Here is a 54,307-nt window from a genome sequence, read left to right on the forward strand (position 1 = left end):
CGTCCGGTGCCTTCGGGGCGGGCCGTCGTGCCCGCCGCCGCGCCCTTCACAGCCGCTCCGAGAGCCGGTCCAGCAGCGGCAGCACGGCCAGCAGCCGGTGCCGTTCGTCGTCGGTGAACTCGGCCCGGATGACCGCGCCCAGTCGCTGCACGGACTCCGAGCGCCGGTCGGCGAGCACCTTGCGGCCGGCGTCCGTCACCGTCACCACCGCGCGGCGGCCGTCGGCGGCGTCCGGGCGGCGGCTGACCAGTCCCCGTTCCTCCAGGCCCGCGAGGGTCGTGGCCATGGCCTGCGGGCGTACGCGCTCCAGTTCAGCGAGCGACCCGGGGGAATCCGGTCCCTCGCGGTCCAGCCGGGCCAGCACGGACACCTCGGAGAGCGTCACGTCCCCCACGGCGTGTGCCTGTCGCAGTCGGCGGGCGATCCGGCCCACGGCCAGCCGGAGTGCCGCTCCGACCTCCGTGGGGTCGTCCGCCACCGGCGGAATGTCATCCATGATTAATTACAATAGCTTAATCAATTGTCCGTAACTACCCCGCGCCGACGGGCCGGGGCGGCCGCGGACACCGGGCGGCCGGCACCGCGGTCCTGAGGTCCGGGTGGTCGCCGGGACAGGTGCGCCCTACGTTGGAAGTGGGAGCGGCGCCCCACGCTCAGGCGCTGCCACGACGCCGCTCCACGGCCTCGCAGTCCATCGCAGGTGAGGTGCCCCATGAAGATCCAAGGGTCGGTCGCTCTGGTCACCGGCGCCAACCGCGGACTCGGAGAGCAGTTCGTACGGGCGCTCCTGGAGGCGGGAGCGGCCAAGGTCTACGCCGGGGCGCGCGATCCCGGGAAGGTCACCGTGCCCGGGACGGTTCCGGTCGCCCTGGACATCACCGACCAGGAGTCCGTGCAGGCGGCGGCCGAGCAGGCCCAGGACGTGACGCTCCTCGTCAACAACGCGGGATCGACGACCCGGGCGCATGTGCTCACCTCCGACCTGGACTCGTTCCGCAAGGAGTTCGAGACGCACGTCCTCGGCACCCTCGCGATGTGCCGGGCCTTCGCGCCGGTCCTCGGCCGCAACGGCGGTGGCGCGATCGTCAACGTCCTGTCCGTGCTGTCCTGGGTGTCGGTCCCGGCCAGCGCCGGATACGCCGCCGCCAAGTCCGCCGAGTGGTCCGTGACCAACGCCCTGCGGGTAGCGCTGGCCGAACAGGGCACGCAGGTCACCGCCGTGCACGTCAGCTACCTCGCGACGGAGATGGCCGCCCGGATCCCCGGGCCCAAGGCCGATCCCGCCGTGGTGGCCCGAACGGCCGTCGACGGGGTCGACGCGGGACTGGACGAGGTGCTCGCCGACGACATCAGCCGGCAGGTCGAGGCGGCGCTGGCCGCCGGACCCGAGGCGCTGTACCCCCAACTGTCCGGCGGGCCCCCGCTGGTCTGACCGCGCGGCTCGGCCGGTTCAGTGGGGAAGGAGCTGCTGGCCGCCGTCGATGTCGTAAGTCGCGCCCGTGAGCGCGTCATTGGCCATGATGTGCAGCGCCAGGGAGGCGACGTCGCCCGGGCCGACGACCCGCCGGATGGGCAGCCTGGAACGCAACTCCTCCCGCCGCGCGTCGAGTTGATCGCCCAGCAGTGAGGCCGACAGCGGTGTGTCCACGAATCCCGCCGCGATGGCGTTGACACGGACCGGCGCGATCTCCAGCGCGAGATTGGCGACGAGGGCGGGCAGCGCCGCCGTCATGGCACCGACGACGGACATGCCGATGCCGGGGCGCCGGGCGCCGGTGCCGCCCATGAACAGCAGCGTTCCCCCGGCCCTGACCTTCCGGCGGCCGTGCAGGGCGACCGCGAGCGTCATCCCCAGGCGGTCGCTGAACTGCCGGCGGGCCGCGGTGAGGTCCATGCCGTCGAGCGGCATGTAGGCGGGACTGCCGGCGGTGACCATCACGTGGTCGACCGGCTCCCGCAACGCCTCGAAGAACTCCTCGACGCGGTCGGTGTCGTTGGCGTCGAACGCCGCCGTCGCCTGCGGCCGGAGCTCGACCGCGGCCCGCTCCAGCCGTTCCGGGTCGCGCGCGACGAGGATCAGCCCGCCGCCCGCCGCCCGTACCTGGCGCGCTGTCTCCAGTCCGATGCCCGCGCTCGCGCCGATCACCACGACCGTACGGCCGGCAAGGCCCGAGGGACCGTGCGGACCGGACACGCCGGGCGCCGCGGTCATCGCGCGACCTCACGGCCGTGGTCGCCGCCGCCTTCGCGGACGCGGTGCGGCTCGCTGCTCATCCGTGCCTCCCCGGGGTCGGCTTCCGCTCCATCGTCGCGCCTCGGCCGGCCGATCGCCCGTCGGCCGCCCGCGGCGCAAGGGGCGGTGTCGGTCCCCCCGACTATCGTCACCGCCCGTGACCGAGAGTTCCCACCTGGACGCCGTGCGCACCTCGTACGACACCGTCGCCGCCGACTACGCCCGGTTCTTCGGCGCCGCGCTCGCCGAACCCCCGCTCGACCACGCGATGCCGGCCGCGTTCGCCGACCTCGTCCGCGCCGGCGGCTCCGGCCCCGTCGCCGACCTCGGCTGCGGACCGGGCCGGGTCACGGCGCACCTCGCCTCGCTCGGGCTCGACGCGTTCGGCGTCGACCTGTCGCCGGGCATGGTGGAGGTGGCCCGCCGCACCTACCCCGGTCTGCGGTTCGAGGTGGGCGCGATGCCGGCGCTCGACCTGCCCGACGGCGGGCTCGGCGGCGTCCTGTCCTGGTACTCCACGGTGCACACCCCGCTGCGGGAGCTGCCGGCCGTCGTCGCCGAGTACCACCGTGTCCTGGCGCCCGGCGGCCACCTGCTCCTCGCCTTCAAGGCCGGCGACGGGCACGTCCGGCTGGAGCACGCCTACGGCCACCCCGTCACGCTGGACGTCCACCGCCACCCGCCGGACCGCGTCGCCGCGCTGCTGGCCGAAGCGGGATTCACCGAGACCGCGTGCCTGGTGCGGGCGGCACGCGGCGACGAGCGGACGCCGCAGGCGTTCCTGCTGGTCCGCAGGGCCGACGGCTTATCACACACGGTCGCATCGGTGGCACACGAATCCACGTGGACGCCCGGCGGTCCGCTGTCATATGTTCCTGCCTGCCCGCCCGCGGCGGGCGCACCACTCGCACACGATCCCTTGGGGGGGATTTCGTCATGTCCATCAGCCCTGCCGGTCCGCCGGGCGGTGTCCCGCACTACCCGTCCGGCCTGACACCGACGCCGCCACCGCAGACTGTTCCCGGCGTGCTCCGGTCGCCGCTCGGCCTGGCGAACGCGGTCACCGCGCTGCTGGCGCTGGTGCTGGCGTGCGACGTGTTCTCGATCGCCGCCGACATCAACCTCTGGTCGGTCGCCGGCTCGGTCGTGGCGGACGGCCCCATGTCGGTCAGCGTCGACGACGCCGACCGTGCGGAGCTGCTGCTGTCCGTCACCGCGCTCTTGCAGGGACTCGGCTTCCTGGCCACGGCGGTCGTCTTCATCATCTGGTTCCACCGGGTGCGCGGGAACGGAGAGATCTTCTCGCCCAACGGCTTCGACAAGGGCCGCGGGTGGGCCATCGGCGGCTGGTTCGTTCCCTTCCTCAACCTCCGCCTCCCCTACCGCATCGCCCGTGAGACCTGGACCGCGAGCACGCAGGCCGCCCCGGACGGCTCGTGGCGTCCCATCCGCACGGGGATCGTCACCGTCTGGTGGGTCGCGCTGGTCGCCGACCGGATCGCGACGCAGCTGACGTCGCAGATGTACTCCAAGGCCGAGTCGTCCGACGCTCTGCGGGACTCCGCGGTCGGCATGTCCCTCTCCGACGGGCTCGACATCGTCGCCGCTGTGCTGGCGATCCTCTTCGTCCGGCGGCTGACCGCCATGCAGCACCTGAAGGCCACCCAGGGCCCGGTGGCCGCTTTCTGAGCTTTCCGGACCCACGCGTCCGGGCGCCGGCCGCGTGCCGGCGCCCGGACGCTTTTCCATCCCGGGTTGCGAGCGGCGCGGGCCCGCGGGGAGGCTGGCAGGGGGAAGGTGCCACGAAGGCGGTGGTGGGACGTGGAGCGCCAGGTGTCGGTGGAGATGACCGGTGAGGGCTATCGCGTCGCGTGCCGGGACACGGGCGTGGTCGGGCTCGGCATGACCGAGTCGGAGGCGTGGACGGACTTCTGGCAGGCGCTGCACGCGGTGTGGAAGGCGCCGGAGGACGCGCGGGCCGCCGCCGAGCGGCGGGACGCGGACCGTGCGCGGCCCCGGATGGACCGGGTGCGCGGCCTGCTGAGCTGAACGCGTCCGCGGCTGACGGGACCGGGCCCCGCCGGTGGGCGCAGGGGCCGCCGTCCCTGCGCCCACGTACGCCGGCGCTCAGCAGGAGAGGTTGTTCCCCGCGGGGACGCCGAGGATCTGGGTGAAGCGCTGGTAGTTGGCCACCCGGCTCTGGACCTGTGCGGGGTTGCGTCCGTCGCACTCCAGGGAGCCGTTGATGGAGCGGATCGTCTGGCCGAAGCCGGCCTGGTTGACCATCGCGTTGTGGCCGGTCATGGTGCCGGGGCCGCTCTGGGTGTTCCAGTACCAGAGGCCGGTCTTCCAGGCGACGGCCGCGTCCTGTTCGACCAGCCAGGGGTTGTGCAGCAGGTCGATGCCGAGTGCGTCGCCGGCGGCCTTGTAGTTGAAGTTCCAGCTGAGCTGGATCGGGCCGCGGCCGTAGTACGCGGACTGCCCGGCGGGGCAGCCGTAGGGCTGGCTGCTGTCGCAGTAGTGGGGGTAGTTGGCGGTGTTCTGCTCGACGATGTAGACGAGGCCGCCGGTCTCGTGGGCGATGTTGGCGAGGAAGGCCGCGGCCTCCTGCTTCTTGACGGTGTCGCTGCCGGTGTTGGCGAAGCCGGGGTAGGCGGACAGGGCCGCGACCAGGCCGCTGTAGGTGTAGAAGCCGTTCCGGCCCGGGAACATCTGGTTGAACTGGGCCTCGCTGACCACGAATCCGGACGGGTTGCCCGGGTTGCCGGGGTCGGTGCCACCGCCGCCGCAGGTGCCCTGGTCGGCCCAGACGCCCCACTCACCGGTGGTGCCGGGCGTCTCGTTCTGGGTCCACCACTTGGCCTGCCAGTTGTGGCCGCCGTAGGCGGCCGTCATCCCGTTCGTGTAGACCGAGGATGCGCTCCACGGGGCCGCGCAGGTGGCGGCGGAGGCGGTTCCGGAGGGGATGGCCACTGCCATGCCGGCGGCGGCCGCGAGGGTGGTGAGGAGTGCCAGAGTGCGTCGCATGACCGTAACTGCTCCTTGCGTGGGGGGAGTTGCATCTCGCACTGAGCAATGAACCGGATTGGCCTATACCTGTCAAGGTCTAGACCAACGCACGTTCCGCTTGAGGTCGCGCCCCAGCGGCGTAGCGTGAGTGGAGTGCGGGGGGACAGCGGCAGGGGGACCTCGGCGCTACGAGGAGCGTGGGCGATGGGCAACCCCTCGGCCGGCCGGCTGCGCGAGCGTGTCCGCGGCCAGGTGATCACCCCCGGCAGCGAGGACTACGACCGGGCGCGCACCGTCCGCAACGCCATGATCGACAAGCGCCCCGCGGCCGTGGTGCGCTGCGCCGGCGCGGACGACGTCAGGGCCGTCGTGGACTTCGCCCGGGACAACGGGCTCGAACTCGCCGTGCGCGGCGGCGGGCACAGTGTGCCCGGCTTCGGCACGTGCGACGGCGGTGTCGTCGCCGACCTGTCGCCGATGCGCGCGGTGCGGGTGGACCCGCAGACGCGTACCGCGCGCGCCGAGGGCGGGGCCACCTGGGACGACTTCAACACGGCGACCCATGCCCACGGACTGGCGACGACCGGTGGCATCGTCTCCACCACCGGCGTCGGTGGGCTGACCCTCGGCGGGGGCATCGGATACCTGAGCCGGGCGCTGGGCCTCAGCTGCGACAACCTCGTCTCGGCGGACGTCGTGACCGCGGACGGGAACCTGGTCGTGGCGAGCGGCAAGGAGCACGAGGACCTGTTCTGGGCGCTGCGCGGCGGGGGCGGCAACTTCGGGGCCGTGACCGCGTTCGTGTTCCGGCTGGCACCGCTGACCGACGTGTACGGCGGACTGATGCTCTACGAGATGGATCACGCCGCCACGGTGCTGCGCGCCTACCGCGACGCCATCGCCGCCGCACCGGAACGGCTCTGCGTCTTCCCCGCGTTCCACATCGCGCCGCCGCTGCCGTTCATCCCCGAGGACCGGCACGGCGACCGTTTCGTCGCCCTGGTGGCGTGCTGGGCCGGGCCGCCGGGGGGGCGAACGGGTCCTGCGCCCGTTCCGCGACGCGGCACCCGTGGCCGCCGAGCACGTCGGCCCGATGCCCTACCCGGTGATGAACAGCCTCTTCGACGCGATCCTGCCGCCCGGCCTCCAGCACTACTGGAAGGCCGCGTTCGCCGCCGAGCTGACCGACGAGGCCGTGGCGGCCCATGTCGCGCACGCCCCCGGACTGCCCGCGGTCAACACGGCCGTCCACATCTACCCGATCGACGGCGCCTGCCACCGGGTCGCCCCGGACGCGACCGCCTTCGCCTACCGCGACGCCTCCTTCGCGGCCGTCATCGCCGGGATGTGGCCCGACGCCGCGGCCAACGACGCCAACATCGCCTGGGTGCGCGGCTACTACGAGGCGATCGCACCGCACTCCCAGGAGGGCGGCTACGTCAACTTCATGGCGGGCGACGACCAGGGCCGCGTCCGGGCCAACTACCGCGGCAACCACGACCGCTTGGTGGAGGTGAAGAGGGCCTGGGACCCGGGCAACCTCTTCCACCTCAACCAGAACATCAGGCCTTGACGGGAGAGCCCTGAGGCGCGGGCACCGGAAGGAAGATGCCGCCGCGCGCGGCGGCCCGCGCCGTACGCACCGCCACCGTGGTCCATGCCACGACGAGCAGGGTGCCGAGCACGACGGCCGCGCCCTGGAAGGCCGTTGCGTGCAGGCGCAGCGCGAGCGCGCTCGTGCCGGTGACGCAGGTGCCGACGGGGAAGGTGAAGCTCCACCAGGTCAGCGAGAAGGGCAGGCCGCTGCGCGCGGTGCGCACCGTGAGGGCGGCCGCCAGGACGAGCCACATCATCGCGAAGCCCCAGACGGGCACCCCGTACAGCAGGCCGAACACCTCGGCGCCGGAGGCGTACGGACGCGGCAGAACCGAGGGTGCCACCCCGCCGAGCAGATTGGCGGCGGTCACCGACTGGCCGAGCGGTCCGAGCACGATCCAGAGCGTCGGCACCATGGCGGCGGGGCCCGTCTTGTGGTGCATGAGCCGGCTCCACACCTGGGTGATGATCACCAGGCTCGCGATCAGGCTCATGCCGAACATCGCGTAGCACGCCAGCAGCAGCGTGAGCCGTCCCTGCCCCGGAGCGAGGTGCGGGATCAGGGCGGCACCGGTGGCGGCCGACACCATCGGGGGCACGACGGGCATCAGCCAGCCGCCGAAGGCCGCGTCCTCGGTCACGCGGTGGTCGGTCATGGCGCGGTACGGGATCCACACCCAGGTCACCAGGCCCAGCAGGGTGCCCGCCGACCAGAGCACCACGTCGACGACGAGCGCCGGGCGCTCGCCGATCCACGCGGAGCCCAGCGTCAGGGTGCCGACCCCGACCGTCATCAGCGCCATCGCGGGGGCGCCCCAGAAGTGCGCCATGACCGGGTGGCCGGCGTGCGCGCGGCCCCGCTCGGGGTGGCGCGTCCAGTGCACGGACCAGGCGGCGGTGAGCACGAGGAGCCAGGCGGCGGCCAGGGCCCAGACGACGGTGGCGAACGTCCGCAGTCCCGGCACGTGCACGGGGAGGCCGGCCGCGGCGACGGCGACGATGCCGGTGCCCATGACGGAGGCGTACCAGTTGGGACCGAGGTCGCGGAAGAGCTGGGAGGGGTGGTCCAGCTCCCGCAGCAGGCCGGTGCGCGGGTGGGCGCCGGCCCTTGGCGGGGCGGTGAGCGAGGTGTGCATGGCCTCAGCCTCCCGTCGCCCCGCGGACGCCGGTAGGGATCATTCGGCGATGGGGTCATAGACTCGGCCTATGCCCCTGCCCGAGCGAGTGAGCGACCTGGCGGCGTACGACCTGCTGCTGTCCGTCGCCCGCCTGGGCAGCGTGGGCGCGGCCGCCCGCGCGCACGGCATCAGCCAGCCCTCCGCCAGTTCCCGGCTCCGCCATCTGGAACGCCGGCTCGGGCTCCCGCTGCTGGAGCGGTCGCCGCGCGGTTCGCGGCTCACCGAGCAGGGCGCGCTGGTCGCCGACTGGGCGCGCACCGCGGTCGACGCCGCGGCCTCGCTGGACGCGGGCGTGACCTCGCTGCTGGGCACCACCGGGAGCCGGCTCCAGGTGGCGGCCAGCATGACGGTGGCCGAGTACCTGCTCCCCCAGTGGCTGGCGGTGCTGCGGGTCCGTGCGCCGCACACCTCGGTCGCCTTGACCGCGGGCAACTCCGACGAGGTCGCCGCCGCCGTACGGGAGGGCCGGGCCCATCTCGGATTCGTCGAGGCCCCCGACGTCCCGCGCGGGCTGACCGCCCGCACCGTGGGACACGACGAGCTCACGGTGATCGTGGCCCCCGCCCACCCCTGGGCGCGGCGCCGCTCGGGGATCACCGCGGGCGAGCTGGCCGCCGCACCGCTGGTCGCCCGGGAGCGCGGCTCCGGCACCCGGCGCTATCTGGAGCGGGCCCTCGACGGGGTGGGCGCGGTCCCCCTCGCCGCGCCGCTGCTCGAACTCCCCTCGACGACCGCCATCAAGACCGCCGTCGCCGACGGGGTCGCCCCCGCGGTCCTCAGCTCGCTCGCGCTCACGGCCGAGCTGGCCAACGGCACCGTGGTCGCCGTCCCGGTACGTGACCTCGATCTCACCCGCGCCCTGCGGCTGGTCCATCCCCGGACCAGCCCGCCCACCGGCGCGGCCGGCGAACTGGCGGCGATCGCCCGGCACGGCGGTCCGTCGGCCGCCGCCTGAGCCACCGCCACGACCTATCATTGAAGGGCGGCAACGATCCGCTCCGACGGATGGTTTCCCGCTTGATACGGTGACCGACGTGACAGGACACGAGAACGCGAACCGGGACCCCGCATCCGATCCGCTGGACCGGCTCGGCTTCCTGTTGGCCCGTCACGGAGCCGTCGCCAAGGACCGTGTGCACCATGCGTTCGCCGTCTGCGGACTGGCCCCCCGTCAGGGCACCACGCTGATGCTGCTCGGCAGGTCGGGCGACATGAGCCAGCAGGCGCTCGCCGGTGAACTGGGCGTCGACCCCAGCATCATGGTCGGCATCCTCAACGACCTGGAGTCCTGCCACCTCCTGGAGCGCCGCCGCGACCCGGCCGACCGCCGGCGCCACATCGTCACCATCACCGAGGCGGGCGCCGACACCCTGACGCGGGTGGAGAAGGCCCTGCACGAGGTGGAGAGCGAGCTCTTCGCCGACCTCGCCCCCGAGGAGCTCACCGCACTGCGCGGTCTCCTGGCCCGGGTCAGGACGTCTCCGGCCGCTTCCCCGTGCGACGAGGTCTGAGGAGCCCCGGCCGGCTCCGGCCCGCACCGCGGGCGGTACGCGAAGAGCGGGTGGCCGTCACATCCGAGCGTCCCCACGCGCGATGACGGGCCACCCGCCCTGGCGGACAGGGCGACAGCCGTGTCCTGTCAGCCGCACTTACCGTCCCCACGGGCGCGGCCTCCTGCGCCTCCCTCACAGAGCGCAGGGCCTTCACCCCGGCCTCACAGGTTCGGGGCGAAATTGAACGTACACGACGGTTGATCCATATCAATGATTATGGGCGTGTGACCATGACCTCAGCCCCTCGCCCCCCGGAGGCGGAATAAAAGGCTCCGCCCGGCGGACGGCCCGGCCCGACCGGCGTGGGGCACCTCACATCGCGCCACCGGGCACCACGATCACCGCCCTGACCTGCGCTTTCACGGAATCACACCTGGTGGGACCGCCGTGCACCGACCCCAGGGCCTTGCGCTCCGCGCGCCCACTGCCGCAGAGTCCACACATATCCGGCCTCGTTCGCTTACGCGGCGATGGGGCAACCGGGCGGGGGGCACATTCGAAAGGGTCCTTGTCCTCCCATGGTTTCCCCACGCAGCAACCAGGCAAAGCACCGCCGCGGTCGGTCCCTGCGGTGGAAGGTGACGACGGCGGCCGTCGCCGCGGCGGCCGCGCTCGGCGGAACCGCCTGGGCGCTGCAGCAGTCCTTCCAGGAACCCGCGGAGGCCGCCGGAAAGCCGCGGCCCGCCGCCGTCTCCCCGGCGCCCGCGTCCCGTACCACCTCGCCCAGCCCCGACGCCGTACCCGGCAAGGGCCTCGACCGGCCGGTCCACGGCGAGCGGAAGGCACCCGGCAAGAAGGACGGCAGCACCACGAGCGGCAGGCCCGCGCACGAGTCACCGTCGCCGAAGGCGGCACCGTCCACCACCCCCGCGAAGGCGACCCATCAGCCCGCCAGGTCCGCCACCCCCGCCAAGCCGGCCGCGCCCACGCACCACCCGTCCCCGAGCGCACCGCACACGACTCACCCGGCCCATCCCTCGGCCAGTCCGTCACCGGTGGTCACCCACCCCGCGCACACACCCCCGGCCACCCCGCCCGCGCCCAGCGAGCCGGCACCCAGCACCCCGCCGGCGAGCCCCGATCCGACGGACACGCCGCCCCCGGCGACGCAGCCCCCGGCGACGGACACGCCGGCCGACGACACGGCCGGCACGGCACCCACCACCGCCACTCCGGAGCACCGGGTACCGCGCGCGCACGGCGAGTGGTGGCAGCACCGCACGCCGAGGTGACACCGCGGGCGCGGGTCAGTGCCCGCGCCCCGAGAAGCGCTCGACGGCCCGCAGGACGGCCTGCTCCATCGCGGGGCTGCCGGTGTGCCCCGAGTCGTCGATGACCTGGAGCTCCGCGTCCGGCCACACCTTGGCGAGTTCCCACGCGGTCGTGAGCGGGCTGCCGAGGTCGAGCCGCCCGTGGATCAGCACTCCGGGGATGCCCGCCAGCCGGTGGGCGTCGCGCAGCAACTGCCCGTCCTCCAGCCAGGCGTCGTGCGAGAAGTAGTGCGCGCAGATCCGTGCGAACGCGATCAGCGCGTCGTCCGCCCGGTCGCTGTAGGCATCGGGCTTCCCCAGGCTCTCGTGGGCGATGACCGCGTCCTCCCAGGTGCACCAGTCCCGCGCGGCCTTGGCGCGCACGGCCTCGTCCGGGCTGTTCAGCAGCCGGCTGTAGGCGGCGACCAGGTCACCGTCCCGGTCCTCGGGCGGCAGCGCGTCGCGGAAGGCCTCCCAGGGGCCGGGCAGCAGGCGGCCGACGCCGTGGTACAGCCAGTCGGTCTCCTCGGGGCGCGTCGTCGTGACGCCGACGATGATGATCTCGGTGACCCGCTCCGGGTGGCGCTCGGCGTACGCGAGGATCAGGGTCGACCCCCAGGAGCCGCCGTAGAGCAGCCAGCGCTCGATGCCCAGGTGCTCGCGCAGCCGCTCCATGTCGGCGATCAGGTGCTCGGTGGTGTTCTCCGCGAGGCTCACGCCCGGGTCGGAGGCGTGCGGCAGGCTCTCCCCGCTGCCGCGCTGGTCGAACATGACGACCCGGTAGAGCTCCGGGTCGAAGCCGTTGCGGGCACCCCGCTTGCCGCCGGAGCCCGGGCCGCCGTGCACGCACACCGCGGGCTTGCCCTCCGGGTTGCCGCTGACCTCCCAGTGGATCAGCTGGCCGTCGCCGACATCGAGCTGTCCCTGTGCGTACGGTGCGGAATGCCTGTACGGCGATGCCACGGCGGTCTCCTCCGGTGAGATGCGGAACGGGCGCGGAGCGCCCGGGTGAGGCTACTGCCCACCCCTGCGCGCTTGGGTGCCTTCGGGCGAATGACGCCCGCGGCACGTTGCGGGGGCGCGGAGCGGTGGTACGAGCCCAGGCGTACGGGAGGTGGTGGCGGGCACATGCCCAGGCGAGCGCACACGCAGGGCGGCCCGGGCCCGGGCATGCCGCCGGGAGACCGCCGCGACCGCATCCGCACGAGCCGCCGGGCGGCGGCCGGCCATTCCCCCGGCACGGCCGGGCTCCGGGTGCTTCCGGCGCTCAACACGGCCGCCGCGTACAGCTGGCGGCTCATCGTCGTCGGCGTGGTCGTCTACGGGATCTTCTCCGTCCTGGGGCGCTTCCACGAGATCGCGGTCGCGGTCTTCCTCGGGCTGGTCGGCACGGCGATACTCCGGCCGGTGGCGGACCTGCTGGCGCGGTGGATGCCCCGGCCGCTGGCGGTCGCGGTGTCAGTGCTCGGCAGCATCGTGCTGGTGCTGGGCGTGCTGGCCCTGGTCGGTGAGGCGGTCGCCCAGGAACAGGAGGGACTGCAGAAGGAGTTCGGGGCCGGGCTGTCCAGAATCGAACGCTGGCTGGAGGCACCGCCGTTCCGGCTCGACCCGAAGGCCCTCACGGACCTCCAGTCCAAGATCGGCGACTGGCTGTCCAGCCACCGCTCGACGCTCATCAGCACCGCGCTGAGCGGCGCCGGACGGCTCATCGAGGTCGGCACGGTTCTCGCGCTCGCCCTGTTCTGCTCGGTCTTCTTCCTGCACTCAGGCGACCGCCAGTGGACCTGGTTCTGCCGTCAACTGCCGCTGTCGGTGCGGGAACGGGTGGCGGTGGGCGGCACGGCGGCGTGGCGCACCTTCACCGGGTACACGCACGGCATCGTGCTCGTGGCCGGCACCAACGCCGTCCTGGTGGGCCTCGCCCTCTACGCGCTCGGCGTGCCGCTCGCCCTCCCACTGGCCCTGCTGGAGTTCTTCGCCGCGTTCGTGCCGCTGATCGGCTCGCCGATCGCGCTCGCCGTGGCCGCGGTGGTGGCCCTGGCCTCCAAGGGCCCCCTGGTCGCGCTGGTCGTCATCGCCCTCATCGTCATCATCGGCCAGATCGAGGGCCACGTCCTGCACCCCCTGGTGATGAGCTGGGCGGTCCGGCTGCACCCGGTCGTGGTCGCCCTCAGCGTCATCGGCGGCGCCATCGCCGCCGGTGTCATCGGCGCGGTCGTCGCCGTCCCCCTCGTCTCCGTCCTGTGGTCCGTCCGCCAGGCGCTGCGCGCGGCGGGAGCGCAGCGGGCGTAGCCCTGCGCGAAGCGGCCGTCGGCCGCCGCCCCGCACCGCGCCGGAGGCACGTCGCTCGACGACTGATCCGCACCGCCGTCAGAGCGTGGGAAGTCGGTCCGCGGCTGTCGGGGAACGTCGCTCCTCGAGCCAGAAGAGGTAGACCCTGAGGTGCGCTGCCAGTTCGCCGTCGAGGTAGTCGGCGTACGCCAGGGCAGCGGCGGCCACTCCTTGCCCGTTACAGGCGTCGTCGGCCTCCCAGTCGGCGCGCCGGTCCGCCAGATACTCCTTGATCCGCTGTCGATCGCGCCACCATTCCCGGGCCGCTGCGGGTGTACCAGTGGGCGTCGCCGTCGCAACCGTAGCCGGAGAAGGCCTCCTCCTCGGCAGCGTCGACCAACCGCTGGAGCTCCTCCGGCGTCCGGGGCTGCCGGTACACGTACTCGGTGAAGTAGTCGGCCTCGTAGAGCACGAGCCCTGGGGCGTGGATCCGGCCCGTACCGCAGTTGTCGGTCTCGGCCCCGTAGAACGGTCCGGGCACGTTGAGCCACTTCCGCTCCGACCACTTCCCCAGGAACGCTCCGCGCGCCTCGCCGAGCAGAGGCACCGGGTCGAAGTAGAGGTCCACGGCAGAAGGCCAGCCCCGCACTGAACCCTTCACCGGACCCCGAGCGAACCGCCCCGGAAGGCGCGCATCGCGCGCGGCGGGAAGGGCGCCGCCGGCCGGAACGTGGGCGTCCGAACATGCGGACGAGGCCGTGCCGGAAGCCCAGGGAGCGTAGTGAAGGCGACTGGCCGAGGCAAGGGCAATTGCGAATTGCGCAAAATCTTGCATGCATGCGCAAGTACGTGTCGGCTGCACGGCACAGCCGCGCAAGCCTGTCGCGTCCATATCAAAAGGCCCGGTCGTAGGCATGGACGCCCGCAATCTGCTCTGCAACTATCGCCACGGTTAACGCAATTTAATGAGCGATCAACGCAACTTCTCGGCCACCGACACACGAGAGGCACAGGGACGACATGCGAAGGAAGCACATGGTCCAGCGGCTGGTGGCGGGGGTGATCGCGGCGGGCATGGTCGTCCTCGGCCTGTCCGCGCCGCCCGCCTCGGCCGCCGGCGGGCCGAACCTCGCGGCGGGCAGAACGGCCACCGCGAGCAGTTCGCACGCCGAGTACGGGGTCGCCAACATCACCGACGGCAGCCAGGACACGTACTGGCAGAGCGCGGGGAGCACGTTGCCGCAGTGGGTCCAGGTGGACCTCGGCAGCGGCGTCAACGTCGACGAGGTGGTCGTGAAACTGCCCGCGCCGTGGGGCGCGCGCGACGAGACCTTCGCCGTGCAGGGCAGCACGGACGGCAACACCTTCTCCACGCTCTCCGGCTCGGCGGCGCACACCTTCGCGCCCGGGGCGGGCAACACGGTCACCATCGGCTTCTCCGCCGTCACCACCCGGTACGTGCGGCTGAACATCACGGCCAACACCGGCTGGTCCGCCGCCCAGGTCTCCGAGCTCGAGGTGCACGGTGCCGCCTCCTCGACGGACAACCTGGCCCAGGGCCGGACGCTGACCGCGAGCGGCAGCAACGCCCCCTACACCCCGGCCAACGCCAACGACGGCAACCAGGCCTCGTACTGGGAGAGCGCCAACAACGCCTTCCCGCAGTGGCTCCAGGCCGACCTCGGCTCCTCGGTGGCCGTCAGCAAGGTCGTGCTGAAGCTGCCGCCGTCCTGGGAGGCGCGGACGCAGACGCTGTCGCTGCGCGGCAGCACGGACGGGTCGAACTTCAGCGACCTGGTGGCGTCCCGCGACTACGCCTTCAGCCCCGCGAGCAACAACACGGTCACCGTCAACCTGACCTCGGCGACCGTGCGCTACCTGCGGGTCAACGTCACGGCCAACACCGGCTGGGGCGCCGCCCAGCTCTCCGAGCTGGAGATCTACGGTCCGGCCACCGGTGACACGACCGCGCCGTCCGCGCCCACCGGCCTGGCGTACACGCAGCCCGCGTCCGGCCAGATCCGGCTGACGTGGAACGCGTCCACCGACAACGTCGGCGTCACCGGCTACGACATCTACGCCAACGGCATGCTGCGCACGAGCGTCGCCGGCAACGTGACGACCTTCACCGACAGCCAGCCCGACTCCGCCACGGTCACGTACGCCGTGCGCGCCAAGGACGCGGCGGGCAACCAGTCGGGCAACAGCAACACCGTCACCCGCACCGGCGACACCGGCGACACGCAGGCACCCTCGCAGCCCGGCAACCTCGCGTACACGCAGCCCGCGTCGGGCCAGGTCAAGCTGACCTGGACCGCCTCGTCGGACAACGTCGGCGTCACCGGCTACGAGGTGTACGCCAACGACCAGCTGCGCGGCACGGTCTCCGGCAGCACGCTGACCTACACCGACAGCCAGCCGGACTCGGCGACCGTCGCATACTACGTCAAGGCCAAGGACGCCGCCGACAACCGCAGCGTCGCCAGCGCCACCGTCATCCGCAACGGGTCCCCCACCGGCCCCGGTTCGAACATGGCCGTCGGCAAGCCGATCACGGCCTCCTCCACCACCCAGAACTTCGTCGCGGCCAACGCGAACGACAACAGCGTGACGACGTACTGGGAGGGCGCGGGCGGCAGCTACCCCAACTCGCTGACCGTCTCGCTCGGCGCCAACGCCGATGTGTCCTCGGTGGTGCTCAAGCTCAACCCCGACGGCGCCTGGGGCACGCGTACCCAGAACATCCAGGTGCTCGGCCGCGAGCAGGGCGCGACCGGCTTCACCAGCCTCAAGGCCGCGACGGACTACACGTTCAACCCGGCCTCGGGCAACACGGTGACCATCACGCTCAGCGCGCGCGTCGCCGACGTGCGGCTGACGTTCACCGCCAACAGCGGCGCGGGCGGCGGGCAGGTCGCCGAGTTCCAGGTGATCGGCACCCCGGCGCCGAACCCGGACCTGACGGTCTCCGCCATGGGCGTCACCCCGAGCGCGCCGGTCGAGACGGACGCGGTCACCCTGTCCGCCACCGTCCGCAACATCGGTGAGCTGGCGTCGGGCGCCACGAACGTCAACTTCTACCTGGGCACCACCAAGGTGGGCACCGCCTCGGTCGGCGCGCTGGCCGCCGGCGGCCAGGCCACCGTGACGGCGAACATCGGCACCCGTGACGCGGGCAGCTACCCGCTGAGCGCGACGGTCGACGAGGCGAACACTGTCATCGAGCAGAACGACACCAACAACTCCTACGCCAGCCCGAGTCCGCTGGTCGTCAAGCCGGTCGACAGCTCCGACCTGGTCGCCGCGCCGTCCAGCTGGACGCCGGGCAACCCGGGCAAGAACAACACCGTGACCTTCTCGGTCGCGATCAGGAACCAGGGCACCGTGGCCTCCGCGGGCGGCGCGCACGGCATCACCGTGACCGTCACCGACACCGCCTCCGGCAGTGTCGTGAAGACCCTCACCGGTTCCTACAGCGGTGCCATCGCGGCGGGCAGCACGGCGAGCCCGGTGAACCTCGGCACGTGGACGGCGGTCAACGGCAAGTACTCCGTCAAGACGGTGATCGCCGCGGACGCCAACGAGCTGGCGGTCAAGCAGCAGAACAACACGAGCACCCAGTCCCTGTTCGTCGGGCGCGGCGCCAACATGCCGTACGACATGTACGAGGCCGAGGACGGCGTCCTGGGCGGCGGCGCGCAGGTCGTCGGCCCGAACCGCACCGTCGGCGACCTCGCGGGCGAGGCGTCCGGCCGCAAGGCCGTCACGCTGAACAGCACGGGCAGCTCGGTGGAGTTCACCACCAAGGCCAGCACCAACACCCTGGTCGTGCGCTACTCCATCCCCGACGCCGCGGGCGGCGGCGGTATCAACTCCACCCTGAACGTCTACGTCAACGGCACGTTCCTCAAGGCCATCGACCTGACCTCGAAGTACGCGTGGCTCTACGGCAACGAGACCGCCCCGGGCAACAGCCCCGGCGACGGCAGCCCGCGCCACATCTACGACGAGGCCAACATGATGCTCGGCACCACCGTGCCGGCCGGGGCGAAGATCAAGCTCCAGAAGGACTCCGCCAACAGCACCACCTACGCGGTCGACTTCGTCAACACCGAGCAGGTCGCGCCGATCGCCAATCCCGACCCCGCGGCGTACACCGCGCCCACCGGCTTCAGCCAGCAGGACGTGCAGAACGCCCTGGACAAGGCGCGCATGGACACCACCGGCACGCTCAAGGGCGTCTACCTGCCGCCGGGCGACTACGACACCTCCAGCAAGTTCCAGGTCTACGGCAAGGCCGTCAAGATCATCGGTGCCGGCCCCTGGTACACCCGCTTCCACACCCCGTCGAGCCAGTCCAACACTGACGCGGGCTTCCGCGCGGACTCCACGGCCAACGGCTCGTCCTTCTCGGGCTTCGCGTTCTTCGGCAACTACACCTCCCGCATCGACGGTCCCGGCAAGGTCTTCGACTTCGCCAACGTCGCCAACATCACCATCGACAACGTCTGGAACGAGCACACGGTCTGCCTCTACTGGGGCGCCAACACCGACAACGTCACCATCACCAACTCCCGCATCCGCGACACCTTCGCCGACGGCGTCAACATGACCAACGGCAGCACGGACAACCACCTCGACAACATCGAGGCCCGTGCCACGGGTGACGACAGCTTCGCGCTCTTCTCCGCGATCGACGCGGGCGGCGCGGACGAGAAGAACAACCTGTACGAGAACCTGACGTCCCTGCTGACCTGGCGTGCCGCGGGCATCGCGGTCTACGGCGGCTACGCCAACACGTTCCGCAACATCCTCATCGCGGACACGCTGGTGTACTCCGGGGTCACGATCAGCTCGCTGGACTTCGGCTACGCGATGAACGGCTTCGGGACCGAACCGACCAACATCCAGAACGTCTCCATCGTCCGCGCCGGCGGGCACTTCTGGGGCGGTCAGACCTTCCCGGGCATCTGGCTCTTCTCGGCCTCGAAGGTCTTCCAGGGCATCCGCGTCAGCGACGTGGACATCGTGGACCCGACGTACAGCGGGATCATGTTCCAGACCAACTACGTCGGCGGTCAGCCGCAGAACCCGATCAAGGACACGGTCCTCACGAACGTGACCATCAGCGGTGCCCACCGCAGCGGTGACGCCTTCGACGCCAAGTCCGGCTTCGGCCTGTGGGCGAACGAGATGCCGGAGTCCGGGCAGGGTCCGGCGGTCGGCTCGGTCACCTTCAACAACCTGCAGTTCAACGACAACTTCCAGGACATCAAGAACACCACGTCCACGTTCACCATCACCCGCAACCCGTAACGGGCAGCAGGCAGGACGCACAAAGGCGGCGTGCCGCGACTGGATGTCGCGGCACGCCGCTCGTTCACCGGGCGCTGCCCGGTACGGGCTCAGCGGTGACGACGGCCGCCCCACTCCTTGCTGTCCACGAAGCCACCGCGGTCGTTGCGCAGCGTGGCGCTGTCACGGTTGTCCCAGACACCCTTGCGGCGGTCCTGGAAGACGTCGAACCGGCTGTCGCGGCCCTGGCCGGTGTGCACGCGCACCTTGGAGTGGCCGGGGAGGCGCAGGAAGTTGAAGCGGTAGCGGTTGCCGTCGCTGTCGCTCAGGGTCCAACCGCGCAGGTTCACGGTGTCGCGACCCCGGTTGACCACCTCGACCCACTCGGTGTTGAGCGCGCGGTTCGAGCGGACCCCGCGGCCGCCTTCGTCGTGCCGGACGTCGCCGATCGACACCGAGGTGCGGGGGGACGGGCCGTGCCCGTGGCCGCGGCCGTTGTCCGCGGAGGCCGGCATGGCGGCGGCCGCCACGACGGCGCCGGAGGCGAGGACGGTGGCGATGACGCGACGGGCGTTGAACGAAGCAGACATGATGCCCCCTCATCAGGGTGCGTCCCGGAACTCCCGTGCTCCGGTGACGCGGTGCGGTTACCTCGGCGGTTGGCCGATGACCCAACTCTGACCTGCCGCGACGGCAAAATCCGGAAGATCCGCTTCACGTTACGGAATGCGGACATATCCGTAACCCTCACCTGTAGGCGACATCTGTCAATGTCATAGGACACTCCCCGTCATTGCCTGATACATCGACCCGGTCGGCACACGTCATCCGCGCGACGACGTGTCACTCACAGGGGTAAGCGACCCGGGCGCGACGTTGACGCGGCGGCCCGAGGGCCTTTGTAACGGCACCGTCTGCGAACATCGCGTCATGGCGACACACGAACCCGGCACCGGCTACCTGCTCGACAACCGGCAGTCCGAGGCGGGCGTCCGCTTCGGGGCCCTCGCCGAGCTCTTCGACCCCGTGACGTTCCGCCACGTCGACGCCCTGGGGATCGGCTCGGGGATGCGCTGCTGGGAGGTGGGCGCGGGCGGCCCGTCCGTGCCGCTGGGGCTCGCCCGGCGTGTCGGGCCCGGCGGCACGGTGGTCGCCACCGACATCGACGTGTCGTGGGCGCGGGAGGCGGCCGGCGGCGTGATCGACGTACGGCGCCACGACGTCGCCGCCGACCCGCCGCCGGAGGGCGGCTTCGACCTGGTCCACGCGCGGCTGGTCCTGGTGCACGTCACCGACCGGGCCGAGGCCCTGCGGCGGATGGTCGAGGCGCTGCGCCCGGGCGGCGTCCTGCTGCTGGAGGACGCCGACCCGGGCCTGCAGCCCCTGCTGTGCCCGGACGAGTCGGGGCCCGCGCAGGAGCTCGCCAACCGCCTCCGGTCCGGATTCCGGACGCTCATGGCGGAGCGCGGCGCCGATCTCGCGTACGGCAGGACACTGCCCAGGCTGCTGCGCGAGGCGGGCCTGGAGGACGTGCGCGCCGACGCGTACTTCCCGATCACCTCCCCCGCCTGCACGGTGCTGGAAGCGGCGACGGTGCGGCAGATCCGCGGCCGGCTGGTGGCGGCGGGCCTGGCCACGGACGAGGAGATCGACCGTCATCTGGCCCATGTCGCCACCGGCGCCCTCGACCTCGCCACCGCCCCGATGATCTCCGCGTGGGGACGCCGGCCGCTCAGCGCGGCGGACGCCACCCCGGATCCCGTCCGGTGAGCGCGACCAGCCGGTCCAGCGGCGGCGCGCTCGGCGGTACGGGGACCGGGCGGCCGAAGGGCCCGGAGCCGTCCGATCCCGCGGTGAACGGGGTGAGCAGCGCGAGCGCCGCCTCCAGGCCCGCCGGGTCCGGCCGGTAGTCCTGGCCGGTGGCACGAGCCAGGTCCCAGCCGTGCACCAGGAGCTCGTTGAGGGCGAAGCACCCGGCCGCGCCGGCCGGCAGGTCGACCCCTCCGGCGCGGGTGCGGCCCTCCCACGCGAGCGGGCTGCGCCAGGCGTCCGCCATGCCGGCCAGCAGGTCCGGCAGGCCGGAGCGCCACCGCGCCGGCGGGTCCGGCGGGAGCGCGCCGGCGGGATCGCTGTCGGTGGTGGGCCCGAGGTCCTTGCGGGCGGCGTCGCGGAAGGCCGCGCACAGCCCCGCGACATGGCCGATGAGACGGCCCACGGTCCAGTCGGGGCACGGGGTGGGAGCGCCGAGCCGGTCGTCGCCGATCCGCTCCAGCACGGCGGCCACGCCGAGCGCGGCAGGTCGGAGGTCGGGCTGCCCCGCGGTATCGGGGCCGTGGAACTGCTGCGTCATGGGACTCCCCTGGATGTCGGTTTTCCTCACCGACAGGGACCGCGGCGGCGCACGGAACTCATCGGTGCGGGGGCCCGGCGGGACCCCGGCCGCGGTGGGCCGCCAGCGGGTGCTCCAGATCTTGCCTGAAGGCAGTATTGAGCTGTGGAGGTCCTTGCTACGAGGCACCGCCGCCCGGACCGGCCGCGCGGACGCGGGCGGCGCGGTGCTCCCTGACGCCTCGGGCGGCTCGCCCGTGAAGGGTGACGCGTACGCCGTGCTCGACGACCGCGGCGCCATCGCGAGCTGGAGTCCCGGCGCGCAACGGCTGCTCGGGCACCCGGCCGCCCAGGTGATCGGAAAGCCCGCCGTCCATCTGCTGCACACCACTGCGGACGCGGACGAAGCGGCCCGCGTCATGGAACGCCGCCGCAAGGACCGCTCCGTCGTGCTCGGCATGGCGGGTCTGCGCCACCTCGACGGCCACCGGGTCGACGTGGTGCTGTGCGCCCATCCACTCTTCCTGTCCGGACGGCAGCACTGGCTGCTCCAGGTCGAGGACGCCGAGACGGTGCGGCGCGGCGACCTGCGTCACGCTCTGCTCCAGGGTGTGTTCACCGAGTCGCCGTTCATCATCGACGTCTTCGACCGGGACCTGCGCTTCGTCGCCCAGAACGACTCGCGCAAGCGCGCGCCGGGATTCGACGACGTCGTCGGGCGGACGATGCGGGAGGCCGCGCCGCCCGGTCTGCTCGACGTGGACGCCCTGGAGAGCCGGCAGCGGCAGGTCCTCGCCACGGGGAAGGCGCTGATCGGCACCGAGGTCCGCGGCCGCGACCCGCGCGACCCGGACCGGGACACCGTCTGGCAGGAGACCATCCTGCCGCTGCGCGGCGCCGCCGGTGACGTGGTGGCGCTCGCGCACATGGTCACCGACACCACCGAGGAGTCCCGCGCCCGTGAGCGGCTCGACCTCGTCAACGAGGCCAGTGCCCGCATCGGCAGCCGGCTGGACGTCTTCTCCACAGCGCAGGAGCTCACCGACGTGGCCGTGCCGCGCTTCGCCGACCTCGCCTACGTCAATCTGCTGGACCCGGTCTTCGGCGGGGCCGAGCCGGTGACCGGCCCGCTGCACGAGACGGTCGTACTGCGGCGGGCGGCGAGCACCATGGAGGCCAGCGACCTGGCGAAATCCATCCTCACCACCGGCGACGTGGACACGTTCGCCTCCGCGCCCGACTCCCACACCCGGCGCGCCCTCGCCGACGGGGAACCGGTCCGTCTGAGCGGCGAGGAGGTCACGAGCGAGCTGGCGGCGTCCGATCCGGCGCGCGCGGCCCTGGCCGCCCGGTACGGCGTCCATTCCTGGCTGCTGGTCCCCATGTTCGCCCGCGGCGCGCCGCTCGGCTCCGCGGTCTTCGTCCGGATCACCCGGGCGCACCCCTTCGAGGACGACGACCTGCCGCTGGCCAGGGAGATGGTGACCCGCGCCGCGGTGTGCATCGACAACGCCAGCCGCTACACCCGGGAGCGGACCACGGCGCTGACGCTGCAACGCAACCTGCTGCCGCGGAGCCTGCCCGAACTGCGCTGCGTGGAGGCAGTGTCGCGCTGCCTGCCGTCCGGCGAGCAGGCCGTGCTCGGCGGCGGCTGGTTCGACGTGATCCCGCTCTCCGGCGCCCGGGTCGCGATGGTGATCGGCGACGCCGGCGGCGAGGGACTGTACGCGGCGGTGTCCATGGGGCGGCTGCGGACGGCTGTGCGCACCCTCGCGGACCTCGACCTGTCGCCCGAGGAACTCCTCACCCATCTCGACGACCAGGTCAAACGCACCCTCAACGACCGGTCCGCCCCGCTGGAACCCCCCGAACAGGCCGCCCGCACCTGCCTGTTCGCGGTCTACGACCCGATCTCCCGCAAGTGCCGCTTCGCCGGCGCGGGCCACCCGCTGCCGGTGCACGTCGGCGCGAGCGGGCAGGCCTCCTTCGTGGACGTCCCGGTCGGGGCCCCGCTGGGCGTCGGCGCGGTCCCGTACGAATCGGGAGAGGTGACCCTCGCCGACGGCGATGTCGTGGCCTTCTACACCGGCGGGCTGCTCGGCGCGCCGGGCGAGCGTGACCGCGGGGCGGGTTCCGCGCGGCTGCGCGAGGCGCTGTCCGACCCGGCCATCGTGTCGGCCCTGCACGCCCGCGGCGGGCTCGCGTCGCTCGGCGAGGCGGGCGACGCCGTCCTGAACCGTCTGCGGGCAGGTTCGCCTGTTCTTCAGGGTTCACCCGGTTCGGCCGGGAACAGCGACGTGCTGCTGCTCGCGCGCGTGCACGGGCTGGAACCCGACCGGCACGTGACCTGGGAGCTGCCCTCCGAGCCGGAGGCCGTCGGGCGGGCGCGCACGCTCACCGTGGAAAAGCTGGCCGAATGGGGCCTGGGCGAGCTGGAGTTCACCACCGAGCTACTGGTCAGCGAACTGGTCACCAACGCCATCCGGTACGGCAGGCCCCCGCTCCGGCTGCGCCTCATCCACGAACGCACCCTCATCCTCGAGGTCTCCGACGGCAGCAACACCTCGCCCCGTGCCCGCCGTGCGCTGGAGACCGACGAGGGCGGGCGCGGTCTCTTCCTGGTCGCCCAGGTCGCGAAGTTGTGGGGCACCCGCTACGAGGTGCGCGGCAAGACCATCTGGGCCGAACAGCCGCTCGGCGAACCGGCGGACGGGACCGGCGGCGCGCTGTGAACCCGGCGCACCGCCGCGTCACGAGGCGGGCATGTTCCGGCATCTCCTCCAGGAGCGGCCGGTGCCGGAACCCCGCCCGCGCTTCCCTATGCTGAGTGCTGCTCAGGAGGGCGGGGCGGCGTGGAGGGAGCGCACAGGTGACGCTGCTGGACGGCGATCCGCGGTCCGTCGGGGGGTACCGGCTGGAAGGCAGGCTCGGCGCCGGGGGCATGGGGGTCGTGTTCCTCGCCCGGTCGGTGTCGGGACGGCGCCTGGCCGTCAAGGTGATCCGCCCCGAACTGGCCACGGACGACGAGTTCCGGGTCAGGTTCCGGCGCGAGGTGGCGGCCGCCCGCCGGGTCAGCGGGGCCTTCACCGCACCCGTCGTGGACGCCGACGCCGACGCGGAACAGCCCTGGCTCGCCACGCTCTTCGTCCCCGGTGACTCCCTGCACCGGCGCGTCACCGCGCAGGGCCCGCTGCCCGCGCGGGAGGTGCGGCAGCTGGCGGCCGGGCTGGTCGAGGCGCTGCGCGACATCCACCGGGCCGGTCTGACCCACCGCGACCTGAAGCCCGGCAACGTGCTGCTCTCGGAGGACGGCCCCCGGGTCATCGACTTCGGCATCGCGCACGCCGCCGACGGCGAACGGCTCACCCAGACCGGTGTCGTGGTCGGCACGCCGGCCTTCATGGCGCCCGAGCAGTTCACCGCGGACACCGCCGGTCCCGCGGCGGACGTCTTCGCGCTCGGCTCGGTGCTCGCGTTCGCGGCCACCGGGCACGGGCCCTTCAGCGGCGACAACTCGCACGCCATCGGCTTCCGCGTGGTCTACGAGGAGCCGGACCTCGGCGGCCTGCCGGAGGAGTTGCGTCCCCTGGTGACGTCCTGCCTCGCCAAGGACCCGGAGCGGCGGCCCACCGTGGAGGGCCTGCACGACTCGCTCATGACGCCCGTCCCGGACGCCCCGGGCGCCTCGGACATCGCAGACGCGGTCCCCTTCGACGCCCCGCCGGCCCCCGCCCCGGTGCCGGCGCGGCTGCCGACCCCGACCCTGCGTCCGGCCGTACCGCCGCCGCCCGCCGGGGAGTTCGGCCCCGCCCCCGGTGACCCCACGGGACCGCCCGGGGAGCGGGCCCGGCCCTCCCGGACCCGCGTCGCGCTCACCGTGGGCGCGGCGCTGCTGCTGGTCGCGGCGGCCGCCGTCACCGTCCCCCTGCTGGTCGACGGGGGCGACGGCGACGGAGGGAGGCGGGCGGGCAGGGGCGGCCCGAGCGGGGTCACGTCCTCCGGGGCGTCCAAGGCGTCCGCCGCCGCGTTCTCGTGCGCGGGCGCGAACGGGGACCTGCGGGGCAGCGGCGCGAGCAGCGTGGACCCCGTGGTCACCGCGTGGACCAGCGGCTTCGCCAAGGCCTGCCCCGGCGCCGACGTCCGGTACAACCCGACGGGAACCGGCGCAGGCGTGCTGGCCTTCACCAGCGCGACCACCCACTTCGCCCTGACGGACAGCCCGTTGAGCGCCGCGGACCGGACGCGGGCCGACCAGCGGTGCCCGGCCGGGGGCGCCCTGGTCCTGCCGCTCGCCGCCACCCCCATGGCCGTCGTCCACCACCTTCCCGGCGTCCGTGACCTGGTCATGGACGCGCCCACGCTCGCCGCGGTCTTCGACGGCGCGATCACCCGGTGGGACGATCCGGCGATCCGGCGGTTCAATCCCGGCACGGCACTGCCGTCGCAGGCGATCACCGCCGTCCACCGCTCCGACGCCTCGGCCACCACCAGGACGATCACCGGCTACCTGGCCGGAGCCGCCCCCGCCGCGTGGTCGCACGGCAGCGGCACATCGTGGCCGGGGCGCGGCGGCCGGGGCGCCCAGAGCTCGCAGGGGCTCCGCGCCCAGGTGACGCAGGTCCCCGGGGCCATCGGCTATCTGGACCTGGGTGACGCCGCCGGGCTGGACACCGTACGGCTGGCGACCGGCGCGTCCAAGCCGGTGGCGGCGACCTCCGCCGCGACCACCACGGCGGTCGGCGCGGGCGACCCGTCCCTCGCGACCGTCGCACTGGACCCCGCCACCCACGCCGAGGGCGCCTACCCCCTCGCCAGGGTCGACTCCGCGCTCGTGTGCGCCAAGGGCAACGACGCCCGCTCGCTCGCCACGCTCAAGGCGTTCCTGTCGTACACCGTCGGCGCACAGGGCCAGGAGACCGCGGTGCGGCAGGGGCACGCCCGGCTGCCGGAGGCACTGGCCGCGCGCGTCCGTACCGCCGTCGGAGGGCTGGGCTGAGTACCTGGGAGGGAGCCTTCCGGAACGGCGGACTATCGTGTCGATCATCCGTCACCTCGAAGGGAAACCCCTTTCATGTACGACGCAATCCTGGCCGAGACGATCACCGTCACGGGCCACGACGACGACCCGATCGAGGCGTACGCGGCGCGCCCGATGACCCCCGGTCCGCTGGGCGGTGTGGTGGTGATCCACCACATGCCGGGCTACGACGCCCCGTCGAAGGAGATCACCCGCCGCTTCGCCGCGGAGGGCTACGCGGCCGTCTGCCCGAACCTCTACAGCCGTGAGGCCCCCGGCGCCTCCCCCGACGACGCGGCCGCGACGGCCCGGGCCCGGGGCGGCGTGCCCGACGAGCGGCTGCTCGGCGACGTGGCGGGCGCGGCCGCGTACCTGCGCGGGCTGCCGTCGTCCAACGGGCGGGTGGGCGTCATCGGTTACTGCTCCGGCGGGCGGCAGGCGTTCCTGGTGGACGCCTCGCTCGACGTGCAGGCGGCCGTCGACTGCTACGGCGCCTTCGTCGCGGGCCGGCCGCCGGAGGGCTTCCCCCTCCAGGTCGAGCCGCTGCTGCACCTGACGAAGGACCTGCGCGCCCCGCTGCTCGGGCTGTTCGGCGTGGAGGACAGCTATCCCTCGCCCGAGCACGTCGCCGAGCTGGAGACCGAGCTCAAGGCCCACGGCAAGCCGTACGAGTTCCACAGCTACGAGAACGCGGGCCACGCCTTCTTCGCCGTCGACCGGCCCAGCTACCGGCCGCAGGCGGCCGTCGACGGCTGGTCCCGGATCCTCACGTTCTTCGGGGAGCACCTCTGATGTGCACCTACCTCACGGAGAAGGTCCGCATCGAGGGCAGCGGGAAGGGCGCGCAGGGCTACTTCGCGCTCACCGACGCGATGGTCTACGTCGACCATCCGCAGCACGCGCCCTTCGAGCACACCGTCAACATCGACTTCATGAACCCGGAGCTGGGCCCCTCGGCGCGGGTGGCCGTCGAGCTCACCGAGGAGGCCGCGCTCGCGCTGGTCGAGGCGATCCGCTCGGCCCTCGCCGCCGCGCCCCCCGGGCTCGCCTCGGCGTCCGCGGGCCGCTGAGGGCCCTGGCGGGGGCCTAGCCGGGGATCCCCACCTGGATCAGCGCGTGGGTGCCGGTGGTACGCCAGGGCGTGCCGGTGGCGTCGAGACGGGCGACGGTCCGCGCGTCGACGCCGGTGAGGGTGTCCGACTTGAGGGTGCGCAGGGCCGCGACCGGGCCGGGGAAGTACGCGGTGACGTCCGCGAACGGCACGGTCGCGGCCCACTGCCGGTCGCCGACCAGGCGGCGGTAGTTGAGGTCGCCCTTCATCACGGTGACGGCGGCCGCCGCGAAGCGCTCGCGCAGGTCGCCGGGCAGGGCGTCGTACGGCAGCGGCGCGCAGGCGAACGGGTGGGTGGACAGCGTCAGGCGGTCCGTGCGCAGGGCTTCGGCGAGCCGGTGCCCGATCGACCCGGCGGCGCCGGGCGCGTGCGCCATACGGCGCAGGCACGTCAGCACGTCGCGGGGAGTGGCGTCGGAGACAAAGTAGGGGCGCGGCTTGAGCATGAGCTCGACGTGCCCCGCGCGTCCCGTGGCCAGCAGGTGATCGATGAGCACAAGGTCGGCGAGGATCTCGCGGGCGCTGTTGTCGGCGACCACGACGACCCGCCCGCCGTCCAGGAGCGGCCACAGCCGGTCGGACTCGTCGGCCACGTACGTCCCGGACGGCTCGGGGGCGCCCCCCGGCTCGCCCGCGATGGTGAAGCCCAGGTCGGCCTGGTTCCCCCAGACGGCGGCGGTCAGCAGGCGGTGCTCCCGCTCCTCCTGGGTGAGCGCGGCCAGGTCGTCGAGGGCTGCGAGGTCGCCGGCGAAGCCGTGGCCGTCCAGCTCGGCGTCCTTGAACGGCGCGAAGAAGTCCAGACCGTGCCAGGGCCCTCCGGCGAGATGGCCCGTGGCGTCGAGCAGCCTGCGGTAGAAGTACGACTCCGCCCACAGGAACGGCAGTTCGGGCCACCCTCGGCCGTACATCCCCTGTCCCCAGCGCTCCCACACGGCCGCGTCCTCCGCGTCCGCCGGCAGCGGGGCGACGGTGCCGTGGCGGGACTCCTCCAGGAGCGCTGCGCACGCCTGGCGCTGTGCGCCGCCGAAGGGAACCGCCTCCAGGATCCGTCCGATCAGCACCGGGTGACGGACCTGGAAGACGTTCCAGGCGAAGGAGCCCGGCTCGTCGCAGGTGAGGGGAGGCGCGTCCGGGGGCGTCGAGCCGTGCGCTTGGTGGGGCATGCGTGGTCCTCCAACGGTGGGAACGCAATTCTCACAGGAAGCGGCGCGAAATCACGGACCGCACGCCCGTCGGGGCAGGGCGTCCTCTACGCTGCGGACCCCTATGACCCCACCGAATCCGCTGGAACGCGCTCTCGGCGACCCGGGCGACCCGCCGATGCGCCCGCTGCCGCCCGCGGTGACCGCCCTCCTGCTGCGCCTTCAGGCCCCGCCCCGCCTGGCGGCGCACCTGCGGGCCGTCCACGACGTCGCCCATGAGCTGGCCGGCTGGACACGGGAGCACTGCCCGGGCCTCCCGCTGGACCGCGAGGCGGTGCTCTTCGGCGCGGCGACGCACGACATCGGCAAGACCGTCCACGAGGCCGAGTTGTCCGGCCCGGGCTCCGCGCACGAGGAGGCGGGCCGGGAGCTGCTGCTGGCGCACGGCTTCCCGGCGGAGCTCGCCCGCTTCGCCGGGACCCACGCGTCCTGGGCGCGACCGGCGGTGACGACGGAGGAGTTGCTGGTCAGCACCGCCGACAAGGTGTGGAAGAACAAGCGGGTCCCGGATCTGGAGGACCGCCTCGTGGCACGACTGGCCGAGGCCAACGGCACGTCCCGTTGGGAGGAGTTCCTCGCGCTCGACGACGTCCTCGGCCGGATCGGCGAACAGGCGGGACGCCGCCTCGCCTTCCAGGCGTCCTTCCCGGTACGGGGCTGACCCGGCGAACCTGACGTCCGTGACGAGCGCCTACCGGGGCGTCCACAGCGTGAACTCGTTGCCGTCGGGGTCGAGCAGCAGCATCCGCTCGGCGTCCCCGATTCCGGTGCCGGCACCAGTGCCGGCGCGTGTCGCGCCGAGCGGGACCAGGCGGCCGGCCTCCGCCTCCCCGTCGGCGTGGGCGGGGATCTCCAGCTCCAGGAACAGCCTGTTGGGGCCGGTCTTCGGCGGTATCGGAGGACCACCCCAGGTGATCTTCGTCCCGCCGTCGGGCGACTGGATCGCGGTCTCCTCGTCCTGGTCCCAGACAAGCGGCCACTTCAGGGCCTCGCTCCAGAAGCAGCCGGCCTCCCGCGTGCCGTCGCAGGACAGCGCTCCGACGAGGCCCGTGCCGGCGAGGAACATGTTGCCCGCCTCGATCACGCAGAACTCGTTGTCGTCCGGATCGGCGAGGACCACATGCTCCTCTTCGGGGAGTTGGCCCACGTCGACATGGCTCCCGCCCAGTTCCAGTGCCCTGGCGACGGTCCGGCGCTGGTCCTCCGGGGAGGCGCTCGTCAGGTCGAAGTGCGCCCGGTTCCGCCCGGTCCTCGGCTCCTGGCCCCCCGGCACGAAACGCAGCGGGAAGCCGGCGTCGTCAGGGGGCAGCACGGCGACACCGCCATGCCCTTCGACCGGCTCCCAGCCCAGGACCCCGGACCAGAACCGCGCGAACCGCGTCCCGCGAGCGCAGCCCAGGGGGGACCGTGACCCACCCGCACCCGGGTTTCCACGGGGCCCGGTCCACCCAACCGGGCAGTCACCGTGCAGGGTTGGCGTGTGCCGCCGGTTCCCGGTCCGGTCCTCGCGCGGGCGGGCCCATCGCCGCGCGGGTCCCCGCCGATCGGGTGCCACGCTATGATCCCGTCATCACTGAAGCCTTCCCGGTCGGACACACATCCCCGGGGAGGCTTTCTTCATGCCCCTCGGGAACCGCCCGGGGCATGACCACCCTTCCCGGGCGACAGCCCGCGGCACCGACCGCTGAGCTCGGCATACGCATGTCCGACGGTCGGTCCCCTGTCCAAAGGAGTGCCATGCCAGACGTCTCCGTGCGCCTCGCGACCGTTGACGACCGTCCTGCCGTCGAACGGCTGTGGCTCATGTTCCGCCACGACATGTCGGAATTCAGCGGCCGGCTCCCCTTCCCGGACGGCACGTTCCGCGGTGAGCGGCTTGAAGCCGCCTTCACGGAGACCGGCTGGGCGCCGTACTTGCTGACCAGCGACGATTGCCCTGCCGGTTTCGCGTTCGTTCGTGCTCTGACTGAGCCGACGCATGTGCTGAACAGCTTCTTCGTGGTTCGCGGAGCACGCAGGGCGGGGATCGGCCTGCGTGCCGTTCAGCAGGTCGTCGCCAGCCATCCTGGGCGGTGGGAAGTCGCCTTCCAAGACGCCAATGCGGCCGCAGTCCGCTTCTGGCGGCGTGTCGCAACCGAGATCGCCGGCGAGGCCTGGTCCGAGGAGCGCAGGCCCATTCCTGGTCGGCCGGACCTGCCGCCCGATGTCTGGATCTCCTTCCGTGCCGACTCGTAACGGCGACCGGCCGACGGGCGGGGCTCGGCCGTTCAGCGCCCCGCGGTGCCCTCTGACCCACGCTGGTTCAGGGCTCTGGTGAGGTCTCGGTCGGCCCGCGCGGCGTCGAGATCGGACGGCACCTCGTCCAACCGGGCCGTGAGTTCGGGGCTGTGCTGCTCCAGCCCAGTGACGCCCGCACCACCGGCTGCGACCGCCGCTGGTACCTGGAGCTCGACTGATCAGGGTCGATGGGGATCCGTGAGGCGGCACCGTCGCTTCCCCATGCACAAGCCGCACATGACCATGCGGTCCACGTTGAACCCAACGTACGGGATCCGGCGTGGCGTTGAATCCTCGGACCGGTCGTCCTCTCCTCGGCCCAGGTTCCCGTCCGCCACCGCATGGGTCCCCTCCGATCGGGTACCCGACGTCTCACGGCAGAGTCCGCAGCACTCCGTACGCGTCTCCGGAAGGAGTTGTCATGGGCTGGTGGCGAAGCGCCGCTTGTTCCGACGAGGATCCCGAACTGTTCTTCCCGGTCGGTGCGTCAGGACCGGGGGCCGCCCAGGAGGAGCGGGCCAAGGCGGTCTGCGAGCGGTGCCCGGTGGAGGAGCAGTGCCTCCAGTGGGCCCTGGACAGCGGGCAGAACCCGGGCATCTGGGGCGGTACGACCGAGGACGACCGACGGGCGATCAGGCGCCGCCGGGCGCTGCGCCGGTCGCATTCCCCGTCGTCGCCGTCCTCCCCTCGCAGGGACCGCCGGCCGGCGGTCCGCTGAAGCCCGCACGTCGCGTCGTCACCCGGTGCGCGGTCTGAAGTTCCGCGGCGGGGCCGCCCCCGGCCGCCGGAAGGCCACCGTGACGGCGAGCAGCCAGCTCACCCCGAAGGCCGCCGCGAGGCCCGGCTGCCAGGTCACCACGGTCGCGACCAGCAGGGCGAGCGACACGGCCACGAGCACCGCGACGAGCAGCACCCGCGGCCGGAACCGCCACGTCCCCCGGTCCCGCAGGGCGTCCATCGCCCGGTCACGGGGCGTCAGACGCATGGTGCGCAACCGCCGTTCGAGGACCGCGTCGGCGCTCAGCAGCCGCTCCATCCCCGCCAGCGTGCGCCTCTCCCGGTCGGACAGTTCCGAGCTCCCCATTGCCGGCACCTCCGCTGCTCGCCACCACCCATGCCTGCCATCTACCCCGAATGGAGGCGGGGAAGGCGGGTAGCCGGTTTCCGGTGGCCGTCCTTCGGTCCCCCGCCGGCCCCGGAGCGCGGCCGGCGGTGGAAGGAGTCCGATCATGCTGGTGGCGCATCCCGTGGTCCTGTACATGCTCGTCGAACGGTACGAGTCGCTGTGCACGCGGCCGGCCGGCGAGGACGACGACGAGACCCGCCGCAGGCACAGGGAGGACCTCGGCACCGCCTTGTGCGCGGCCACCGGCACACCGACCGTGGAAGCGGCGCTGCACGCGGCCCGCCGCCTGCTGCCGGGAACAGGCGGTGAACCCGGCGAACCCGGCGAACCCCCCGGATCCTGAGGATCCTGAGGATCCTGCGGACGACCGGTCGGCACGGCGTGGCGGTGTCGTGAAAGGGCCGGTCCGCGCCCTGTCTCGCTTGACGCGACCGGCGGGCGGCCCGAACCTGAAGGGGATCGAGCGTTCCACCCCCACTGGGAGCTCCCCGTGTCGCCCCTCCCCCCACCCCGTCCCGCATGGGCCGCTCACCGGCTCACGGTCCGCTTCGGCGGTGCCGAGGACCGGCCACTGGCCATCGTCGCCGGTGAGATCGACCAGGACGGCGCCGAGGCACTGCGGCACGCGCTGGAGTCCGTACTGGGCGACGGCACGAACGGCCCCGGCGGCCTCGACGTCGATCTGCGCGAGGTCTCCTTCTGCGACTGCGCCGGGCTCAACGCCCTGCTGCGGGTCCGCCTGCACGCCCTGGACAGCGGCCGCACTGTCACGCTCAGCGCGGTCAGCGGGCAGGTGGGACGGCTGCTGTCGCTGTCCGGCACGGAGGAGCTCTTCGCCGCCGCGGCATAGGGCGCAGCCGCGACGGGCCGTGTCACCGCGGCGGCTCCGGGTACGCGGTCCTGGAGAACCCCTCGATCCACGTCCGAGGAGGACCAGGTCATGACCGACCCCGTGCCCCCGAGCCCCGTCCCCTCGCCAGGTCCCACGGGCCCCGGCCCGGGCCCCTCGCCCGGCCCCCTGCCGCCGCCCGTCGGCCCCGACCCCGTACCGCCGGAGCCGCCGCGTCCCGGCCCCGATCCGGTGCCGCCGGACCCGGCACCGCCGGGTCCCGGACCGCAACCCGGCCCGCTGCCCGACCCCGGTCCGAGCCCCGCGCCCGCCACCTGACCGCGGGACCGGAGAACGCCACGGCCCCCGGCGCTCGGCTGACGGAGGGTCATCGCGGGCCAGGGATCCGGACGGCGCGCCGCGGTTCGTCGTCCGGATCGACGGCGCGCTCAGGAACTGGGACGTCCCCCAGGGCCCGTCCGGCAGACTCCCGCCGAGGACCATCGGCCGGCGTACGCCGACGTCGAGGAGGTCGTCCTCCGGGACACAGGGACGGACCGGCCGCGGACGACCACCTCTTCGCGGCCGTGCCCCGTCCCGGCTCGACGGCGCCGAACCCGCCCCGCAGGCGACTCCGCCGCGCGGCCGCCGGACGGGCGCCGATCTTCGGAACCTGGGGCCGTCCTGGTTGGATGGATGGCATGAGCAGCCATCAGACCATAGACGCCCCATGGGGCATATCCGTGTTCGGTGCGGCCAGTGTGGACGCCGCGCCCGATCTGGCCCGGCTGCGCCTGGCCGTCGCACAGACGCGACCGACACCCGGTGAGGCGTTCGAGGTCACGCGGGGCGGCACCAACCGGATCCGGGAGGTGCTGCGCGGACACGGCATTCCCGACGCGGCCGTGTCCTCGTCGCGCCTGAACCTGCGATCGTCGTGGACCTACGGAAACGAGCGCACGTTCCTCGGTTACGAGTGCACGGCGTCGTTCGTGATCGAACTGCGCGAACTGGACCTCCTGGAGACCGTGCTCATCGACGTCGTCGAGGCCGGGGCGAACCATGTCGAGGGCGTGGAGTTCGACGTGAGCACCAAGAAGGACCTGCGTGCGCGGGCCCGCAAGGCCGCTGTTGCCGCCGCCCGGGAGAAGGCGGCCCTGTACGCGGAGGCAGCCTCCGTCCGGCTCGGCCCGGTGATCCACGTCAAGGACGTGGACTCCGAGCAGATGCGCAACACCCACCGCAGTCACAGCAGTGGCAGCGGGGCCGACGGCGAGGGCGATCTGACACCGGGGAAGATCACGGTCTCGGCCGGTGTGGTCATCGGGTTGTCGATCATCAGCGGCTGAGGAGAGCGGCGAACGCGGCGCCCGGCCGCGAGAGCGGCCGGGCCCGTCGCGGCAACACACCTCCCGTACAAACGACTTGGGAACAGCGGATTGACAGTGCGCGCTGTGACGCGGAGATTTGAGAGCGCTCTCATCGGAGCGCCCGCATCCTCCACCCCCCACACGAGGAGGAACCACATGCACGCCCGAGTCGCACAACGCAGAGCCCTCGCGGTGCTGTTCGCCGCGCTGCTGGTGGCCGTGGGCCTGACGGCCCTCGACAGCACGTCCCGTGCCGGCGCCGCCGTCCCGGCCACCATCCCGCTGACCGTCACCAACAACTCCGGCCGGACAGGGCCGGTGTACCTGTACGACCTCGGCACCCAGCTGTCGACCGGACAGCAGGGCTGGGCCGACGCGAACGGTACGTTCCACGCCTGGCCCGCCGGGGGCAACCCGCCGACGCCGGCACCGGACGCGTCGATCGCCGGGCCGGCCAACGGCCGGTCGGTCACGATCCGCATGCCCAAGTTCTCGGGGCGGCTCTACTTCTCGTACGGCCAGAAACTCGTCTTCAAGGTCACGACGGGCGGCCTGGTCCAGCCCGCCGTGCAGAACCCGAGCGACCCCAACCGCGACATCCTGTTCAACTGGACCGAGTACACCCTCAACGACGCCGGGCTGTGGATCAACAGCACGCAGGTGGACATGGTCTCGGCGCCCTACGCGGTCGGCGTCGGGCTGGCCGACGGCTCCGTGAGGACCACCGGGCACCTCAAGCCCGGCGGGTACACCGGCTTCTTCGACGCGCTGCGGGCCCGGGGCGGCGGCTGGGCCGGCCTGATCCAGACCCGTTCGGACGGCACGGTCCTGCGCGCCCTGTCCCCCGGCCACGGCATCGAGACCGGCGCGCTGCCGCGCACGGTCATGGACGACTACATCAACCGCGTCTGGCAGAAGTACACGACCTCCACCCTGACCGTGACCCCGTTCGCGAACCAGCCCGGCACCAGGTACTTCGGGCGCGTCTCGGGCAACGTCATGAACTTCACCAACTCCTCCGGGTCGGTGGTCACCTCCTTCCAGAAGCCCGACAGCGACAGCGTCTTCGGCTGCTACAAGCTGCTGGACGCCCCCAACGACCTGGTGCGCGGCCCGATCTCACGCACCCTGTGCGCCGGGTTCAACCGTTCGACGCTGCTGGTCAACGCCGGCCAGCCCGACACGAGCGCGGCGAACTTCTACCAGGACGCCGTCACCAACCACTACGCCCGCGCCCTCCACGAGCGGATGGCCGACGGCAGGGCGTACGCCTTCGCCTTCGACGACGTCGGCAACCACGAGTCACTGGTCAACGACGGCAATCCGCAGCAGGCGTACATCACCCTGGACCCGTTCAGCTAGACCGCGGCTGGACGTCCCCGACGAAGGAGGCGAGCGTGCCCGCCGGTGCGGCGCGCTCGTCCGGGGGCATCCCGGGGTGGTGCCCGGCCGGTGCGGGCCCCGCCGGTACCGTGCCGGCCAGCGCGAGCCGGGACACGATGCGGTAGCGGTCGCCGCGGTAGAGCGAGTGGACGTACTCCACGGGCTGCCCCTGCGCGTCGCAGGTGAGGCGGTCGAAGAGCAGCGCCGGGGAGAGCACGGGCACGGCGAGCAGCCGTGCCTCCTCCTCGTTGGCGACCGTGGGCTCGATGGACTGGACGGCCTCGTGCACCTGCACGCCGTGCCGGTCGCGCAGGAAGGCGTAGAAGTCCCCGGACTCCATGTCGGCGGCGCACAGTCCGGGCACCAGGCCGGCGGGCACGTGCAGGTACTCCACGGCCATGGGCTCGCCGTCGACCAGCCGCAGCCGGGCGATGTAGACGATCTCGGCGGCGGGCGAGATGCGCAGCTTGCGGCCGACGCGCGCGCCCGCCCGCACGGTGGCGAACTCCAGCACACGGCTGAGCCAGTCGCCCCCGGCCTGCGGCAGGGTGAAGACGGAGGCTCCCTGGGCGAGTTCCTGGGTGATCTTGGCCGGGGCGACGAACATGCCGCTGCCGTGCCGGCGGACGAGCAGGCCGGTGTTGACGAGTTCGTCGACGGCGGAGCGCACCGTGGGCCGCGAGACGTCCAGCCGCTCGCACAGCGCGCGTTCGGACGGGATCGGCGTGCCGGGCGCCTGGGACTCGACGAGCTCCAGCAGATGGTCGCGGACCTTCTCCCGCTTCAGCGGCGACCGCGGCGCCTCGCCCGTCATGGATCATCCCCCGTTCCCTGCCCGGCAGTCGCACCGTGCGGCGCTGCGCCGTACGGTGCGAGGCTAGCCAGTTGCTGACCAGTTCACCAGTGGTTCCGGCCCAACCTGTCGACAGGGGGCCCGCGGTCCCTTGCCTCCCGGCCTCTTGACCCCCCATCAGGTCTATGCCATTTTCCCTTACCAGTGGAAGACCAGTTGCCAAGTGGTAAGCCCCACGCGCTCCACCGACTGGAAGGGATCACCATGTCAGGAACGTCCCGCACCACCGGCCCGGGCCGCGGATCCGCCCGGATCCGCACGGCCATGGCCGTCTGCGCCGCGGCCGGTCTGGCCTGTGCCGGGCTGACCGCCCTGCCCGCGTCCGCCGCGGTGGGCACCCTCAGCGCCCAGTACCGCACGAGCGCCCCGGGGGCGACCGCCGACCAGGCAGAGCCCTGGTTCGAGATCACCAACACCGGGAGCACCGGCGTCCCGCTCAGCGAGGTGACGCTGCGCTACTACTTCAAGGCCGACAGCCCCTCGACCGCGTACCGCTTCGCCTGCTCCTGGGCGGTCAAGGGGTGCGGCAACATCACCGGCACCTTCGGCACGCTCGCCAACCCCACCGCGACCGCCGACCGCTACCTGGAGATCGGCTTCACCTCCGGCGCCGGCACGCTCGCCCCGGGCCAGAACACCGGCGACATGCAGTTGCGCTTCTACCGCGCGGACTGGCAGCGGCTGACGCAGTCCGACGACTACTCCTTCAGCGGTACGCAGACCGCGTACGCGGACTGGAGCAAGGTCACCCTCCAGCGCGGCGGCTCGGTCGTCTGGGGCACCGCCCCGGCCGGCAACGACCCGACCGATCCCCCCACCGACCCGCCGACGACTCCGCCGACCGACCCGAACGCGCCCGCGCTCTTCGACGACTTCCGCTACGCCTCCAGCAGCGACGCGGCGCTGCAGAGCCACGGCTGGACCGTCAAGTCCGGCCAGGGCGGCCCGGGCGTGCCCGGCGCGACCTGGTCCCCGCAGGACGTCACCTTCGTCGCGGGCACCGGCAGCGACAAGGTCATGAATCTCCGGCTCACCACCGACGGCACCGCCGCCGGCACCAAGGAGACCGAGATCCAGACCAGTGCCCGCAAGTTCCGCAACGGCACCTACGCGGCGCGGGTCCGCTTCGACGACACCGCGGCCGGCGGCCCGGACGGGGACCACATCGTCCAGACCTTCTTCGCCTTCACCCCGCTGAACGCGCCCATGGACCCCAACTACAGCGAGCAGGACTTCGAGTACCTGCCCAACGGCGGCTGGGGCGAGCCGAGCAACATCATGTACACGACGTCCTGGGAGACCTACAACCCGGACCCGTGGAACGCGGTCAACACGCACTCGGAGAACCGCGCCGGCTACGACGGCTGGCACGACCTCCAGGTGACCATCGACAACAGCGCCATCACCTACTCCATCGACGGCCAGGTCTTCGGCACGCACGGCGAGCCGTACCTGCCCGAGACCAGCCAGTGGATCGACTTCAACCACTGGCTGATCGACCTCACCGGCCAGACCGGCAGCACCGCGCGCTCGTACGACCAGCAGGTCGACTGGGTCCTCTTCGTCAAGGACCAGGTGCTGACCCCGGCACAGGTCGCCGCCAAGGTCGCCGCCTACCGCTCGGCGGGCACGGCCTTCACCGACACCGTGCCCGGGAGCTGACCCCCGAACCCGCGCCGCCGTCCACCGCCACAGGGGCGTGGTGGACGGCGGCGCGGACCCAAAGGAGCCCGGGGCGGACTTTGTTGATTGTTCGTCATGAATTCTTGCGGCCGGTCCGGCGGCCGCCCGCGATCAGTCCCTGAATTCCCGGGATTCCCAGGATTCGCGGGACGGATCGCCCTGGGGACCGCCGAACGAGCCGTGATTCACCGGGCCGGAAACGGGCTCCTGATAGGCCGCGGGCGCCGCCGGTGCCGCGGCGGGTGAAACACGGGGGCCATTCCACGACGCGACCCGGAATTCCTCCGCCGGGACCACCGGGACCTCCGCGGCCTTCGACGCGTCCTCGACGGGACTCATGAGGACGGCGAAAGTGATCAGCATGAGTTCGAGGCCGAGTCCGATGATGAGCGGTGCGACCAGGACCAGGCCGGTGACACCGGTGTCGGTGTGGACGCCGGACACGTTGTGCACGTTCACGGCCGCCATTCCCGTGTAGTGCATTCCGCTGATCGCGACGGCCATCACCAGGGCCGCGCCGACCGTCGCCCAGGTCCCCTTCACCCGCAGGGTGAACCACAGGGCGGCGGTGGCCGCCACGACGGCGATCACCACGGAGAGCACCACGAGCGAGGTCGTGTAGGCGACCTGGCCGGGGAACAGGAGCGCCTGCATGCCCATGTAGTGCATCGCGGCGACACCGATCCCGGCGCCGACACCGCCGGTGAGCAGCCCGGACCAGGACCGCCGCACTCCGGCGACGAACATCCCGAGTCCGACGATCACGATGGCGACCAGCAGGCTGACGATGGTCAGCGGCACGTCGTAGCGGAACTCCACGCCGTCGACGGCGAAGCCGAGCATGGCGATGAAGTGCATTCCCCAGATGCCCGACCCGAGGGTCAGCGCCCCGGCGGCGAGCCACGACCAGCCCCGGGCCAGTCCCCGGGCGTGGAAACGGGCCGCGCAGGCGAGCCCGAGTCCGGAGCCCACGGCCGCCATGAGGTAGGCCAGCACGGGATACAAGGAATGCGAATAGAGATGCTGATGCTGCCCCACGAAGGAAACTCCCCACCTGGCTTGGACGGTACGCGCTGTACCGGGAAAGGAAAGGGGGGTGCGGACCATGGATCGCCCGGCACTTGTACCCACACACCTCGCCGGCGTACCGCCCGCAAATTCCTCATCGGTATCCCGCGACGGCGTCCTTGCCGTTCCACGGGGCACGGCCGCGGCGACTCCCCCCGTCGCCCGGCCACCGATGCTTGAACCTTATATTAAGTCCCTCCAGGTGCCGCACGCCCACGGCACCGGAAACACACCGTTCCCTCGGGGGGAATTCTCACCCCCCGGAAAACGCGCCGTCCGACGGCGCTCAGGCACCCGGGGAGCGGCGCAGTGTGCTCGCGTACGCGCCGGCGAGGGTGCCCAGCGCGGCGGCGACCGGGCGTCGGGCCGGCCCCTGGAGCAGCGCGGAGCCGGCGCGTTCCGCCGCGCGCAGCCGGTGGCCCTGGAGGTCGATCAAAGCGCGCGTCATGGGCCGGTGCGGCGCGGGGACGAGCTCGATCAGCGGCCGGGAGTCGGCGAGGCCGCGCCGGGCGGTCGCGGCGACCTCGCGCACGAGCCCCGCGAAGTCGCCTGCCGGCGCACCGTGTTCGAGGCCGTCACGGCTCAGCCCGTGGCGGGCGAGGGTGTCCTCGGGGATGCCGAGGCGGCCGGCGCGCAGGTCCTCGGCGACGTCCTCCAGGAAGTCCAGGCGCTGGGCGGCCTCGACGAAGGTGCGGCAGGCAGCGCGGTAGCCGTCGTACCCGGTGGCCGGTGCCAGCAGGCGGGCGACGAGCAGGAAGGCGGGCAGGGAGTACGCGTCGACGTAGGCCTGGAAGTCGGCCTCGGCGGCGAAGCCCCGCCATCCGGCGTCGGCCGGGGCGGCGACGAGGTACTCGGCCACGACGTCACCGAGCTCGGGCCGCCGCGCGACGGTGTGGGCGAGGGCCCGCAGCAGCCGGTCGCCGTCCCCGTCGCCACCGGCACCGCCCCGGTCGCCGCCGCCGTCCGCCAGGGCCCCGCGCACACGGCGCTCCCAGGCCGTGAACGCCGTGCGGGCCGCCCCGCCGTCGGCGTCCTGGTCGAGCAGATTGTCCGTGTGGTGCATGAACGCGGTCGCGGCGACGACGTCGGGGACGAGTTCGGCCGGCAGCAGGAGCCGGACCCCGGTGAAGGTGGCACGGTCGAAGCGGGTGACCAGGCGGCGCTGGGCGGTGTAGGCCTCGCGCAGCGCCGGGTCGGCGATGCCGGCCCGGTCCAGGGTGTGCCGCCAGGTGGTCATCGTTCCGCCGCTCCGTTCGTCCGGCCACGGGGGCCCCGGCGACGAGTCGAACGCAGTAGAACCGGCAAACTCACTGCCCGGATGCCGCCGGACACCCTCTGAGCTGGGACTCACCGTACCGGGTCCTGCTCCCTGTACGGGCCGACCACCGGCCCGCGCCCACGGCGGCACACCACCCGGACAGCCCCAACCGGGCGCCCGATGACCGAAGTTGCCCGAACGGGTCCGGGGTGTCGTCACACGCCGCGCCGCCGCGCAGCCATGGCAGCGCAGGTGGCCGAGCTGACGCGCGCGCGGGGTGCCGATCCGCCGTTCCTGGCGGAGGTGGCACGGGCCGCCGCCGTAGGATGACCGGGCCGGCCCACTCCCGTGCAGAAGGCGAGCGAGACGATGCGATCCCGTGCAGTCGGCGCGCCGGGCAGGCGCGTCCTCCCCGTGGCGGGGTAGCCCCGCCGTGCGGATCCGGATCGAGGGCCACGACCTGCCCGGGCGCACCCAGAGGTGCGGCCCGGAGGGCTCGGTGTACGAGGACGTCCATGTCGCGGTCCAGCGCCGCAACCGCCCCGGGGAACTCCTGGACCTCCAGCCGGCGGACGCCGCGGCGGTCACCTGGACGCTCGACTGCGTCGCCGTCCCGGCCGCCGGGGGCACGGACGTCAAGGGGCCCCATGTGCAGGGCGGGCCGGGTGGGCGGTTCGTCTATCTGACGTGGGGAGCGCTGGACGGCGCGGGCGGCTTCACGATGTTCCGCCGGGCGAAGCTGATGCTGGACGCCGTCGACCCCGACATGCTGGCGGCGGCGGCCGGGTCGGGCCTGCTGGTGGGCAGCCTCGGCCTCACCGACGGCGGAGGTCACCCTCTGTGCGCCGCCGTGCGACCGCCGCGCATCGTCTGGTCGGCCGGATAGGCGGTCACGGCCGGCTCAAGGGGGCGGGGCTCAGTCCTCGCCCCGGACGATGTTCCAGTCCGTGCTGTTCTCCTGGTCCCGCTCCAAGGTGTCGGCGCGCTTGCCGGTCTTCACGATGGCCGGCCGGCAGGTACGTATCTGCTGGTCACGTGGTATTCGGGTACTGATGGGGTGGCCGTTCCTGTTGTCCACGGTCCGGTGCCTCCTCGATTCCTCTCGAATGTCGACATACCCACTTGAATAGTACATACACGAACAACCTCAGCCCTGTGCGGGCACGCTGCGTCACGGGCCACCGCCCGCGGTGACACCGGTGCGCCCGGCTCCGGACGGGATCACGGAGGGCAACGCCCGCCACGACCGCGCCTGCCCCGCCCCTCGGGGCGGAAACCGGGCCCCGGCCCGGGAGCGGAAGATCACGAGTGGCCGACAGTCATCGGTTCCAGAAATCCCCTTGTTCCAGCAAATTGAGTGTCATATCGGGCGCGCCGCCCCGACCGCCGGGTCGCGGGGGCCGAGGCTTGCCCTGTCCAACCCCGCGGATGCCCCGGCACCCGCTGAGACAGGAGGTCACCATGCGTCTTCCCCGCTTCGCCACCGCGGTCGGCGTGGCCGTCGTCGTTGTCCTGGGCGGTGCCGCCTCCGCCGGCGCCACCACCCCGGAACTGGCCGGCACGCACGCCTCGCACTCCTCGCACGACGGCCACGGGCGGCACGGGCACCACGCCCGTCACCACCTGCGCCACCTGCCGAAGTGGCACGGTCACCGCCACCAGCGCGACAACCACCGCCACCACTCGTTCGCCAAGCACCACCACCACCGCTGATCCCCGGCGGACCGCCCTGGGGCGGCGGCGGGCACCAAGCCGGTGCCCGCCGCCGCCTCAGGCCGTCTGGGCGCTGCGCAGCGCCGCGTACGAGCCGCCGGAGCGCAGCAGTTGGTCGTGCGTCCCGGTCTCGGTGATCCGGCCGTCCTCCATGACGACGATCCGGTCGGCGTTCCTGATCGTGGACAGCCGGTGCGCGACGACGAACACCGTCCGGTTGCGCACCAGCCGCTCCAGCGCCTGCTGCACCAGTGCCTCGGACCGCGAGTCCAGAGCCGAGGTCGCCTCGTCCAGCACGAGGACACGGGGGTCCCGGATGAGGGCGCGGGCGATCGCCAGGCGCTGCTTCTGCCCGCCCGACAGACGGGCCCCGCGCTCCCCCACGATCGTGTCGAGACCGGCCGGCAGGCGCTCCACGAACTCCATCGCGTTGGCCGCCCGCAGCGCCTCCCGCACGGTCTCCTCCGCCACGCCCGGCATGCCGTAGGCCACGTTGTCGCGGATGGTGCCCTCGAAGAGGATCGACTCCTGCGGCACCACCGACAGGAAACGGCGGTAACTGCGCAGGTCCAGGGACTCCATGTCGGCCCCGTCGAGGAGGATGCGGCCCTCGGCCGGGCGCAGGAAGCCGATGACGAGGCTGAGCACGGTCGACTTGCCCGCGCCCGAGGCACCCACCAGCGCGATGGTCTCCCCGGGCCGCACGGAGAGCGTGAAGTCCCGTACGGAATGGCGTCCGGCGTCCTCGTAGACATGGCCGACGCCCTGGAAGTCGATCCGGCCGCGGACCGCCGCCACCTCGGTCTTGCCCGCGTTCTGCTCCAGGTCGGGGGCCTGGAGCACCTCGCCGGCCGAACGCACCGACTCCAGGCCCTTGCTGACCACCGGGGTGAGGCTGAGCAGCGTGGTCACGGCGGCCGTGAGCGAGGAGAAGTACGTGGTGAGCATGACGACGTCGCCGGGGGTCACGCCGAGCCAGCCGTGGTACGCGGCCAGGGCGGAGCCGAGCAGGCAGCACGTGCCCAGGACGTTGAGGATGATCCAGGCGAGCGAGCCGAAGCGGCCGTTGAGCCGGTCCAGACGCAGTCCGGCGGTGAGCACCTGGCTGAGCGTGCCGTCGACCCGCCGCAGCGCCGTGGACTCCAGCCCGTGCGCGCGTGTGATGGGGATCAGGGTCGTCATCTCCGTGACCCTGGAGGACAGTTGCTCGACCTCCTGGCGGAACGACTCGTTGGACTCGCGCAGCCGGCCGCGCAGCCACATCACCAGGGCGGAGGTCGCGGGCACCACGACCAGGAAGACCGGCAGGAAGGACGGGGTCTGCACGGCGATGACCACGAGCGCCCCGCCGAGGGTGGCGAGGGCCGACAGGCCCATGTCGCCGGTCTGCTGCACGGCCTGCTCGATCGCCTCGACGTCCCGGATCACCTTGGTCTGCAGCACCGCGGAGTTGACCCGCGCGTGGTAGCCGATGGACAGCTGCTGCATCCGCTGGCACAGCGCCGAGCGCAGCCGCATGCCGGTCCGCCGCGCGCTGCCGTACCAGCAGCGCACATAGAGCAGGTGGAAGGGGTAGTTGAGCAGGAGCATCACGAGCAGCACCGCGGTGCCGAGCATCATGCCGGACAGCGGCCGGTGCTGCACGATGACGTCGATGACCTGCGCGGTGACCAGCGGGGTCAGCCAGATCGGCGTGTGCTTGACCATGAAGGCCAGCACCGCCACGGTGAGCCGGCCGCGGTCGTGGCGGAAGAGGTAGGCGAGGGTGCGGATCGGGTGTTCACCGCGGTAGCGGTGGTCGAGCGGGCCGTGCGGCGACGCCATACGGGGACTCCGGGAGCACGTGGGTGCGGGGGATGAGACGGCGCTGGCTCATCGTCCGGTCAACGCGGGATCTTAGGGTGTGCACGTTCGCACGGTCACGGTGCGGAGCACGGGCTGTCCGGTCCCGGCCGACTGGAGGCGTCCTCCGGGGGAAGCCGGAGAGGGACAGGGCGCGATGTGGCGCCCGAAACCCCTGGGGAGTCAGCCATGTTGGCCGTCATCGCGACCGTCGTCTTCGCGGTCGCCTTCGTCATCAACGCCACCGGTACCGACACCGCCGCGGTGTTCACGCCGACGAGCCTGCTGCTGGTCGGGCTCGCGCTGGTCGCCGCCCACCTCGGTGGACTGGGCAGCGGTGCCCGCTGGTCCGGTTACCGCGGCCGGCGGCGCTGAGAGCGCGGAGGGGAGACGACGATGACCGACCGCCGCGAGGAACCCGCTCCGGAGGAGTCCGACCCGCACCGGCCGGGCTTCTCCAGCCCCGGCTTCTCCACGTCCACCGGCGGGGAGGAGGCGGGCCGTGTGCCGCCGGCCCCGCCGGTCCCAAAGTACGAGGTGCCGGAGCCCGAACTGCCGGACGCGGAGGGCAGCGGCCACGCGTCGCCCGCGTTCGGGTCTCCGGGCTTCGAGTCGCCCGGCTTCTCCAGCCCCGACTTCAGCAGTCCCGATTTCAGCAGTCCCGGCCCGCTCGGCGGCGAGGACGGCGGCGGCGATGACAGCGACGACGGCACGTCAGGCGGAGGGCTTTGAGGCCTCGTCGGCCATCCGGGCCCGGCACTCGGCGATGACCCGCTGGGCGTCCCGCTCGATCTCGACGGGGTCCAGTCCGAGCGCCCGCCCTATGTGCGTCGACCAGACCTCCGAGCGCACATTGGTCTCGAAGTCCAGGTCCGCACGGATGCTGTCGCGCGCGGCCTGCCGGTTCTGGCTCACCATGACGAAGGTCGACAGGAAGATCGCCTCCAGGCTGACGACCATCGTGAGCAGCCCGAAGGGGAACCGGTCGAAGACGGCGGCAGGGCCGAGGACCCCCTCGTTGGCGAGGATCCAGCCCGCGAACCAGACCACGTGCACGTAGACGAAGCCCATCGACCCGGCGAAGCGGGTGATCACGTCCGCGACCCGGTCCTGGAGCCCGCGGCCGCGGGCGAGGAGGGCCTGCTCGTGCGACAGGGCGCTGATCACGTGCGGCAAGGGGCCGGTGCGGTGGGACGTCATGGGCACATCCTGCCCGGGCGGTGCCGACCGGCTGCGCACCGGGTACCGCGACGGGAAGAAGCCGGCCCCCTCATGCGTTGACATGCTCGTATCTCCCGCGACAACGGAAGGAGTCACCGTGAAGGTCCGTGCCTCACTGCGCTCCCTGAAGAAGGCTCCCGGCTCGCAGATCGTCCGCCGCCGCGGGCGGGTCTTCGTGATCAACAAGAGGGACCCGCGCTTCAAGGCCCGCCAGGGCTGAGCCGCCGCTCCGGGAACGGGCGCCGCGGACCGTCGCAGGACGGCGCGGCGCCCGTCCGCGTGTCCGGGCGGATCACACGACCGGCGCTCGCGCGCGCAGCAGGAGCAGGACGACGTCGTCCGTCCGGCCGCGCCTCCCGGCGGTGTGCGCGAGCAGGCCGTCGGCGACCTCCTCCAGCGACAGGTGCCCGGTGAGGGCGAGGTGCTCGGCGAGGTCGGCGAGCGCGTCGTCGATGTCCGTGCCCGGGGCCTCGACCAGGCCGTCGGTGTAGAGGGCGAGCACCGAGCCCGGTGGGAAGGGGACCTCGGTGGTGGGGTAGCACGCGTCGGACTCCACCCCGAGCAGCGGCCCGCCGGCGAGGTCGAGCACGCTGACCCGGCCGTCCGGCTCGCGCAGCAGCGGGTGCGGGTGTCCGGCCCGGGCCACGAGGGCGCGCCGCCCGGGTATGTCCAGGTGGAGGTGCACACAGCTGGCGAACAGCCCCGCGTCCAGGTCGACCAGCAGCCGGTTGGTGGACTCCATGACCTGGCCGGGCGACTGGCCGGCCGCGCTGTACGCCCGTACCGCGGTGCGCACCTGGCCCATCAGCCCCGCCGCCTTGACGTTGTGGCCCTCGACATCGCCGACCACCGCGGCCACCCGGTCGCCGACGCGGGTCATGTCGTAGAAGTCGCCCCCGATGTCCATGCCCTCGGTGCCCGGAAGGTAGCGGGCCGCGACCTCCAGGCCGTGCGGCGAGGGCAGGGTGTGCGGCAGCAGGGCCGCCTGCAGCCCGTGGGCGAGCCGGTGCTTGATGTCGTACAGCCGGGCGCGCTCGGCCGCCTGCGCGATCAGGCCACCGAGCGCGGTCAGCACGGCGCGCTCGTCGGCGGAGAAGGTGTGCGGCTCGGGGTAGCCGAGCACGCAGGAGCCCACCGCCCGTCCTGAGGCGATCAGCGGCAGGAACGCCCACGAGGCCATACCGTCGCTGACGGCCGGCCGGCCCGGGTAGAGCTGCGCCAGCCGCTCCGGCGACTCCACGAAGGACGGCGTCCCGCGCACGAGCACCTGCACACTCGCGGTCGGCGCGGACACCGGCGGCCCCTCGAAGTGGTCGAGCATCCGCGGGTCCGGGTAGCCGCGGTGTCCCAGCACCCGCATCCGGCCGCCCTCCGAGGCCAGCAGGGCGACCGTCCGGCCGCCGATGGCGGGCATGATCTCGCCCGCCAGCAGGTCCACGACGTCCTGCACCCCGGCCGCCCTGGTCAGCGCGACGGCCAGGTTCAGCACATGGGAGATGGTCACCAGCCGGGCCGCGCCGCGCGGCCCGGGGTCCGGGGATCCTCCGTGGCCGCCGTCCTCACTGTGCTCACCGCGGTGGCTGTGGTCGTTGTGGTGGCTGTGGACGGCGGGCGCGCCGGCCGAGGCCGTCGGGGCGGGCGCGACCCGCACGGTCACGCCGTCGGTGCCGGGGTGCAGGCAGAAGCGGAGCCAGTCGTTCGGCGGGCGCAGGGCGACGAACGACATGGCCCGCTGGCTGATCAACGCACCGCGGAAGCGGTCCTCGTACGCCGGGTCGTTGAGCCAGGGCATCGCGGTCCACAACCGGGCGCTGACCAGCGCCTTGACGGGCACGCCGAGGAGGGTCGCGGCGGCGGTGTTGGCGTAGGTGACACGGCCGTGGACGTCGAGCGCGCACAGCCCGTCCGGCAGCCGGGCGACCATGTGCTCGGCGTGGACGAGGGGTGACGCGGCGGTCCGCGGGGCGGCCTCGCCGGCCTCCGCGGTGCCGGGCTCGCGGCGGACCGGCCGCCCGGCCACGGCCTCGCGCTCCAGGCGCAGGGCGAGCCGCCGGCAGGCCGAGGTGAGCAGGTCGCGTTCCAGCCCGCCGAGTTCCGGCGGGTGCGAAGCGGCCAGAACGAGGAAGACCGCGCCGTAGGGGGTCTCGTCGGTGGCGACCGGCAGCGCCGCCATGGTGTACGGGTACGGCAGCACCAGCGCGATCCGCGGGTAGACGCGCGCCATCTCGCTCTCACCGCCGATCCAGACCAGGCGGCGCTCGCGCAGGGCGTCGGCCACGGGGAGCCGCGAGGCGAGCCCCACACGTTCCCACGGGGCGGCGAAGGCGCGCGGCAGTCCCGCGCCGACCGCCATCTCCAGGACCGGCGCGTCGGGCGCGAGCAGGTAGACCGCGCCGGCGTGGGCGTGGACGTCGTCCATCATCGAGGCCAGGGCGAGGGAGAGCAGCGCACCACCGGCCGTCCCGCCGCTGTCCGGGTACGGCAGCCCGGGAGGCATCCCGTCGGGCACGGGCACCACCTCCTCCGGCTCTATCGCTCCAGCCTGCCTCCGGGCGGCGCGCCGCGCATGCGGGCGGCGGGCTGACCAGCGCGGATCCCGGCGGCCCGGATGCCGCGGCCGACCGGGTGCGGGCTCAACTGCCGTACGGCGTCGCACAGATGGCATGTCGCGTTTTTGTTCCATCCTCTTGGCGTTCGAAGGAAGCGATGCTTCAATGTGGCGCTGTTAGGAAGGTTTCCTAACTTCTGACTCTCCGGAGACCCCCGTGCAGATCCCCCCACACCGTCATGCACGCACCCTCAACGGCAGGCGCCTGGCGCTCGGCGCGACCGCCGCCCTCTCGGCGGGCGTGCTCGCCGTGGGCGTCGGCTCGCTCGCGTCCGCCGCTCCCGCACCCGTCACCACGGCCGCGACCGCGCACGCCGCCGCGGCGGCCAAGGTCGCGGCGACCGGCCTCGACGACCCCCACAAGAAGGACATCGCGATGCAGCTGGTGTCCAGTGCAGAGAACTCCTCGCTGGACTGGAAGGCCCAGTACAAGTACATCGAGGACATCGGCGACGGACGCGGCTACACCGCCGGCATCATCGGCTTCTGCTCCGGCACCGGCGACATGCTCGACCTGGTCCAGCTCTACACCGACCGCAAGCCGGGCAACGTCCTCGCCCGCTACCTCCCGGCGCTCCGCAACGTCAACGGCACCGACTCGCACAGCGGCCTCGGCTCCGGGTTCGAGAGCGCCTGGCGGACCGCCGCCGCCGACACGGCCTTCCAGCAGGCCCAGAACGACGAGCGCGACCGGGTCTACTTCAACCCCTCGGTCCAGCAGGCCAAGGCCGACGGGCTGCGCGCGCTGGGCCAGTTCGCGTACTACGACGCGATAGTGATGCACGGCCCCGGCGACGACAAGGTCAGCTTCGGCGGCATCCGCAGGACCGCCCTGTCCAAGGCCAAGAGCCCGGCGCAGGGCGGCGACGAGAAGGCGTACATCAACGCCTTCCTCGACGCCCGCAAGGCGGCCATGAAGACCGAGGAGGCGCACAGCGACACCTCCCGCGTCGACACCGAGCAGCGCGTCTTCCTCAACAACGGCAACTTCGACCTCACCCCTCCGCTGAAGTGGAAGGTCTACGGGGACAGCTACACCATCAACCAGTGATCCCCGCGCACCGAAGGACCGGGCCGGCCCCCCGTGCGAGGGGGCCGGCCCGGTCCGCGCCGGCGCCCGTGGCGGCGCCGGTGCCGTCCCGCGGGTCAGGCGACGCAGACGCCCGGGACCGCGAGCCGCTCGTACAGGTGCGGGTGGGCCACCGTGCCGTCGGGGTAGCGCTCGGCGGCGTCGCCGAACTCGGGGCTGGTGAGCGCCGCGTGCAGATGCCCGGCGGACTCCCAGACCGCGATGTTCATCAGCGCGCGGCTGCCCCCGACGCCCTTGTGCATCTGGGCGGAGATGAAGCCGGGCTGCCGCTTGAAGTACGCGGAGTCCTCGGTCCAGGCGGCCAGCACCTCCGCCACCTTGCCGTCCGGCGCCACGATGGTGTTGACCAGGACCACCGGCCCGGTCTCCTCCAGCAGCTGCTTGGGATAGGGGGACGTCTCGTCGACGTCGGCGAGCTCAATCACGGCTGTTCCTGTCGTCGGGGAGCGGTGAGGGGTCGAGCGTCACGGGGAGTTCCGCCAGTCCGCGGAACGCGGGGAAGGGGACGGCCAGCCAGCGCGCGTCCTCGGGCGGCGTGACCGGCGCGACGTGCGGGAAGCGGCCGAAGAGCGTGGCCAGCGCGATCCGCGTCTCCAGCCGGGCCAGTGGAGCCCCGACGCAGTAGTGCGGCCCGTGCCCGAAGGCCAGGTGGGAGCCGGCGTCGGCGCGGGTGACGGCGAAGCGGTCGGGTTCCCCGAAGGCCGCGGGGTCGCGGTTCGCGGAGGCGAGCGCGATCTGCACGAGCGCCCCCTTGGGGACGAGGGTGCCGCGGATCTCCACGTCCTCGGCGGCGTAGCGGAACGTGGCGTTCTCCACCGAGCCCTCGAAGCGCAGCACTTCCTCGACGGCCCGCGGCCAGAGCTCCGGGTCGCGCAGGACCGCGGACGACTGGTCCGGGTGGGCCAGCAGGTGGTGGACGGCGTTGCCGATCAGATACGCGGTCGTCTTGTGGCCGGCGAAGAGCAGTACCCAGGCCGTCGAGACGAGTTCGTGGTCGGTCAGGGCCCCGCCCTCGTCCTGCGCCCGGACCAGCGCGCTCATCAGGTCCTCGCCCGGATGCGCGCGCTTGCGGGCGACCAGCTCCACCAGGTGGTCGCGCAGCGCCCCCTCGGCCTCCTCCAGCGCCTTCCTGGCCTCGGGGCCGAAGCCGGTCTGCGCGACGGTGGCCGACCATTGCCGGGCCTGCTCGCGCTCGGACTCGGGGACGCCGAGGAGTTCGCAGATCACGTTGAGCGGCAGCGGGAAGGCGAACGCCGGAAGCAGGTCGACGGGCTCCCGTGCCGGGCACCGGTCCAGCAGTTCGTCGGCGATGCGCTGGATGCGGGGGCGCAGCGCCGCCACGCGGCGCGGGGTGAAGGCGCTGTTGACGATCCGGCGCAGGCGGGTGTGCTTCGGCGGGTCGGAGAAGAGCATGTTGTCGTCGAGCGCGACGGAGGAGTCCCCGAAGATCCGCTGGTAGGCGTCCATCGCGCCGTACATGTCCTTGCTCAGCCGCGGGTCGGCCAGCGCCGCGCGGGCGTCGTCGTACCGCGTGATCAGGTACGTCTCCACTCCGTGCGGGGGCCGCATCGGGCACACCGGTGCGGCCTGCCGCAGCGCGGCGTACACCGGGTGCGGGTCGACGCGGAACTCCGGTCGCCCCTCGGCGACGGCGGCCGCCGCGTCACCGGGGGTGGCTGCGTGGGTCATGGCTGGTCCTGACATTCGGGCTGCCGTCGGTCACTGCGGCACGTCGCGTCCGCCGGGTGCTCGACGGACACATCATCGGAAACGCCACTTCGGACATCGTAGGAAGACTCCCCGGGGTCCAAATCCGGGAGGGGGCAAATGGATGACGCGCGCGAGCGGACCCCTCACGGCACCTCCGCCTCCCCCGTCACATCCGTATCGGCGACGGGCACTTCGGAAAAGGCCCTACCCAGCTATGGGTGAAAGTTGTACGGTCCACGGGGCCACGTGTCGCCAGGGAGGTATGTCATGGCCCCGCCAGCATTAACCGCTGTACCCGCTGTGCTCAGTCGCGCCCGCACCACGGCCCCGCCCGGCTGGAGCCGGTGGCTCGTGCCGCCCGCGGCGCTCTCCATCCACCTCGCGATCGGCCAGGCCTACGCCTGGAGCGTGTTCAAGCCACCGCTGGAGGGCGCCCTCCAGCTCAGCGGCACCCAGTCGGCGCTCCCCTTCCAGCTGGCGATCGTCATGCTGGGGCTGTCCGCGGCCTTCGGCGGCACCCTCGTCGAGCGCAACGGCCCGCGCTGGGCGATGTGCGTGTCCGCGCTCTGCTTCTCCTCCGGCTTCCTCATCTCCGCGCTCGGCGCCGCGACCAGCCAGTACTGGCTGATCGTGCTGGGGTACGGCTTCGTGGGCGGGATCGGCCTCGGCATCGGCTACATATCCCCGGTCTCCACCCTCATCAAGTGGTTCCCCGACCGCCCCGGACTGGCCACCGGCATCGCCATCATGGGCTTCGGCGGCGGCGCCCTGATCGCCTCGCCCTGGTCGACCCAGATGCTGTCGTCCTTCGGCGCCGACACGTCCGGCATCGCCCAGACCTTCCTGGTGATGGGCCTGGTCTACGCCGTCTTCATGTCGTTCGGCGTGCTGCTGGTACGCGTGCCGGCCGACGACTGGAAGCCGTCCGGCCGGCCCCCCGCCGCCGAGTCGGCGCGCCCCCTGGTCACGACCGCCCAGGTGTCGGCCCGCACGGCGCTGCGCACGCCGCAGTTCTGGTGCCTGTGGGTCGTGCTCTGCATGAACGTGACGGCGGGCATCGGCATCCTGGAGAAGGCCGCGCCGATGATCACCGACTTCTTCGCCGACACCTCGACGCCGGTCGCGGCCACCGCCGCCGCGGGCTTCGTCGGCGTCCTGTCGCTCGGCAACATGCTCGGCCGGATCACCTGGTCGGCCACCTCCGACCTCGTCGGGCGCAAGAACATCTACCGCGTGTACCTCGGCGTGGGCGCCCTGCTCTACCTGCTGATCGCACTCGTGGGCGACTCGTCCAAGCCGCTGTTCATCCTGGCGGCCGCGGTCATCCTGTCCTTCTACGGGGGCGGGTTCGCCACGATCCCGGCCTACCTGAAGGACCTCTTCGGCACCTACCAGGTCGGCGCCATCCACGGGCGGCTGCTGACCGCGTGGTCCACCGCCGGCGTGCTCGGGCCGCTGATCGTGAACGCGATCGCCGACCACGAGAAGTCGGCCGGGCGCACCGGCCCGGACCTCTACACGACGTCCTTCGTCATCATGATGGTCCTGCTGGTCATCGGCTTCGTCGCCAACGAACTCGTACGTCCCGTCAACGCCCGTCATCACGACGGCCCGTCGCAGACACCGGCCGTCGAGGCGGCCGGGCCCGAGTCGGAAGGAGCCGTCCGATGACCGAACCGTCCACGCCGGCCGGTGCGGAAACTCCGGACCGCCGTCCCCTGATGGCGCTCGCCTGGCTGTGGGTGGGCGCGCCCTTCGCCTACGGGGTCTACGAACTCGCCCTCAAGCTCAAGCAGTTGTTCGGCGGCTGAGGCACGGCAGGTTGTTGCGGAATCCTTACCCCCGTCCGGTGGGGGTGGGCGGGCCCGCGGGCGCACTCGTACGCTCGCGGGCATGCCCGCCTCCCTGACGGCCAGACTCGCCCTGGTCACCGCCGTTCCGCTGGCCCTCGCTGCCGCCGGTCTCCTGGTGCACCCGCACACGCTGAAGACCGCGACGGCGCATGACTGGGTTGTACTGCACGTGTGGCTGCTGCCGTTGTTCCCTCTCCTGCCGCTGGGCCTGGCCGTCCCCCTGCACGGGCGCCTCCGGCGCGACGCCGCGGGCGTGGCCGCGGCGCTGGCCTGGGTGGGCGGCTACGGCTACGCGGTCCTCTACACCGGACTGGACGCGGTCGCGGGCATCGCGGGAGGAACGGTGCGCGTGTACGACGCTCCCGGCCAGGAAGCCCTGCTGGACCACCTCTTCGCCACCGGGGGCGCCCTCGGCCGGGCGGGTGTCTGGGCCCTCGCGGGAGCCGTGCTCGCGACGGGCGCCGCGCTGCAGCTGCATGGCGGCGCACGGGACGGACTGCGGGCGGTACCCGGCACGGCCGTCCTGCTCGCCGCGTGCTGGTCCTTCCGGGACAGCCACATCTTCTGGCCCCGGGGCGTGTTCACCATGCTGGCCTTCGCCCTCGGCTTCGCCCTGCTGCTGTGGCGGTCACCGCGCCCGCCCGCACAACCGATGACCTGACGGGCACTAAGCCGCCGTGAAGTGGGGTAACCGCCTTCCGAACGAACGCGCGCTCGCGCCGTCGAGCGCCCACCACGGAGGAAGCGAACCATGCCCCACAGCCCCCGGACGAGCACCCGCACCGACCGCGGCACGCTCGGCGTCATCGGTCTGATATGCGCCGTCGCCGGCTTCTTCGTCCTCGGCATCCTGCTCGGCCCGGCCGCCGTGATCTGCGGCTGGCTCGCCATGGGCCGCACATGGCGGGGCGCCAAGCCGCTGCTGCCGCTCGTCGCCGTGGTCCTGGGGGCGATCGACACCCTCGTGGCGGTGCTCTGGATGACCGGCCCGCACTGGAGCGGCGGCAGCGGCATCCTCTGACCCGGCGTCCGCTCCCCGTCCCCGGCCGCCCAGGAGCCCGTGTGCCCGCCCCCACTGTCGTGTCGCCGCTCCGGGCGGCAGCCCTGCTGACCGCGGCGGTACTGGCCGCCGGATGCGGCACCGGCCAACGCCCCGACGGGGGCGGGTCGGTGACCCTGCCGACGGCCGGCGCGCGCTTCGACTACCAAATCGGCGGCGGCTATCCGCCGGCGAAGGGCGTCCGCGTGGTCTCCCGCGACCGCGCCGACCGGCCCGCGTCCGGGACGTACTCCGTCTGCTACGTCAACGCCTTCCAGGCCCAGCCCGGCGAGTCCTCGTGGTGGCGGCGCCACCACCCGGACCTGCTCCTGCACGACCGGCGGGGCCCCCGGTCGTCGACGAGGAGTGGGACGAGGTGCTGTTCGACGTCTCGACGCCCGCCCGGCGGACCGCGCTGGCCGACGTCGTCGGCCGTTGGATCGACGACTGCGCCGCGCGCGGTTTCCAGGCCGTCGAACCGGACAACCTGGACTCCTTCGAGCGCTCCCGGGGCCTGCTGACCCCCGCTCAGAACGCCGCGTACGCCCGGCTCCTGGCGGCACGGGCGCACGCGGCGGGACTCGCCGTCGCGCAGAAGAACACCGCCGAACTCCTCCCCCGGCACGCCGACGTCGGCTTCGACTTCGCCGTCGCCGAGGAGTGCGGGGAGTTCGACGAGTGCGGCGACTACGCCGCCGCGTACGCGAACCGCGTCCTGGTCGTCGCCTACACCGCGGCCGACTTCGGCCGGACCTGCCGCCGCTGGGGCGGCCGCCTCTCGGTGGTGCTGCGGGACCGGGACGTCAGGCCCGCCGGGCAGCGCGGGCACGTCTTCCGCACCTGCTGAGCGGCGGCGGCCGATTCACCCCGCGGACACCGCGTACCAGCGGCCGTCGCGCTGGTGCACGAGTTCGGCGGCGACCAGGGTGTCGATGTGGCGCACGATGGTGGCCGGCTGGTAGCCCACGCTGGCGCTCAGGTCGTCGATGGTCGTGCCGTCGCCGCCCGCGGCACGCAACTGCTCCAGGGTCTTGAGCGCCGTGCGGGGCAGCGCGGGCTCCGGCTGGGGCTCCGGCCGCGCCTCGGGCCGGCGTTCCGGACTCTGCTCCGACCGTGGGGCGGGAGCCACGGGCACGGCCGCCACCACCGGCGCCGGACCGCCCGCGGGAGCCGCCGCGGGGGCGCTGGAAGGCGAAACCGGGCGGACGGTGGGCCGTCCGGCGACCGGGGCGCCGGCCGCGACGGGGCGGGGGGTGCGGTTGACCGTGCGGTGCTTGCGGCCCTTTTGGTTTCGTCGGGTGCTCATCTCACGCTCCTCCTTGGCTGCGATCTTGCAGGGCC

56 protein-coding genes and 2 pseudogenes (1 of these 58 cut by a window edge) are annotated in these 54,307 nt (G+C 72.7%); 35 read left to right on the forward strand and 23 right to left on the reverse strand.

The features are described from left to right. Together ACIP64_RS15260 and ACIP64_RS15265 are read right to left on the reverse strand one after the other, a co-directional pair. Positions 1-50, reverse strand: partial view of an MFS transporter gene (locus tag ACIP64_RS15260; protein ID WP_401586017.1) — the beginning only. The gene continues 1,729 nt to the left of window position 1, outside the view; 50 of the gene's 1,779 nt are visible here — the first part of the coding sequence; the start codon lies at positions 48-50; the stop codon falls past the left edge of the window. Further along, a complete protein-coding gene (locus ACIP64_RS15265) occupies positions 47-496 on the reverse strand; it encodes a MarR family winged helix-turn-helix transcriptional regulator (RefSeq protein WP_401586020.1) in 450 nt (149 codons plus the stop codon). Before ACIP64_RS15265 ends, ACIP64_RS15260 begins: the two co-directional genes overlap by 4 nt. A 216-nt stretch (positions 497-712) precedes the next feature. Between ACIP64_RS15265 and ACIP64_RS15270 the strand changes: the two genes are divergently transcribed. Next, entirely contained in the window at positions 713-1,432 is a 720-nt protein-coding gene (locus ACIP64_RS15270) for an SDR family oxidoreductase (RefSeq protein ID WP_401586023.1), read from the forward strand. An 18-nt stretch (positions 1,433-1,450) separates the two neighbouring features. Here ACIP64_RS15270 and ACIP64_RS15275 read toward each other — a convergent pair whose 3' ends face one another. Further along, entirely contained in the window at positions 1,451-2,212 is a 762-nt protein-coding gene (locus ACIP64_RS15275; protein ID WP_401586026.1) for an SDR family oxidoreductase, read from the reverse strand. 178 nt (positions 2,213-2,390) lie between these two features. Here ACIP64_RS15275 and ACIP64_RS15280 point away from each other — a divergent pair, with 178 nt between their 5' ends. The 3 genes from ACIP64_RS15280 to ACIP64_RS15290 all read left to right on the forward strand — a co-directional run bounded on the left by ACIP64_RS15280 (position 2,391) and on the right by ACIP64_RS15290 (position 4,282). Further along, complete coding sequence (locus ACIP64_RS15280) at positions 2,391-3,227, forward strand: class I SAM-dependent DNA methyltransferase (protein WP_401586029.1); 837 nt, start codon at positions 2,391-2,393, stop codon at positions 3,225-3,227. A gap of 32 nt (positions 3,228-3,259) precedes the next feature. Further along, the gene (locus ACIP64_RS15285) at positions 3,260-3,922 is read left to right on the forward strand and encodes a DUF4328 domain-containing protein (RefSeq protein ID WP_401586032.1); all 663 of its coding nucleotides are present in this window, start codon (positions 3,260-3,262) and stop codon (positions 3,920-3,922) included. 132 nt (positions 3,923-4,054) lie between these two features. Further along, positions 4,055-4,282, forward strand: coding sequence for a hypothetical protein (locus ACIP64_RS15290; RefSeq protein ID WP_360908317.1), 228 nt, complete (start codon positions 4,055-4,057; stop codon positions 4,280-4,282). Positions 4,283-4,360: 78 nt separating this feature from the next. On the opposite strand, the gene ACIP64_RS15295 is transcribed toward ACIP64_RS15290, so the two are convergent. Beyond that, the gene (locus ACIP64_RS15295; RefSeq protein WP_401586034.1) at positions 4,361-5,260 is read right to left on the reverse strand and encodes a glycoside hydrolase family 19 protein; all 900 of its coding nucleotides are present in this window, start codon (positions 5,258-5,260) and stop codon (positions 4,361-4,363) included. Between the two features lie 288 nt (positions 5,261-5,548). Between ACIP64_RS15295 and ACIP64_RS15300 the strand changes: the two are divergent. Together ACIP64_RS15300 and ACIP64_RS15305 are read left to right on the forward strand one after the other, a co-directional pair. Next, positions 5,549-5,908 (forward strand): annotated as a pseudogene (locus tag ACIP64_RS15300) (FAD-binding oxidoreductase); the annotation flags it as partial. 403 nt (positions 5,909-6,311) lie between these two features. Beyond that, positions 6,312-6,815, forward strand: coding sequence for a BBE domain-containing protein (locus tag ACIP64_RS15305; RefSeq protein WP_401586037.1), 504 nt, complete (start codon positions 6,312-6,314; stop codon positions 6,813-6,815). Here ACIP64_RS15305 and ACIP64_RS15310 read toward each other — a convergent pair. Next, positions 6,805-7,974: a TDT family transporter gene (locus ACIP64_RS15310; protein ID WP_401586040.1), complete on the reverse strand. Its 1,170-nt coding sequence runs from the start codon at positions 7,972-7,974 to the stop codon at positions 6,805-6,807. The genes ACIP64_RS15305 and ACIP64_RS15310 overlap by 11 nt on opposite strands. Before the next feature lie 70 nt (positions 7,975-8,044). Here ACIP64_RS15310 and ACIP64_RS15315 point away from each other — a divergent pair, with 70 nt between their 5' ends. The 3 genes from ACIP64_RS15315 (at position 8,045) to ACIP64_RS15325 (ending at position 10,801) form a co-directional block, all read left to right on the forward strand. Continuing rightward, positions 8,045-8,971, forward strand: coding sequence for a LysR family transcriptional regulator (locus ACIP64_RS15315; protein WP_401586043.1), 927 nt, complete (start codon positions 8,045-8,047; stop codon positions 8,969-8,971). 79 nt (positions 8,972-9,050) lie between these two features. Beyond that, positions 9,051-9,527, forward strand: a complete 477-nt coding sequence (locus ACIP64_RS15320; protein WP_401586046.1) for a MarR family winged helix-turn-helix transcriptional regulator — start codon at positions 9,051-9,053, stop codon at positions 9,525-9,527. A gap of 620 nt (positions 9,528-10,147) precedes the next feature. Beyond that, complete coding sequence (locus ACIP64_RS15325; RefSeq protein WP_401586048.1) at positions 10,148-10,801, forward strand: hypothetical protein; 654 nt, start codon at positions 10,148-10,150, stop codon at positions 10,799-10,801. A 15-nt stretch (positions 10,802-10,816) separates the two neighbouring features. On the opposite strand, the gene pip is transcribed toward ACIP64_RS15325, so the two are convergent. Then, positions 10,817-11,782, reverse strand: coding sequence for a prolyl aminopeptidase (gene pip / locus ACIP64_RS15330; RefSeq protein WP_401586050.1), 966 nt, complete (start codon positions 11,780-11,782; stop codon positions 10,817-10,819). Positions 11,783-11,947: 165 nt separating this feature from the next. On the opposite strand from pip, the gene ACIP64_RS15335 reads away from it, so the two are divergent. After that, positions 11,948-13,111: an AI-2E family transporter gene (locus ACIP64_RS15335; protein WP_401586052.1), complete on the forward strand. Its 1,164-nt coding sequence runs from the start codon at positions 11,948-11,950 to the stop codon at positions 13,109-13,111. Positions 13,112-13,189: 78 nt separating this feature from the next. On the opposite strand, the gene ACIP64_RS15340 is transcribed toward ACIP64_RS15335, so the two are convergent. Together ACIP64_RS15340 and ACIP64_RS15345 are read right to left on the reverse strand one after the other, a co-directional pair. After that, positions 13,190-13,318, reverse strand: a complete 129-nt coding sequence (locus tag ACIP64_RS15340; protein ID WP_401586054.1) for a hypothetical protein — start codon at positions 13,316-13,318, stop codon at positions 13,190-13,192. A 10-nt stretch (positions 13,319-13,328) separates the two neighbouring features. Beyond that, the gene (locus ACIP64_RS15345; RefSeq protein ID WP_401586057.1) at positions 13,329-13,718 is read right to left on the reverse strand and encodes a ferredoxin; all 390 of its coding nucleotides are present in this window, start codon (positions 13,716-13,718) and stop codon (positions 13,329-13,331) included. 392 nt (positions 13,719-14,110) lie between these two features. Between ACIP64_RS15345 and ACIP64_RS15350 the strand changes: the two genes are divergently transcribed. Then, positions 14,111-18,406 carry a discoidin domain-containing protein gene (locus tag ACIP64_RS15350; protein ID WP_401586059.1) on the forward strand — a complete coding sequence of 1,432 codons (4,296 nt, stop codon included), beginning with the start codon at positions 14,111-14,113 and terminating at the stop codon, positions 18,404-18,406. Between the two features lie 89 nt (positions 18,407-18,495). Here the strand turns inward: ACIP64_RS15350 and ACIP64_RS15355 are convergent, their stop codons facing one another. Further along, entirely contained in the window at positions 18,496-18,975 is a 480-nt protein-coding gene (locus ACIP64_RS15355) for a lamin tail domain-containing protein (protein WP_401586062.1), read from the reverse strand. 340 nt (positions 18,976-19,315) lie between these two features. Between ACIP64_RS15355 and ACIP64_RS15360 the strand changes: the two genes are divergently transcribed. Continuing rightward, the gene (locus ACIP64_RS15360) at positions 19,316-20,155 is read left to right on the forward strand and encodes a class I SAM-dependent methyltransferase (RefSeq protein ID WP_401586064.1); all 840 of its coding nucleotides are present in this window, start codon (positions 19,316-19,318) and stop codon (positions 20,153-20,155) included. Here ACIP64_RS15360 and ACIP64_RS15365 read toward each other — a convergent pair. Continuing rightward, a complete protein-coding gene (locus ACIP64_RS15365; RefSeq protein ID WP_401586067.1) occupies positions 20,118-20,735 on the reverse strand; it encodes a TIGR03086 family metal-binding protein in 618 nt (205 codons plus the stop codon). The two genes, ACIP64_RS15360 and ACIP64_RS15365, sit on opposite strands and share 38 nt — an antisense overlap. A 154-nt stretch (positions 20,736-20,889) precedes the next feature. Here ACIP64_RS15365 and ACIP64_RS15370 point away from each other — a divergent pair, with 154 nt between their 5' ends. From ACIP64_RS15370 to ACIP64_RS15385, 4 genes are all read left to right on the forward strand, one after another. Then, entirely contained in the window at positions 20,890-23,445 is a 2,556-nt protein-coding gene (locus ACIP64_RS15370; protein ID WP_401586070.1) for a SpoIIE family protein phosphatase, read from the forward strand. Positions 23,446-23,582: 137 nt separating this feature from the next. Beyond that, entirely contained in the window at positions 23,583-25,709 is a 2,127-nt protein-coding gene (locus ACIP64_RS15375; protein ID WP_401586072.1) for a substrate-binding domain-containing protein, read from the forward strand. 75 nt (positions 25,710-25,784) lie between these two features. Then, entirely contained in the window at positions 25,785-26,522 is a 738-nt protein-coding gene (locus tag ACIP64_RS15380; RefSeq protein WP_401586074.1) for a dienelactone hydrolase family protein, read from the forward strand. Further along, complete coding sequence (locus ACIP64_RS15385; protein WP_401586076.1) at positions 26,522-26,800, forward strand: DUF6295 family protein; 279 nt, start codon at positions 26,522-26,524, stop codon at positions 26,798-26,800. Before ACIP64_RS15380 ends, ACIP64_RS15385 begins: the two co-directional genes overlap by 1 nt. Positions 26,801-26,816: 16 nt before the next feature. On the opposite strand, the gene ACIP64_RS15390 is transcribed toward ACIP64_RS15385, so the two are convergent. Beyond that, a complete protein-coding gene (locus tag ACIP64_RS15390) occupies positions 26,817-28,004 on the reverse strand; it encodes a damage-control phosphatase ARMT1 family protein (RefSeq protein WP_401586079.1) in 1,188 nt (395 codons plus the stop codon). A 103-nt stretch (positions 28,005-28,107) separates the two neighbouring features. Between ACIP64_RS15390 and ACIP64_RS15395 the strand changes: the two genes are divergently transcribed. Beyond that, positions 28,108-28,704 (forward strand): HD domain-containing protein, encoded by a 597-nt coding sequence (locus ACIP64_RS15395; RefSeq protein WP_401586082.1) that lies wholly within the window; start codon positions 28,108-28,110, stop codon positions 28,702-28,704. 30 nt (positions 28,705-28,734) lie between these two features. Here the strand turns inward: ACIP64_RS15395 and ACIP64_RS15400 are convergent, their stop codons facing one another. Further along, positions 28,735-29,442 (reverse strand): VOC family protein, encoded by a 708-nt coding sequence (locus ACIP64_RS15400; protein WP_401586510.1) that lies wholly within the window; start codon positions 29,440-29,442, stop codon positions 28,735-28,737. A 338-nt stretch (positions 29,443-29,780) separates the two neighbouring features. Between ACIP64_RS15400 and ACIP64_RS15405 the strand changes: the two genes are divergently transcribed. Together ACIP64_RS15405 and ACIP64_RS15410 are read left to right on the forward strand one after the other, a co-directional pair. Further along, positions 29,781-30,278 carry a GNAT family N-acetyltransferase gene (locus ACIP64_RS15405; protein WP_401586085.1) on the forward strand — a complete coding sequence of 166 codons (498 nt, stop codon included), beginning with the start codon at positions 29,781-29,783 and terminating at the stop codon, positions 30,276-30,278. A gap of 463 nt (positions 30,279-30,741) precedes the next feature. Continuing rightward, positions 30,742-31,038, forward strand: coding sequence for a WhiB family transcriptional regulator (locus ACIP64_RS15410; RefSeq protein WP_401586088.1), 297 nt, complete (start codon positions 30,742-30,744; stop codon positions 31,036-31,038). An 18-nt stretch (positions 31,039-31,056) separates the two neighbouring features. On the opposite strand, the gene ACIP64_RS15415 is transcribed toward ACIP64_RS15410, so the two are convergent. Beyond that, positions 31,057-31,404 carry a hypothetical protein gene (locus tag ACIP64_RS15415; protein ID WP_401586090.1) on the reverse strand — a complete coding sequence of 116 codons (348 nt, stop codon included), beginning with the start codon at positions 31,402-31,404 and terminating at the stop codon, positions 31,057-31,059. Between the two features lie 145 nt (positions 31,405-31,549). Between ACIP64_RS15415 and ACIP64_RS15420 the strand changes: the two genes are divergently transcribed. From ACIP64_RS15420 to ACIP64_RS15435, 4 genes are all read left to right on the forward strand, one after another. After that, entirely contained in the window at positions 31,550-31,789 is a 240-nt protein-coding gene (locus ACIP64_RS15420; RefSeq protein ID WP_401586092.1) for a DUF5133 domain-containing protein, read from the forward strand. 147 nt (positions 31,790-31,936) lie between these two features. Further along, positions 31,937-32,296, forward strand: coding sequence for an STAS domain-containing protein (locus ACIP64_RS15425; RefSeq protein ID WP_401586094.1), 360 nt, complete (start codon positions 31,937-31,939; stop codon positions 32,294-32,296). 680 nt (positions 32,297-32,976) lie between these two features. After that, positions 32,977-33,624: an SIMPL domain-containing protein gene (locus ACIP64_RS15430; RefSeq protein ID WP_401586096.1), complete on the forward strand. Its 648-nt coding sequence runs from the start codon at positions 32,977-32,979 to the stop codon at positions 33,622-33,624. Between the two features lie 177 nt (positions 33,625-33,801). Continuing rightward, positions 33,802-35,007 (forward strand): glycoside hydrolase family 64 protein, encoded by a 1,206-nt coding sequence (locus ACIP64_RS15435; protein WP_401586099.1) that lies wholly within the window; start codon positions 33,802-33,804, stop codon positions 35,005-35,007. Here ACIP64_RS15435 and ACIP64_RS15440 read toward each other — a convergent pair. Continuing rightward, on the reverse strand, positions 35,000-35,842 hold the full coding sequence (locus ACIP64_RS15440) for a GntR family transcriptional regulator (protein WP_401586101.1): 843 nt from the start codon (positions 35,840-35,842) through the stop codon (positions 35,000-35,002). The two genes, ACIP64_RS15435 and ACIP64_RS15440, sit on opposite strands and share 8 nt — an antisense overlap. A gap of 243 nt (positions 35,843-36,085) precedes the next feature. On the opposite strand from ACIP64_RS15440, the gene ACIP64_RS15445 reads away from it, so the two are divergent. After that, positions 36,086-37,543, forward strand: coding sequence for a cellulose binding domain-containing protein (locus ACIP64_RS15445; protein ID WP_401586104.1), 1,458 nt, complete (start codon positions 36,086-36,088; stop codon positions 37,541-37,543). Positions 37,544-37,675: 132 nt separating this feature from the next. On the opposite strand, the gene ACIP64_RS15450 is transcribed toward ACIP64_RS15445, so the two are convergent. Next, entirely contained in the window at positions 37,676-38,560 is an 885-nt protein-coding gene (locus ACIP64_RS15450; protein WP_401586106.1) for an MHYT domain-containing protein, read from the reverse strand. A 358-nt stretch (positions 38,561-38,918) separates the two neighbouring features. Further along, positions 38,919-39,869 (reverse strand): squalene/phytoene synthase family protein, encoded by a 951-nt coding sequence (locus tag ACIP64_RS15455; protein ID WP_401586109.1) that lies wholly within the window; start codon positions 39,867-39,869, stop codon positions 38,919-38,921. Positions 39,870-40,323: 454 nt separating this feature from the next. Between ACIP64_RS15455 and ACIP64_RS15460 the strand changes: the two genes are divergently transcribed. Beyond that, positions 40,324-40,776 (forward strand): DUF5990 family protein, encoded by a 453-nt coding sequence (locus ACIP64_RS15460; RefSeq protein WP_401586111.1) that lies wholly within the window; start codon positions 40,324-40,326, stop codon positions 40,774-40,776. A 30-nt stretch (positions 40,777-40,806) separates the two neighbouring features. Here the strand turns inward: ACIP64_RS15460 and ACIP64_RS15465 are convergent, their stop codons facing one another. Beyond that, positions 40,807-40,968, reverse strand: a complete 162-nt coding sequence (locus ACIP64_RS15465) for a hypothetical protein (protein WP_401586113.1) — start codon at positions 40,966-40,968, stop codon at positions 40,807-40,809. 383 nt (positions 40,969-41,351) lie between these two features. Here ACIP64_RS15465 and ACIP64_RS15470 point away from each other — a divergent pair, with 383 nt between their 5' ends. After that, positions 41,352-41,603: a hypothetical protein gene (locus tag ACIP64_RS15470; RefSeq protein WP_360910681.1), complete on the forward strand. Its 252-nt coding sequence runs from the start codon at positions 41,352-41,354 to the stop codon at positions 41,601-41,603. Between the two features lie 57 nt (positions 41,604-41,660). Here ACIP64_RS15470 and ACIP64_RS15475 read toward each other — a convergent pair whose 3' ends face one another. Further along, on the reverse strand, positions 41,661-43,427 hold the full coding sequence (locus ACIP64_RS15475; protein WP_401586116.1) for an ABC transporter ATP-binding protein: 1,767 nt from the start codon (positions 43,425-43,427) through the stop codon (positions 41,661-41,663). 207 nt (positions 43,428-43,634) lie between these two features. Here ACIP64_RS15475 and ACIP64_RS15480 point away from each other — a divergent pair, with 207 nt between their 5' ends. Continuing rightward, positions 43,635-43,820, forward strand: a complete 186-nt coding sequence (locus ACIP64_RS15480) for a hypothetical protein (RefSeq protein WP_401586118.1) — start codon at positions 43,635-43,637, stop codon at positions 43,818-43,820. Positions 43,821-43,841: 21 nt separating this feature from the next. After that, positions 43,842-44,177 carry a hypothetical protein gene (locus ACIP64_RS15485; protein ID WP_401586121.1) on the forward strand — a complete coding sequence of 112 codons (336 nt, stop codon included), beginning with the start codon at positions 43,842-43,844 and terminating at the stop codon, positions 44,175-44,177. On the opposite strand, the gene ACIP64_RS15490 is transcribed toward ACIP64_RS15485, so the two are convergent. Continuing rightward, positions 44,160-44,645 (reverse strand): DUF1003 domain-containing protein, encoded by a 486-nt coding sequence (locus ACIP64_RS15490; RefSeq protein WP_401586123.1) that lies wholly within the window; start codon positions 44,643-44,645, stop codon positions 44,160-44,162. The two genes, ACIP64_RS15485 and ACIP64_RS15490, sit on opposite strands and share 18 nt — an antisense overlap. 118 nt (positions 44,646-44,763) lie before the next feature. Between ACIP64_RS15490 and ykgO the strand changes: the two genes are divergently transcribed. Next, positions 44,764-44,886 (forward strand): type B 50S ribosomal protein L36, encoded by a 123-nt coding sequence (gene ykgO / locus ACIP64_RS15495; RefSeq protein ID WP_319665974.1) that lies wholly within the window; start codon positions 44,764-44,766, stop codon positions 44,884-44,886. A 72-nt stretch (positions 44,887-44,958) separates the two neighbouring features. Here the strand turns inward: ykgO and ACIP64_RS15500 are convergent, their stop codons facing one another. Beyond that, positions 44,959-47,163 (reverse strand): SpoIIE family protein phosphatase, encoded by a 2,205-nt coding sequence (locus tag ACIP64_RS15500; protein ID WP_401586513.1) that lies wholly within the window; start codon positions 47,161-47,163, stop codon positions 44,959-44,961. Between the two features lie 268 nt (positions 47,164-47,431). Here ACIP64_RS15500 and ACIP64_RS15505 point away from each other — a divergent pair, with 268 nt between their 5' ends. Then, positions 47,432-48,325, forward strand: coding sequence for a chitosanase (locus ACIP64_RS15505; RefSeq protein ID WP_401586127.1), 894 nt, complete (start codon positions 47,432-47,434; stop codon positions 48,323-48,325). 95 nt (positions 48,326-48,420) lie between these two features. Here ACIP64_RS15505 and ACIP64_RS15510 read toward each other — a convergent pair whose 3' ends face one another. Further along, positions 48,421-48,789 (reverse strand): antibiotic biosynthesis monooxygenase family protein, encoded by a 369-nt coding sequence (locus tag ACIP64_RS15510; RefSeq protein WP_401586130.1) that lies wholly within the window; start codon positions 48,787-48,789, stop codon positions 48,421-48,423. Continuing rightward, complete coding sequence (locus ACIP64_RS15515) at positions 48,782-50,053, reverse strand: cytochrome P450 (RefSeq protein ID WP_401586132.1); 1,272 nt, start codon at positions 50,051-50,053, stop codon at positions 48,782-48,784. The genes ACIP64_RS15510 and ACIP64_RS15515 overlap by 8 nt, the downstream gene beginning before the upstream one ends. A gap of 288 nt (positions 50,054-50,341) precedes the next feature. On the opposite strand from ACIP64_RS15515, the gene ACIP64_RS15520 reads away from it, so the two are divergent. The 5 genes and pseudogenes from ACIP64_RS15520 (at position 50,342) to ACIP64_RS15540 (ending at position 53,813) form a co-directional block, all read left to right on the forward strand. Then, on the forward strand, positions 50,342-51,745 hold the full coding sequence (locus ACIP64_RS15520) for an OFA family MFS transporter (protein WP_401586135.1): 1,404 nt from the start codon (positions 50,342-50,344) through the stop codon (positions 51,743-51,745). After that, positions 51,742-51,885: a hypothetical protein gene (locus ACIP64_RS15525; RefSeq protein WP_401586137.1), complete on the forward strand. Its 144-nt coding sequence runs from the start codon at positions 51,742-51,744 to the stop codon at positions 51,883-51,885. The genes ACIP64_RS15520 and ACIP64_RS15525 overlap by 4 nt, the downstream gene beginning before the upstream one ends. 82 nt (positions 51,886-51,967) lie before the next feature. After that, positions 51,968-52,588 carry a hypothetical protein gene (locus ACIP64_RS15530; RefSeq protein ID WP_401586140.1) on the forward strand — a complete coding sequence of 207 codons (621 nt, stop codon included), beginning with the start codon at positions 51,968-51,970 and terminating at the stop codon, positions 52,586-52,588. A gap of 90 nt (positions 52,589-52,678) precedes the next feature. Continuing rightward, a complete protein-coding gene (locus tag ACIP64_RS15535) occupies positions 52,679-52,948 on the forward strand; it encodes a hypothetical protein (protein WP_401586142.1) in 270 nt (89 codons plus the stop codon). 41 nt (positions 52,949-52,989) lie between these two features. Further along, positions 52,990-53,813: pseudogene (locus tag ACIP64_RS15540) on the forward strand (endo alpha-1,4 polygalactosaminidase). A 15-nt stretch (positions 53,814-53,828) separates the two neighbouring features. Here the strand turns inward: ACIP64_RS15540 and ACIP64_RS15545 are convergent. After that, positions 53,829-54,272 carry a hypothetical protein gene (locus tag ACIP64_RS15545; RefSeq protein WP_401586144.1) on the reverse strand — a complete coding sequence of 148 codons (444 nt, stop codon included), beginning with the start codon at positions 54,270-54,272 and terminating at the stop codon, positions 53,829-53,831. Positions 54,273-54,307 lie beyond the last annotated feature (35 nt).

Origin of the sequence: Streptomyces sp. NPDC088733 (assembly GCF_044751185.1) — a bacterium.
GTDB lineage: Bacteria > Actinomycetota > Actinomycetes > Streptomycetales > Streptomycetaceae > Actinacidiphila.

Coding starts and splice junctions, on each gene's coding strand:
- ACIP64_RS15265 (WP_401586020.1), bottom strand. CDS start 496: ATGGATGACATTCCGCCGGTGGCGGACGACCCCACGGAGGTCGGAGCG.
- ACIP64_RS15270 (WP_401586023.1), top strand. CDS start 713: ATGAAGATCCAAGGGTCGGTCGCTCTGGTCACCGGCGCCAACCGCGGA.
- ACIP64_RS15275 (WP_401586026.1), bottom strand. CDS start 2,212: ATGACCGCGGCGCCCGGCGTGTCCGGTCCGCACGGTCCCTCGGGCCTT.
- ACIP64_RS15295 (WP_401586034.1), bottom strand. CDS start 5,260: ATGCGACGCACTCTGGCACTCCTCACCACCCTCGCGGCCGCCGCCGGC.
- ACIP64_RS15310 (WP_401586040.1), bottom strand. CDS start 7,974: ATGCACACCTCGCTCACCGCCCCGCCAAGGGCCGGCGCCCACCCGCGC.
- ACIP64_RS15315 (WP_401586043.1), top strand. CDS start 8,045: ATGCCCCTGCCCGAGCGAGTGAGCGACCTGGCGGCGTACGACCTGCTG.
- ACIP64_RS15335 (WP_401586052.1), top strand. CDS start 11,948: ATGCCCAGGCGAGCGCACACGCAGGGCGGCCCGGGCCCGGGCATGCCG.
- ACIP64_RS15350 (WP_401586059.1), top strand. CDS start 14,111: ATGCGAAGGAAGCACATGGTCCAGCGGCTGGTGGCGGGGGTGATCGCG.
- ACIP64_RS15355 (WP_401586062.1), bottom strand. CDS start 18,975: ATGTCTGCTTCGTTCAACGCCCGTCGCGTCATCGCCACCGTCCTCGCC.
- ACIP64_RS15360 (WP_401586064.1), top strand. CDS start 19,316: ATGGCGACACACGAACCCGGCACCGGCTACCTGCTCGACAACCGGCAG.
- ACIP64_RS15365 (WP_401586067.1), bottom strand. CDS start 20,735: ATGACGCAGCAGTTCCACGGCCCCGATACCGCGGGGCAGCCCGACCTC.
- ACIP64_RS15380 (WP_401586074.1), top strand. CDS start 25,785: ATGTACGACGCAATCCTGGCCGAGACGATCACCGTCACGGGCCACGAC.
- ACIP64_RS15385 (WP_401586076.1), top strand. CDS start 26,522: ATGTGCACCTACCTCACGGAGAAGGTCCGCATCGAGGGCAGCGGGAAG.
- ACIP64_RS15390 (WP_401586079.1), bottom strand. CDS start 28,004: ATGCCCCACCAAGCGCACGGCTCGACGCCCCCGGACGCGCCTCCCCTC.
- ACIP64_RS15395 (WP_401586082.1), top strand. CDS start 28,108: ATGACCCCACCGAATCCGCTGGAACGCGCTCTCGGCGACCCGGGCGAC.
- ACIP64_RS15405 (WP_401586085.1), top strand. CDS start 29,781: ATGCCAGACGTCTCCGTGCGCCTCGCGACCGTTGACGACCGTCCTGCC.
- ACIP64_RS15410 (WP_401586088.1), top strand. CDS start 30,742: ATGGGCTGGTGGCGAAGCGCCGCTTGTTCCGACGAGGATCCCGAACTG.
- ACIP64_RS15415 (WP_401586090.1), bottom strand. CDS start 31,404: ATGGGGAGCTCGGAACTGTCCGACCGGGAGAGGCGCACGCTGGCGGGG.
- ACIP64_RS15420 (WP_401586092.1), top strand. CDS start 31,550: ATGCTGGTGGCGCATCCCGTGGTCCTGTACATGCTCGTCGAACGGTAC.
- ACIP64_RS15430 (WP_401586096.1), top strand. CDS start 32,977: ATGAGCAGCCATCAGACCATAGACGCCCCATGGGGCATATCCGTGTTC.
- ACIP64_RS15435 (WP_401586099.1), top strand. CDS start 33,802: ATGCACGCCCGAGTCGCACAACGCAGAGCCCTCGCGGTGCTGTTCGCC.
- ACIP64_RS15440 (WP_401586101.1), bottom strand. CDS start 35,842: ATGACGGGCGAGGCGCCGCGGTCGCCGCTGAAGCGGGAGAAGGTCCGC.
- ACIP64_RS15445 (WP_401586104.1), top strand. CDS start 36,086: ATGTCAGGAACGTCCCGCACCACCGGCCCGGGCCGCGGATCCGCCCGG.
- ACIP64_RS15455 (WP_401586109.1), bottom strand. CDS start 39,869: ATGACCACCTGGCGGCACACCCTGGACCGGGCCGGCATCGCCGACCCG.
- ACIP64_RS15470 (WP_360910681.1), top strand. CDS start 41,352: ATGCGTCTTCCCCGCTTCGCCACCGCGGTCGGCGTGGCCGTCGTCGTT.
- ACIP64_RS15475 (WP_401586116.1), bottom strand. CDS start 43,427: ATGGCGTCGCCGCACGGCCCGCTCGACCACCGCTACCGCGGTGAACAC.
- ACIP64_RS15480 (WP_401586118.1), top strand. CDS start 43,635: ATGTTGGCCGTCATCGCGACCGTCGTCTTCGCGGTCGCCTTCGTCATC.
- ACIP64_RS15485 (WP_401586121.1), top strand. CDS start 43,842: ATGACCGACCGCCGCGAGGAACCCGCTCCGGAGGAGTCCGACCCGCAC.
- ACIP64_RS15490 (WP_401586123.1), bottom strand. CDS start 44,645: ATGACGTCCCACCGCACCGGCCCCTTGCCGCACGTGATCAGCGCCCTG.
- ACIP64_RS15500 (WP_401586513.1), bottom strand. CDS start 47,163: ATGCCTCCCGGGCTGCCGTACCCGGACAGCGGCGGGACGGCCGGTGGT.
- ACIP64_RS15515 (WP_401586132.1), bottom strand. CDS start 50,053: ATGACCCACGCAGCCACCCCCGGTGACGCGGCGGCCGCCGTCGCCGAG.
- ACIP64_RS15520 (WP_401586135.1), top strand. CDS start 50,342: ATGGCCCCGCCAGCATTAACCGCTGTACCCGCTGTGCTCAGTCGCGCC.
- ACIP64_RS15525 (WP_401586137.1), top strand. CDS start 51,742: ATGACCGAACCGTCCACGCCGGCCGGTGCGGAAACTCCGGACCGCCGT.
- ACIP64_RS15530 (WP_401586140.1), top strand. CDS start 51,968: ATGCCCGCCTCCCTGACGGCCAGACTCGCCCTGGTCACCGCCGTTCCG.
- ACIP64_RS15535 (WP_401586142.1), top strand. CDS start 52,679: ATGCCCCACAGCCCCCGGACGAGCACCCGCACCGACCGCGGCACGCTC.
- ACIP64_RS15545 (WP_401586144.1), bottom strand. CDS start 54,272: ATGAGCACCCGACGAAACCAAAAGGGCCGCAAGCACCGCACGGTCAAC.